The sequence below is a fragment of the Paenibacillus sp. FSL K6-1318 genome, from assembly GCF_037976905.1.
In the GTDB taxonomy this organism is placed as follows: domain Bacteria; phylum Bacillota; class Bacilli; order Paenibacillales; family Paenibacillaceae; genus Paenibacillus; species Paenibacillus amylolyticus_A.
In genome coordinates, this window is sequence record NZ_CP150270.1 from 1,412,229 (window position 1) to 1,469,899 (window position 57,671).

Consider the following 57,671-nt stretch of genomic DNA (forward strand, 5'->3'; position numbering starts at 1 on the left):
GGTGCTCAATTGTTTCAATAAGTTATAAAGGGGGCATTCCATATGAATGCATATTTTTATAATAATCTATCAAGGGAAATTGGAATCATAATAAATGATATTCAACATGTAACTTCTAACGAGATTAAAGGTAGAAATGATTCAATAGTCGTAATAAATCCGAATGAAGAGATATCCAATTTTATTGTGACGGATAAATTATTCGAAGTAGGAGATATACTTCCTATTGATGAGAAGAATTTTGTCGGTAAGTATATAGTTGAAACACCTGAAGAACGAATGAAGAGAATTGAAGAATCACTGCTGATTCTTAAAAGGTAATTTATAATTTGGGGCTTATTACTCTTAATTATTTTGTTATAGAGGAGGTGAAACCATGCAACAGGACTCCCTATGGAAATGGCTCCTTGTCCTAATAACCAGCTCAGTAACCTACTTCTTCGGAGGATGGTCCGGCGTCCTGGGCGTACTGCTCGTATTCGTCATCCTCGACTACCTAACCGGCATCGCGGTTGCGGGCATGAGTGGCAAGTTAGAAAGTAACGTTGGCATGTTCGGCATCGCACGAAAGGTATTTATATTTGCAATGGTATCGGTGGCTCATCTGGTGGACGGTGTTCTGGGAGACGGACATTTGTTCAGGGATGCGGTCGCCTTTTTTTATATCGCAAATGAGTTGTTGTCCATTATCGAAAACGGGGGTAAGTTGGGCGCTCCCATTCCGCCAGTGATTCGGCAAGCTATTGAAGTGCTCAAGGGCAAAGGGGGAACCGGGGAACTCCCCGGTAACTTCTCCCCAAGTGCCAAAGACTCTTTTTCACAGGCAGATCCAGATGACATCGATTCACAGACTGGAGATAGTAAGAAGTAATGCGACTATAGCAAGCTAGCACGTGAAAATACACATAACTCAACACATCAGGGACACGCACACAAGCAACCCCTGATTCAACCGCATTAACTATAGGAGCATTTTGCATCAATCCAGAGAGTGACTTTCTATCAGCAATGTATAGATCAGAATGCTCTAATCTGTCTATACTTGTACCCGGGAACGCTTGAATCGGATGATGTAAAATGCTGATACAAACGGCAATTTGCCGTATAAAGGGTGTGAGAAATATGCAAACGAGAAGTCCAGGCAACACACAGGGCATTGACGTCTCCCGATACCAGGGCAACATTGACTGGGCGAAAGTGAAGGCAAGTGGCATGACATTTGTATTCATCAAGGCAACCGAGGGACAGACGTATACCGATCCCAATTATCAGAAAAATGTAACAGGTGCACTGGCGGCGGGCATGCTGGTGGGTACGTACCATTTCTTCCGGGCGACATCGACCGATGGTGCCAAGGCAGAAGCGACACATTACGCCAATACACTTAACAAAGTTGGAGGCGCCAAAGCGCTACAACTGCCACCCGTCATGGACTACGAAAACAACCCTGGCAACCTGAGCAAAGCGCAGATGAATACGGTTGCCAAAGCCTTTTTAACCGAATTACAACGTCTGACAGGTGTAAAACCGATCATATACACGGGCAATTCATTTGCCGGGAATTTTGACACATCACTCAGCTCATATGATCTGTGGATCGCGCGTTACAGCAACACTCGTGTACCGGATGACCAGCCGGCATGGAAGCGCTGGACGTTCTGGCAGTATACGGATTCAGGCAAGGTGAATGGCATTAGTGGCAACGTGGATATGAATGAATTCGAGGGAACAGCGGCACAGCTCAGAGCAAGATACGCAGCAGCCACCCCGAAACCACCGGAGCCATCCAATCCGACGAATCCAAGTAATCCGAATCCACCAACCGTACCACCGAAAGGGGGCGAACCGATGACAGCCGAAGAGAAAGCAGCGTTTGATGCGCTCAAATCCCAGGTCGATAAACTGCAGGCGCGTCAGCAAATGGAAGTTCCAGTATGGGCGAAAGCAGCTGTGGATGCAGCACTTGCCTATGACACCAAAAATCCATTGTTCAGCATCGATAATGGGGCGAGTTATGATTTTTATCGTTTTATTACCGTGATGCATCGCAGAGGTTTGTTTAAAAAGTGAGCTGATTCTTGGCAAATGACAGGTTGATCTTATCTCAATGTGGATGGAATGGAGAAGGGACACGGGACGCTTTTTGTCGAACTGTGTTCCTTTTTTGTGTTTTGTGTAAGTAATACTAACGCATATAATAAAGTTGAAGACTTATGTCTGTAAATCTCTTGTCTAATTGATTAATGTGATGTAAAGTAAGTTACACGAAATTGTTTTTCACTACGTTTATTTACACAATCCTCCTCATCATGACAAAACCATAACATACGAAGTTATTGTAATGTCTCCCGTTGTACAATCCAACATCTCAAGATGACTCGCTCATACGTTTTACACATCCAATCTGCAAGAGAAAACCACCGTAATAAACAACTTACACGATTCATCAAACAACCTAGCCTATGTTGAGTTTCTTTCATCCGTATTTTCGATCTTCCGACTTAAATTTACACATACCAGTTCGTACCCATTCGCTGTTACTTATTGACCTAAGTTCAAATAAAACGCAACAATCCCATAGATTCATCTCAGAAGATACGTTGTTGAACCTTTTTCTTTTTCTATAAAGTAATCAAACGATGTCCTGAATCCATTGCACGATGTGATATTTACCTGTATTCCATACGTATCCCATGCTGTTTTTGAATTTCATATACATGCCGTACTTTTCCCAGTATTTTAATTCAGGTATCGCAGGCATTTAAAGCCTTTTATATGATACATAGCACCAAACCGATTGCCAACATTGGAGATCTTTCATGCCAGCATCACACACATTATGAGACAGGGAAGGGTGTTGTACGTATGCGAATGAGAAAAAAATGGATGTCCGGTGTTCTAACCATGGCCTTGAGTACCGTATTGGTGTTGTCCGGTTGCTCCAGTAACGAGAGTGGAGAGGCTACGCCTGCTCCGACGGAAGGAACCGACCCTCCAACCGAAACGGTAGCACAGGATACGATGATTATGGGACGTGGTGGGGATTCCGTCGCACTCGACCCGGCGATTGTGACCGATGGGGAGTCACTCAAGATTGGACATCAGGTATTTGATTCGTTGCTGGACTATAAGGAAGGCGGAACAGAGGTCGTTCCTGGACTAGCAGAGAGCTGGGAGATTTCGGCGGATGGGCTCAAGTATGTGTTTAAGCTGAAGTCAGGAGTGAAATTCCATGATGGAACTGACTTCAACGCTGAGGCTGTTGTGTTCAACTTCAACCGCTGGGGCGATCCGGCGAGTGAATATAAATTTGAAGGAGATTCCTTCGACTATTATGATTCCATGTTTGGTCCAGAGGACGGACGTGTGATCAAGGAAGTGAAGGCGACGGACGAGACTACGGTGGAGTTCACATTGAACCAGCCACAAGCGCCTTTCCTGCAAAATATTGCGATGACGCCATTTGGCATTGCCAGCCCAACCGCGATTCAGGAGAAAAAAGAAAACTTTAAGAGCGAGCCTGTGGGCACCGGCCCATTTGTATTCAAAGAATGGAAGCGTAACGACTCCATTACCCTGGAGAAAAACGCGGATTATTGGAAAGAAGGACTGCCGAAGCTGAACAAAGTGATCGTACGTTCAATTCCGGATAACACCGCTCGCTTCAATGCCCTGCAAAACGGCGAGATTGATGTCATGGAAGACCTGAACCCGGACGATCTGTCCATCCTTGAAGGCAACAGCGAGTTGCAGAAGATCGAGCGTCCACCGTTCAACGTGGCGTATATCGGTTTTAACTTCAAGAAGAAACCCTTTGATAATGTCAAAGTCAGACAAGCCCTCAATCATGCGGTGAACAAGCAGGCCCTTATCGATGCGTTCTTTGCTGGACAAGCTGAGCCTGCTGTTAACCCGATGCCGCCAACGCTGTGGGGGTATAACGATACCATTGAGGATTACCCATATGATCTGGAAAAAGCAAAAGCTTTACTGGCCGAGGCTGGCTTCCCTGATGGATTGCCTGAACCGGTAACTTTCTATGCGATGCCGGTATCCCGTCCATACATGCCTGATGGCAAGAAGGTGGCGGAAGCAATCCAAGCTGATTTTGAGAAAATTGGTGTGACCACGAACATTGAATCCCCAGAATGGGCGACGTATCTGGATGATGCCAAAGCTGGTGAGAAAGACGATATCTACATGCTCGGCTGGACGGGAGACAACGGAGACCCGGATAACTTCCTCTACACGTTGCTGGACAAAGACGCCATTCCGGGCAACAACCGTAGCTTCTATGTCAACGAAGAGTTGCATGTGCTGCTGACGGATGCGCAGAAAGAAACAGATCAGGAGAAACGTGCCGAACTGTACAAACAAGCGCAGGTGATTATCAAGGAAGACGCACCGTGGATTCCGCTCGTGCACACTACGCCAATTTTGGCGGGTAACTCGAACCTGAAAGGTTTCGTACCATCCCCGCTGGGCAGCGAATCTTATGCTGGTGCCTACTTTGAGTAACGTAGAGGTAAACTGAATTTCTATTTCTATCTCTATCTCTATCTGTATCTGAATATGAACCTAACGCATTAATTATTCTTTCTTACAAAGCGCTGGTGAGACGCAATGCTTGGCAGAACCCACATCCGGACGTAACTATCCAAAGCATGCGCGTCTGCCGGCGCTTTTTATTTTTCCACGATATGTCGAAGGCAGGTGAACAGGATTGAACAGCTATATTGTCAAACGTGTGCTTGTGTTGCTGCCCGTGCTGCTGGGCATGACTCTGATCGTCTTTTCCATCATCCACGCCATTCCGGGTGACCCGGCTGAGACCATACTTGGGCAAAAGGCAACCGAACAATCCAAGCAGGCCCTTCGTGACCAGCTCGGACTGGATAAACCCTGGTTCCAGCAATATTTCGCCTACTTGGGTGATTTGCTCAAAGGTGACCTGGGAACATCCATCCGCACCAAGGTGCCTATTGCCCAGGAAATTGTGCCTTATCTGACAGCAACCCTTGAATTAACGATGGCCAGTATGTTGTTTGCTGTCATTATTGGGGTGAATGCCGGGATTGTCAGTGCATGGAAGCACAACTCCTGGTTTGATTATTGCTGTATGGTCATTGCTTTGGTGGGGGTATCGATGCCGATCTTCTGGCTCGGTTTGATGGAACAATGGTTGTTCGCGAACAAGTTACAGTGGCTGCCATCCATTGGGCGCATGAATGCACGTGATCCGGTGGAAGCCATTACGGGCTTGTATGTACTGGATACGATGATTGCCGGACAATGGAATCAGTTGTGGACTGTAACGAAACATTTGATTCTGCCAAGTGTTGCACTGGGAACGATTCCGATGGCTGTTATTGCCCGGATGACCCGTTCCAGCATGCTGGAAGTGATGAGTTCCGATTACATTCGTACAGCGAAGGCGAAGGGATTGGGTCCGTTTTTTGTCGTATATGGACATGCGCTCAAAAATGCGTTTATTCCCGTGCTTACGGTTATTGGCATCCAGACCGGATCGTTGCTCGGGGGTGCGGTGTTGACCGAAACGATCTTCGCCTGGCCGGGCGTGGGACGCTATATATATGAAGCGATTAGTTCGCGGGACTATCCGGTGATCCAGAGTGGCATTCTGATCGTGGCGTTCTTTTTCGTGGTGATCAATCTGATTGTGGACCTGCTCTACGCCGTGTTCGATCCTCGAATTAGTTATAAATAGGGAATTCATCATTCAATCATATCCAGGAAAGGAGACACTGCATGGCCAAATTATCGACCAATACCGGACCATCTATTGATGCTGCAACAGCGAGCACATCTGGTCCATGGCGGGAAGCATGGAGAACGTTTCGGAAAAATCGGCTTGCGCTTGCGGGCCTGATTATTATCGTGTTTTTTATCCTGTTGGCCTTCCTCGCGCCATACATCGCACCTTACGATTATAAGGAACAGGTGCTGGTAGATCGGCTTCAGGCCCCTTCGGCAGAGCATTGGTTTGGTACCGATGATCTGGGGCGTGATGTATTTTCCCGAGTGCTACATGGAGCGCGTATTTCATTGTGGGTGGGCTTCTTCTCCGTCATTGGTTCCATTATTGCGGGTACGTTGCTTGGTCTGATTGCCGGATTTTATGGAAAATGGGCGGATATGCTCATCTCGCGTCTATTTGATATCTTGCTCGCTTTTCCCGGGATTTTGCTGGCCATCGCCATTGTGGCAATATTGGGCCCGTCGTTGCAAAATGCACTGCTCGCCATCGCCATCGTGAACATCCCGACCTACGGAAGATTGGTGCGTTCACGGGTACTCAGCTTGAGACAGGAGGAATTCATTACGTCGGCGCGGACACTTGGAGCGGGTAACGGGCGAATCTTGTTTCGCCACATCTTGCCCAATAGCCTTACTCCGCTGATCGTGCAAGGTACACTCGGAATTGGAACGGCGATCATCGAGGCTGCTGCGCTCGGATTTCTAGGCATGGGCGCACAACCACCCGACCCGGAATGGGGAAAAATGCTGTCGGACTCCCGTCAGTTTATACAAAAAGCACCGTGGACACTGATCTTTCCCGGCGTTTCCATTATGTTGACCGTGCTCGGCTTCAACCTAATGGGCGATGGCCTGCGCGATACCCTTGATCCGAAAATGGCGAAAAAGTAGAACTTTCTAACTCTAACCGTAAATGTCTCTCCCTATGCCGGTTCGAACTTTGGTTCGAGGCGGCTTTTGTTTTACTTGAGGGATTACGTTAAAATGATTGGTGATGTGCAAAAGTTGAAGGGTTATTCGGTCTTTTTGTTAAAATAACCGCCTGCGTATTGACACCCAATTTTCCCATATGTTATATAAAAGGAAGGGTTTAGCACTCCGATCATTAGAGTGCTAACAAATGATGTTTTTAATACACGACTACATATGGAATGATTCTGTTTTGGAAAATAGAGATTGAACCTGAGTAGAACATGCGAAGCCAAGGTGCGCAACAGACTTGAAGCTGCATCCCATGTCTAGGAGATATCACTTCATTGATATTCTCTATCCTAAAAATCAGTCGCTGATCAGATGCAAAAGTAGTGCAGGGGACGAAATCGATTTGGAGGAAGCAGAGCGTTCGCCTAAAAGCTTTCTGAAAGAAAGCTGCTACGGAAGCATATGCTATCACCGGATTTCTCCCTTTTAAAAAGGGAATCAAAGAAATACGGGGATAACAGCGATCCGAAAAACGATTCGTAACCGGAACGGCTACATTGCAGAACGTCGTGCACTTATTTTTACAATGAGCCAGTTAGAAGTGTAGCACAATATCTGTGGACTAGAGCGATCAAAGGTTTTTGAGTCTACTAATGGCCGCAGGATTATCTCAGTTACTTTCTATTTTCAATTCAATCATTCGATATCCAATTTGAAGGGAGTCCAACTACTCATGGCTAAAAAAGAATTCCAGGCAGAATCCAAACGTTTGCTGGATATGATGATCAACTCCATTTACACCCAAAGAGAAATCTTTTTGAGAGAATTGATCTCCAACTCCAGTGACGCCATTGATAAAATTTATTACAGAGCACTGACGGACGATGCGCTCGTTTTCAACAAAGAGGACTACTTCATCAAGCTCACGATCGACAAAGAAAACCGCACGCTCACACTGACGGATACCGGAATCGGGATGACGCAGGAAGAGCTGGAGAACAATCTGGGGGTTATCGCGAAGAGTGGTTCCCTGGCGTTTAAGAAGGAAAATGAAGCTAAAGACGGCCATAACATCATCGGACAATTCGGGGTAGGTTTCTACTCGGCATTCATGGTAGCGGACAAGCTGACAGTAACAAGTAAAACGTTGGGCAGCGACGAGGCTTGGAAATGGGAGTCCGAAGGCGCGGATGGTTACACCATTACACCAGCTGAGAAGGATTCTGTAGGTACAGAGATCGTCCTGACGATCAAAGAAAATACCGAAGAAGATTCGTATGACGAATTTTTGGAAGAGTACCGCCTGAGATCCATTATCAAGAAATACTCCGACTTCATTCGCTACCCGATCAAGATGGATGTAACGGGTCAACGTCCGAAAGAGGGCACGGAGAACGAATTCGAGGAATACCAAGAAGAACAAACCGTGAACAGCATGGTGCCGATCTGGCGTAAAAATAAAAGCGAACTGACCGAAGAAGACTACAATAACTTCTATATGGAAAAACGCTACGGTTTTGACAAACCGCTCAAACACCTGCACATCAGCGCAGATGGCGCAGTGGTATACAATGCGATCCTGTTCATCCCAGAGAATACGCCGTTTGACTACTACACGAAAGAGTATGAAAAAGGCTTAGAACTCTACTCCAACGGTGTATTGATCATGGATAAATGCGGAGATCTGTTGCCAGACTACTTCGGATTTGTCAAAGGTATGGTGGATTCCGAAGATCTGTCCCTGAACATCTCCCGTGAGATGTTGCAACATGACCGTCAGCTTAGCCTGATCGCGAAGAACATCAAAAATAAAATCAAGAGTCAACTGCAAAGCCTGCTGAAGGACGAGCGTGAGAACTACGAGAAGTTCTACCAAGCGTTTGGTCGTCAGTTGAAATATGGCGTATACAGCGACTATGGTGTGAACAAGGATACATTGCAGGATCTGTTGTTGTTCACGTCTTCCAAAGAGAGCAAACTCGTGAGCCTGGACGAATACGTCTCCAGAATGCCGGAAGATCAGAAGTACATCTACTATGCATCCGGTGAGTCCATTAGCCGTATTGAGAAGCTGCCACAGATCGAAGGTGTTCTTGAGAAAGGGTACGAAGTATTGTACTTTACCGATGACATCGACGAGTTCGCAATCAAGATGATCACGAACTACAAGGAGAAAGAATTCAAATCCATCTCCAGTGGTGACCTGGGTATCGAAGATAGCGCGGACAAAGAAGAAACGGACGCTCAGGACAATGACAACAAAGAGTTGTTTGAAGCGATGCAAGCTCAATTGGCCGGTAAAGTCAAAGCCGTTAAAGCTTCCAAACGTCTCAGAAGCCACCCGGTATGCTTGTCCACCGAAGGTGAGCTGACGATTGAAATGGAGAAAATCCTGAAAGCTATGCCAAACAGCGAAAATGTACAGGCTGATAAAGTGTTGGAGATCAACGTGAACCACGATGTCTTCAAATCGTTGCAAGATGCTTTCGCGCAAGATCAGGAAAAGCTGAACCTCTACACTAGCCTGCTGTATCATCAAGCATTGCTGATCGAGGGACTGCCAATTCAAGATCCAGTAGAGTTCACCAACGATATCTGTAAGGTTATGGTGTAAACTTCTGCGATATCGCAGTGGTGTAAGAACGGTGCACCGAATCAAAGTGATGGAATGTTCCATACAGTTTCCGGGTGAAAGGCTCAGAGCTTATATAGCCTGGAAACTACAAAATACCGTTGCACCCACCATCTCCACCCCGACAGGGCGTTTCAGTCCTGTCGGTTTTTTTGTTTTTACCCACAACGGGGAGGGCGCGGGGGAGACAGACTATCATTGAAGCAAATGATGATATTATTATAAGTTGAACTTGATCTTCACTTGATTTTAGCGAGATAACTAGTGAATACCATTAATGTATTTTCAGGACAGCAAAAGTAGTGAAGGGGACGGAATCGATTCTGAAGAAGCGAAGCGTTCGCCTAAAAGCTTTCTGTAGGAAAGCTGCATCGGAAGCATATGCTATTCCCTAATTTCTCCCTTTTAAAAGGGAATCAAAGAAATTTGGGAATAACAGCGATCATAAGAACGATCCGTAACCGGAACGGCCACACAAACTGTATAAGGTACTTTTTTTCATCATAAGTCACGATAGTGTGAGTTCAATATGAATCATTGTCATTTAGATGCACGGATGATAGTCTGGCAGGGTATAATAAGAGAAGATGACTGTTCATTACAAGTTGATGTAAGAAGAGATGACAATCGCAGACAGGTTTTACTTTTCGAAACCACAGATGTTGTGTATAATCACTCAAAATAGAGACAGTCGGCTAGGAGTGATCCCCATGCAATGGAACGATCTGAGAGAACATAGACAATATCCTGAATTAACCAAATTGGATGGATCTCGTGCAGCGTATGAACGGGACTATTCGAGACTCATTCATTCACCGACCTTCCGTCGGTTACAGGGCAAATCGCAGGTGTTTGGCGCAGGAACGGGTGATTATTATCGTACTCGCTTGACCCATTCCCTGGAGGTGGCACAGATTGCCCGAGAGGCTGCCCGAAGTTTGATTCGCCGTTTTCCCGAAGTGGACTGGGACCGCGCGGACAACCCCGGCCTTATTATTGATTCAGAAGTGGTGGAGTGCGCTGCAATCGCACATGACTTCGGTCACCCACCGTTTGGACATAAAGGTGAAGAAGTATTGGATGGCATTCTGGATGACCTCATTAACACCGAGGCTAAGAAAATCATGAAGAAAAGCCGCAGCGCCAAAGTTCCCAAGGTCGAGTCTGAAGTACGTGCCGAGTTAAAACGGAAATACGAGCATTTTGAAGGCAATGCGCACAATTTCCGTCTCATTATGCACTTGGAGAAACGTGAAGATATCGACGGACTGAATCTGTCTGATGCGGTATTACTAGGGATAAACAAGTATCCATACCCTGGGACAGAGAGTAAAAAAGGCATGTATCATCATGAGTGGCAATATATTCGGGAGATCCGTGATCGCTGGAACGTACCAGCAGGCAAGAAGACGCTGGAAGCACAGCTGATGGACCTTTGCGACGATATTGCGTACTCCTCACATGACCTGGAGGATGGCATCAAAGCAGGAAAAATTGAAGTACATGAGCATTTCCTGCAAGATCCGCATGTGAATCGACTGATTGTGGATAAAATTACAACGCTGGAGGATCTGTTCTGGAACGGATGGACCCGAGAATCGATTGGGCAAAAGGTAGAAGAGGTACTCGCTTCGTTCCTGCGCATCTGGAATGAAAAGATGCCGTTCTGCGAACATGATTACTCGCGTACCCGTCGTGAAGTGAAAGCCTATTGGGTGAGCTTTTTTGTAGGCAGCCTGGGTGTTATTGACGACGGTGACTGGAAGAAGGTAACCTTTGTCCGTGAAGGGGCTGAAGACCTCGACATGCTGCGTACGGTGAGTGTGCTCAAGAGTTTTGCCTGGGTGACCATGATTCGTGACCTGCGTGTGCAGCGGCTACAGAAGCGCAGTGAGTGGATGATTAAGCGATTATGGGATGCATTCCTCGATCCGGAAACGTCCAAATCGATAATCCCTTCTGACTGGCTGCAACGGTATGAGAAGGATCAGGCCAAAGCCCAGCCGATCTGGACTTGGGAACACATGGTGATCGATTATATTGCAGGAATGACGGATGCATTTGCCGAGAAAATATACAATGAACTCTACGGTCTGAAGGTGGGTTCCATCTACGATCTGGATTAGAGTTAACCAAGATAAAGGGAGATGAGACGCTTGGCTACGAGAATGAGTGAGACGTTCAGTCTGGGCGTACTTGACCTTGTTCCAAGGTTAAATGATGCCACAGCGGAACAGGCGCTTCAACAATCGGTGACACTTGCGCAACATGCTGAGGCGTGGGGATACGCCCGATACTGGACGTCAGAGCATCATGATATGACTGAACTCGCATCAGCTTCTCCCGAAGTGCTTCTGTCCCACATCGGAGCAAGGACAACAACGATTCAACTTGGCTCCGGTGCGGTCCTGTTGCCGCATTACAGCCCGCTCAAGGTGGCAGAGTCGTTCCGTCTGCTTGCTGCGCTCTACCCGGGGCGTGTTGAGTTGGGGCTCGGACGTGCTCCTGGCGGTGGACCTCATGCGACGATGGCACTCAGTGGCAATTACTTGCAGCATGTGTCCAAGCTGCCTGAATCGCTCGCAGCACTGACGGAACTGCTCGAAGACCGCTACATGTACGAGGAACATCCCGTGACGGCGCGTCCGATTCCCAAGCTTCCGTTATCGCTGTGGATGCTGGGGACAAACGTAAAAAGCGCAGAGTTTGCGGCACAGTTTGGCATGGGGTATGTTTTTGGTCAATTCATGAGTGATGCCGATGGTATAGAGGCTGTAAAGCGGTACCGTGAAGGGTTCATACCCAGTGCAACCATGAAGGAGCCAGAGGTTATGGTGGCCGTTAGCGTATTGTGTGCCGAGTCAGAGACGGATGCTTTGACTTGGAGTCGTGACATGGCGGAGAGACGCAAGGCGGATGGAAAAGAACGTTCACCTGAACAGAAATCCGGTACGGTCTCGGCCTCGAGCACGAATGATACAGGCGTTGATGACCATAACGAAGCGGTTCGGCACTACGCAGGTACACCAGAGCAGGTATGGAGTCAATTACAACAAGTGAGTCGGAGGCTGGATACGGAGCGTTTGCTGCTAGTCACGGCTGGGCCCGATTACGAGCGAAGGCTGGATTCTTACCGATTGTTGGCTAAGCATGAGACAGGGGTCATGAAGTAGACGCATCCTCTATAAGATGCCAGTCCGTTGAAATCCGAACAAATCGAAAAGCTGCAGATCGGGAATTTGCCGTATGCTGCAGCTTTTTTTTGGATGTTGTTAAAATTCAACAATCTTTTACAAAATAAAGCATCTCTCTAACAAAATAATGTTATAATACTTTACGTCTATTTTCCTATCGATATAATATAGATAAGTGCTTTTGACAAGAGGTCAAAAGAAGGGAAAAACAATGACAAAACACCTGAATTCGGGATGGCCGAAGAGGTCAAGGGGGAAATCATATGTTCAGCAGATTCAAGATCAAGAGTATCGGTCTGCGTATCAGCATCGCGTTCTACTTGTTAATCCTCTGTTTAATTGTTTTAAGTGTCACGATTGTCACCCGGATGAATTCTATTGAATCCAACACCAACGAAATTACGAACAATTGGATGCCATCAATCCAGCAAATTAACCGGTTAAACTATACCACAGAGCATGTCCTGTCACTAAGTTATCGTCATTTTGACGCGGATGAATCGGACAAGGCATTCTTGTCAGAAGAGCGTACCAAGTATATTCGTGAAACGACGCAGGCGATTAAAATCTATGATCAGCAGGAGAAGTCTCCCGATGAACTCGAGCACTGGACTGCGTTCAAGAATAAATGGGAAGCATATCTCAAGATTAATACGCAATCGATCAAGCTGAGTGATGAGGGGCAGACACAGCTGGCGAAGGAAGTGTCGGAAAAAGGTGCTGATTCCTTTGACGCGATGCAAGTCGATCTGGATTATCTTGTGGAATACAATCAGGAACAGTCCAATCTTGCTGCCGCTCAAACGATCAGATCTGTGCAGGATGGCAGATTGTTCATCATTTTTGGAGTTCTCATCATGATTGTTATTACAGCGATCAGTATTCCGATTATTCGTTCACAGGTCGTAAAACCGCTGCTACGTGTCATTAGTGCGGTGAAACTGATTGCAGAAGGCCAATTGAATGTTCAGGACATACATACCAAACATGAGGATGAAGTCGGTGTTCTGGCCAAAGCGGTGAATGACATGAAAGGTAACCTGACTTCCATGGTGCTGAGCGTCAGACGAATTGCAGAAGCTGTTAATCGGCAGAGCGGTGAACTGGCAATCTCCTCGGAAGAGGTTAAGATTGGTAGTCGCCAAATTGCTGTGACGATGGAAGAGTCAGCCAAGGCGGCGGAAAGCCAGGCAGAGACAGCCGTGGAATCCGCACGTACGGTTGAAGCTTTGAATGATCACATCCAGAAGCATACGGAACAAGGCAGCCAGCTGCGCGCCATGTCCGATCTTGTGCTGGAGCAAGGGCTGAATGGTCGTAAGGCGATGGAACAGTCAGTGCAGCAGATGCAACAGATTTCCGGTTCGGTCTCGGCTTCCATGAGCAAGATGGAACGGTTGAATCGTAAAAATGAAGATATTTCCAAGCTGGTTCAGGTCATTCACGACATTGCACGCCAAACCAACCTGCTGGCATTGAATGCCTCCATTGAGGCAGCGCGTGCGGGAGAGAGTGGACGTGGATTCGCCGTAGTGGCATCAGAAGTGCGGAAATTATCTGAGGCTGTGCAGACTTCAGTGGAAGAGATTACGGCGATTACCGAGGATATTCAACAGGATTCACAAGGGGTAGTTGCAGAATTGCGCACGGGCGTTCAGGAGACCGAACTGGGTCAGGAACATGTACTTGCTTCGGGTCAACTGTTCCGTACAATTAATGAATCGGTGGAAGGAATGGTTGGTGTTATCGGGACCATGACGGATGGTCTCGCAGGCATGCAGGAAGCAAGCGGACGCATGAATGATTTCAGTCAGCAGATTTCAGCTGTTTCGGAACAATCGGCAGCCAGTGTGGAGGAAGTTTCGGCATCGGCAGAAGAGCAGGTTAGTTCCATGGAAACGATTAGCGGCAATATTCAAAGTCTGAAAGAATTGTCTGAAGATCTGCTTACATCCATTGAAAAATTAAAAATATAACCTTCTTCTTTTAATAGAAGAAACTGGACTCATACAGGCGACGATTGGTGGAAATTCAGCACAATTTTGAGCCTGTTGCCTGTAACGTAAGCTGACAAAAACGAATCGATTTCTATAGTTCTAATCTCAAATAAAATAAGGTGTTCCCGAATAATGGGAATGCCTTATTTTTTTCTTACTAATAAGTACGAGCAAGGAAATGATAGTTGTCTAGGAGCCTGACATTGTATACAATGACTACCTGAAGCTAACGTAACAGCCGATATTCGCTATGTCTTCAATAGGCTAGTATTTATATAGAAGAAAACATGAGTTTTGAAGGAAGGAGAGGATAACTTTGCCTGATGAATCACATGGTGTTCACCCTGTTTCTGGGAAATACCTCTATACCTTTGCTTGCCATGAGAACGAGCGTGAATTATGCATGCTGGAGCTGAATACATTGCTCGAACTGAGTTCGGATATCCGCTTAGACGGAGGTTCGTATGTGTGGTCCGAACGATGTATTCCACCTGGGCGTAGCCCTTTTATCCATGGCAGACTGGACGTGATCGGTGAAGGGAACACTGTGACGGATCTGCTACCTCTTGCTAAAAAGATCCAGTTGTTTCCAGAAGATACATTTAAGGTAGTTTGTCTGAAAGAAGGCGATCATGCACCTGATTATGAACAGTCCCGACAACTGGAAAAAGAAGTCGGCATGTGCATTAAAGGCAAGGCACAGATGAAGCAACCTAAGGTGACTTTCGGCCTAATCCGAACAGGAGAAAAATGGATCTTGGGCCAGTGGACAGAAGCTGATCGATCTTGGCAAATTCATCGGCAGAAGCCGCAAAACTACTCGACTGGATTTGGCATCACGCTTGCCAGAGCGCTGGTTAATATTGCTATTCCGAAGGTGGAAAATCATCGGTTGCTTGATCCCTGCTGTGGCATGGGAACGGTTGTAATTGAAGCTTTATCCATGGGAATTGATGCAAAAGGTAACGATCTGAATCCTCTGGCTGTCCGAGGTGCACGTATCAATCTGCCGCATTATGGATATGATTCGGATCGAATCACACTGGGAGACATGAATGAACTGGAAGGTTTGTATGATGCAGCAATTTTGGATATGCCCTATAATCTCTGCTCTGTACTTCCGGATGCTGAGCAACGAGCCATGCTGGAGAGCTTGCGCAGATTGGCAAAACGGGCAGTGATTGTTTCCACAGAGTGGGTAGAAGAGCACTTGCTGGAAGCGGGATGGATGGTAAAAGAGTATCGAACAGTGCACAAAGGCACGTTTATACGTCATATTTGGCTGTGTATGTAAGCGTAAAAAGCAAAAGCTCTACCTCTAGGGAAAATTTCCAGAGGTAGAGCTTTTTACTGTGTACATTTCAGTTGAACTAACAATTTACAAGAGAACCGTAGAGGATAGAAATATTCTTTAGTTCCATTGGTATCGTTGATCTGATTTGCACAATATTGCATGGGAACGGGTGTTTGTGTTAATATTTATGACTATAATCCACAAGGTTCACCGGCAGGGTGTCGCCAGCGACATAAGCTTCCAAATTTTTGACGAAAATATCGACTGCTCGATCTGCGTATTGCTCTGTACTTCCTGCGATATGAGGCGTAATTAACACGTTATCCATGCCCCATAGCGGGTGGTCTGCAGGAAGAGGTTCTTCTTCGAACACGTCCAGTGCGGCGAAGGCAACCTGGCCATTTTGGAGCGCGCTCAGCAAGGCTTCCGTTTTCACACTTGGGCCACGGCCCACATTGACGAAGCAGGCACCGGATCGGAAATGCTCAAATGCAGTTTGATCATATATATGTTTGGTTTCATCAGTTAGCGGTAAAATGTTAATTACATAATCGCCCTGGCTCAAAGCTTCATGTAAACCGGTCATGTCGTACATTTGATCCACATTGGGAACATCCTTACCTGAGCGGCGAACTCCGATTGTGCGCATGCCGAGTGCTTTGAGGACGCGGGCTGTTTCGGTTCCGATCTCACCCACACCAACGATGACCGCTGTTTTGCCATGCAGTTCCGGCAATGGTTTGGCAGGAGCTTTCCATTCGGACTGTTGTTGATGCAACATGGCTTGTCTCAGCCAGCGACTGTGGGACAACATCATGCCCAGAATGATTTCGGTGATTGGAATCGCGTGGACCCCATTTGCACTGGTGACCTGAACATTCTTTTGTTGCAATTCCGCGAAGGGGAGACTGTCCACACCTGCGGACCAGACTTGAACCCATTTCAACAGGCTTTCCTGTTTCAGAGCATGTTCAGTGACGAGTGGTGACCAGCCGAAAATAATCTCAGCCTCTTTCAACTCAGCGGGGTCCAATTCCTTGGCTTTTCCAAATTTCAGGGTGTATCCCGGTGCAGCATTCTGAATGCGTTGTTGCTGTTCTTCGGATAGAGATGGAAAACATACAATTTTACCCATAATGTGTGGTCCTCCTGAGATATATAGTTTGATGAGTTTGATAATTGAAGTGTATCAGATTTGATGTTGGATGTGCATTAAGGTGGAAAATGCAGGAATCTAGCCTTATTTGCAAATTCTGATCTTTGTGTCACTCTATATTTACCCAACTTGAAACAATATGTATAGTTATGAAATAATAGAGCGAACTTTAGAGAGGTGTATGCAATGAATAACCAATCATATCAGGATCATGCATCCCGGCGGGAAAGATTGTTTGTAGCGATTCGTCTTCCTGTAGCTGTTCAGCAGTCTCTTCAGATGGATGCGAGGCTTGTACAGAACAAGCTTGATTTTCGTAAATGGACAGATCATAGAGATTTTCATATAACCTTGCAATTTCTGGGGGATACCTTCGTTAGTGATATTGGACACCTGCGAAAAGCATTGCGCTCAGCAGTAGCCGGATTCCGGGCTTTCGAACTTCAGCTATCGGGCTGGGGCACATTTGGGCTTGAAGAAGCCCCTAAAGTGCTCTGGAAAGGTGTTAGCGGAGAGGTGGATCCATTGCTTTCGTTACAAAAAGAGATCGTGAAGGCTACTTCAACCCTTGGGTATGAAGCTGAATTAAGACCATTTGCTCCGCACATTACAATCGCCAGAAAGTTTTTGGGGCAGCTTCCAGGTAATGAGAATAAAGGGGTATCCGGAGTGCTTCCGGAACATTCCACAGGTGCTAATTCATGGATGGTGGAGGACGTTGTACTTTATGTAACAAGGCTTGGACAATCGCCAATGTATGAGGTCGTGGATACGTTCTCTTTTTCCTGAAAATCATTTTTATGCCATAAAATCACATTGACATAACGTTTATCCCTATGTAATATTAGCCATCGTTATTCAAATTCTTTTTTTTGGGTTACTTAGATTAGGGAATTGTTTCGACAGGAGGAATCTTCGAATGAACATTATAAGCAAGAATCGTTGGGTAGCACCGATGTTATCAGTGCTGCTTGTATGTATAGTGGGGGTAAATGTCGTTCAGGCGACGGGGAAGTGGAATGAAGCTAGTGATAGTAAACAGATGACCGAACTTGCGGCTTCTGTGCAAAATAACCAATCATCTACGCAAGAAGAAAGGCGTATGATGGAAGATGGGACAAGTCTGTCCTCTAATCTGTCTACCCAAACCGTAGGGTGGACCGAAACTCTGCCAGCGAAGAACTGGCTTACGACTGCTCAAGAAGAGCAGGAACTGCAAGAAGCCAAGGCCAAGAACAAAGCTAGAGCTGTAGCTGCGGCCAAAGCCAAAAAAGAAGCTGCACTGAAATTGGCCAAAGTGGAACGTGCCAAAGCGGTAGCTGCTGTAACAACTCCCCCCCAAAAACTATACTTTACGCGGACCGAACTTTTGAACCAGGAAGACTCGAAACTTGCAACCTGGTCATACAGTGTGTCCGATAAAGAACTGCATCTGCTGCAAAAAATCGTCATGGCAGAAGCAGAAGGTGAACCGTACGAAGGCAAAGTGGCAGTTGCCAATGTTGTCTTAAACCGGCTGCGGTCAGCCAATTTTCCCGATACCATTTACAAGGTCATCCATCAGAAATCCCAGTTCAGTCCTGTAGCGAACGGACGTTTGAAACGTGTGGTTCCCAATGAGGACAGTATCAAAGCAGTAAATGCTGCACTGAATGGGAAGAAGGAAGTTGCCGATGATACGTATTATTTCTTGTCATTGACGCTTGCTGACGATCTGACAGTTGCCCGCTCGAAGAAAAAAGTAAAAACGATCGGTCATCATACTTTTTACAAGTAATTGACCCGTAAATTCTGCAAACAGGCAGGGTAGTTAACTGTGTGTGCATCGCACAGACCTTGAAAAAGCCTGAATCGTAGTTTTATTTCGTTATTTTCAAATATTGTTATACTCTAAATTACCCTTTTTTCTGCCAAATCATACGGTGGATCCAGTGAAAATAAAAGAAGGTTCCCTTCCAAAATTACGGAAGGGAACCTTCTTTGTATATAAGGAGTATTTGTCTTGTCCCCTATAACACCTCGTGAGAGCTGTTCTATAGGTCCATAGAGGCATCAGAATGGCATTCTGGTACCTGACAAGGACGTGGCAGCAATTCCGGCTGTGAAGCGCTCCACGGGCGTTGTTGTGACTTCGGATGTTGTCGGGAATAATAAGTCATGGACAGCTTGTGCACAACACGTTGGATCATAGGCTGAACGATTACCTGAATTATGCGCTACGTTCAGCGGGCTTTCAGCTTGAGAGGATGCCTGCTCGCATAATTGTCTGAAACGATTGGTGATTACGTCGGCAGAGTGAATGACCTGACCGTATCCGGCTTGTACAAAGTATTCACAGTTCTCTTCCTCTTGACCTGCCAGCGGAGGGATGAACAGCATCGGTAGACCCTTGGCTAGTGCTTCGGTGCATGTCATGCCACCTGGCTTCGTGATGAGCACATCGGATACATCCATCAGTTTGCTTACTTCCCGCGTGTATCCCAGGATGCGAATATTAGGGTGTTGGAAGCAAGGCATTTCCTTCATTTTCGCGATCATTTTCTCGTTGCTTCCAAGACAGAAGACCATTTGCACACGATCTGCCCAGGACGTGAGAGCTTTCATATGATCCTCATCAAACGAAAGTCCCCAGCCTCCACCCATAAGAAGCGCGGTAGGCATGTTCTGAAGCCCCATCTCTTCTCGCAGCTTCACCTTGTCGCCTGCTTCCCAGAAGTCCGGATGCACAGGAATTCCTGTGATCTGAATGTGAGAGGGATCGACACCCCGGATCTCAAGCAATGCTTTGACCTGAGGGGTAGAGACCAGATATTTGTTCACTTCCGGATTAATCCATGTTCCATGCACATCATAATCCGTCACGACGGTATAGAGTGGAATATTCAGACCCTGGCGCTTGAGCCGGGAGATCACTGCATTTGGAAAAGGATGGGTACAGATCACCGCATCCGGTTTCAGCTGGGATACAACCTGCGCTGTCTGTGTATAGAAAATCCGGTGTAACGCCAGCTTGGTAAAGCCATTTAATGATTTGTTGTACTGTGTGCGGTACAACAGGCTGACCAGTTTGGGTTGAACGGACAGTGTCTTTCGATATGCAGAAAAGATTAGCGGAGCCACTGTTGGGTTTAAAAATTTGCCTAGTTCAATGACACGACTGTGAACATGTGGACTGACTTTTTTGATGCCATGTGCCAGCGCATGAGCGGCCTGAGTGTGACCGGTACCGAATCCTTCCGATAATAAGAGCACTCTTGGTTTTCGCATGAGTTCACCTTTATTCATAAGTTTAAATTCAAGATTAAGATATTCATCGTTTATTCTAGCTATGGATTGCGTTACTACATGAATATACATTGAAACGCAAAATCATGTTTCTTCTATAGAATATTTACACTATATATCTTACTCTGAGACAGCCTAACTTCATTTATGTGCGTATTGTTTGAGTCATCTTACACTATAGACGACGACAGAAGGAGTTTCCACTGCATTTAGGTTAAAAAATATTAACACAATTTTTTAAATTTTAGGGTTGCAATCTGTTTTCGAAGGTGGTATTGTAGTTTTTGACCGAATGACTGAATTGTATTTTTGGTCATTTATATGGAACGTTTGAACAATGAATCAGAATAAAGGAGGGATTAGATGGCTCCGATTGACAGGAGACAGCAGGTGATACATGCAGCAGCCCAGTCGTTTGCCATGTTTGGATACAAAGCAACGACGATGGATCAGGTTGCCAAGATTGCGAATGTTGGCAAAGGAACGATCTATACGTTTTTTACGAATAAGGAACAATTGTTTGATCAGATCCTGGTAGAAGTGATTCAGGAAATGAAGAACATTGCGCATCGTGAAGTACATCAGGAAAGTGCATTTTTCGATAATCTGTTTCGTGTACTGGATGCATTGTTGGAGTTTCGTCGTGATCACGATCTGCTTGTTAAGCTATCTCAGGAACTGAAGGACTTTGGTACACTGCAGGCCAAGGAAGGTTTGGACAAAGTGGAGAAAGTGATCTCCGATTTTCTGGCTCGGGAGCTTGAGAAAGCGAAAGAACATGGAGAGATTCGGGATTGTGATCCACAAGTTGTCGCTTTTATGATGATTCGCCTGTACATTGCGCTCACCTCAGACTGGAGCAAACAACATCAACCGCTGAGCAAAGAGGAAATTAAGACTTACTTTCGCCTTTTCTTAATGGAAGGAATTGCTGCTGTAACGTAATCCGAATTTATTCTACTATAATATAAGGGTTTTTACGCGTATCAAGCAGTGAGGCTTGTCGGAAGACAGGTTGTTTTTTTGCTCTAAAGTGACCGTTTGAGGAAAGTGGTCACTTCGTGTTTCAGTATGTTTTCTGGAACGTGACATTGTGTTTCATTATGGTTATTCCTGCTCACAGAGCAGAGAGATTAAGGGGAGAAAATGACATGAAATCTTTATCCGTGTTTTTCAAGGATGTGGGATCGGCCGTGAGAAACCCGAAGGTGTTGATCCCTGTTATTGCAATTATGTTTATACCGATCCTGTATAGTGGCATTTATCTGGCGGCTTATTGGGACCCTTATGGTCATGTGGATGAGATGCCGGTTGCCGTTGTCAATCTGGATAAAGGCGCTGAGTTGGAGGGCAAATCACTCCATGTGGGTAGTGATCTGGTAGATGAGCTGAAGAAAAATGCAGATTTTAAATGGGATTTTGTCAGTGCCAGTCAAGCCAAAGAAGGCATGAGTAATGACAAATATTATATGCAAATTACAATTCCGGAGAACTTCTCATCTCAGGCAACAACGTTGCTCGATGACAAGCCCGAGCCGGCTGATCTGATCTATGAACCCAATGGCAATTACAGCTTTGTCGGTGCACAGATCGGTAAGACTGCTATTAAGGATCTGAAAGCGAAGGTCTCGGCCAAAGTTACGGAATCCTATGCAGAGACATTGCTCGATAAGTTCTCCGAAGTATCCGATGGTTTAGCCGAGGCAGGCGACGGAGCAGGGGAGCTGAATACGGGTGCGGGTAAACTGGATGATGGTGCAGTGAAGCTGAAGGATAATTTGGCGAAGCTCGCATCTGGCACACTTGAACTTCAGGAAGGACTTTCTCCATTAAGTGATGGTGTTAACGCACTGCACACAGGGGCGACCAAACTTGAAAGTGGAACATCGAATCTTGTCTCCGGTTTGCAACAGCTTCAGGCAGCCGCTTCGAGCCAGCTTCAGAGCGGAGCCGATCAGTTGAAGGATGGCAGTGCCAAGCTGGAAACCGGATTGCAGTCCTCACTGGACGGTACAGGCAAGCTGCAAGCTGGCTTGCAATCGTCCGAACAGGGCAGTGCGAAGCTGTCGGAAGGGCTGCAAACAGCCGTTCAGGGCAGCGGTACACTGGCAACAGGCCTGCAATCGGCTGTAGATGGCAGCTCCAAGGTTGCTGATGGCGCACAGGGTGTAGCCGCCGGATTGAAACAACTTGCTGCATCGAACTCGGAACTGGCTGAAAATGCAGATGTACAGAAACTGCTTGCGGCAAGTGAAGCTGTTGCTGATGGCAGTGCACAATTGCATGAGAGCGAGCAGAAGCTGGCACAGGGTGCAGATCAGTTGCATCAGGGTAACCAGCAACTGGCTGCGGGTGCAGCCGAGCTTCATGGAGGTCAGGAGCAACTTCTTGCTGGTGCGAACCAGCTGGTGGACGGTCAAAAGCAATTGCTGGCTGGTGCCGGACAGCTTAGTCAAGGAGGAGCGAAACTCTCCGATGGTCTGAAGCAGTTCAGTGGCAAACTGGGCGATGCTGCAAGTGGTGGTACATTGCTTGCAGATGGTGCCAAGCAGCTGGGTACAGGTACGACAGCCTTGCAAACGGGTGTAGGTAAACTCAGTGGTGGCGTTAGTTCACTAACCGATGGTTCAAAGCAACTGGGTGATGGCGCAGGCAAACTGGCTGACGGTCTAACTGAGTTAAAAGATGGCTCAGGTGAACTGGCAACCAAGTTGAATGATGCCGCACAGAAAACATCCGAAGTTAAGAAAACGGATGATGTGGTGAACATGTTCGCTGAACCTGTGAACTCTTCGGAGAACACAGCCGAGAACGTGAGCAATTATGGTACAGGATTGACACCATTCTTCCTGTCCATCGGTCTGTTCGTGGGATCGCTGATTTCGACGATTGTATTGAAAATGCGGGAAACGTCCGTACCTGGTGCAACAGGCTGGAATCGTTTTGTTAGCCGGACACTGGTATTTGGCTCCGTGAGCATTTTCCAATCGGTTATCGTGGCAAGCTTCATGTTATACGGTCTTGGACTGGAGACACACAGCGTAGGGCTGTTCTATCTGTTCACCATTATTACGGGCCTGACCTTTATGTTTATTGTTCAGGCACTTGTAACTTGGCTGGATCTGCCTGGACGTTATGTTGTCATTCTGCTGCTGGTCTTCCAGCTTGCGGCTAGCGCAGGTACGTTCCCTGTAGAACTGATTCCATCATGGCTTCAGGCATTCAGCCCTTGGTTGCCAATGACGCACAGCATTATGGGCTTCAAGGCGGTTGTATCGAGTGGCAATCTGGATGTGATGTGGCATCAGGCAGGAATTCTTAGTATCTATGCTGGTGTGTCCATCGTGTTGACGCTGGCCTACTTCCTTTGGAACGGCAGACGTCCGAAAAAGGAAGTCGAACGGGCTGATTCTGGTCAAGTTGTGACAGCATAAGTCCAATCTGATCTTCAGCAGTGTGATATTTACGAAAAAAAACTTTATTTTCATGTAGCGAAATTATGCAATATAGTAGTCAAATAGTGCAAATAGCCTGCAACCCCAAAATGGGGTTGCAGGCTATTTTGTATACAAATGCATAGAGAAGCAAAGATTCGCTGGATCAAGCGGTGACAATTTGGTGGAATTATGCTTAAACGCAGGCCACATATGGAACGATTTTCTTCTGTCAGCAATTTAATTCAGTTGTACTCTGGCTTAAAAAGTGTATAATTATTCGAAAAAGAGATGAATTTAAACGTCATTACAGTAAAGCTGTACTGCAAAACATTTCTTATCAGAGGTATTAAAAAGTTTAAATTGCGCTGATGTTAGGTCGGTGTTAAAATAATAGAACTATATCAAAAAACGTCGCTCCATATCAGTAGCCGTGCCAGCGGCTGCGTGTTGATTTATATATGCTGTTTGTCGGATCGTCCGAATCAGCTCATCTCACTTAATGGCTTCTGCCCTATAGCAGGCATATGTTTTTGACAGTCTCATGCTGTCACCTCTTCTATCTAGCAGGCTCTATCGCAAGCGAAAGGCCAGCTCCTCCCGTTTCATTGTTGCCTGTTGCCTATGTTCTTGATCTTTCCGAAATACTTCATTATAGAAAGGTTGCGTTCCATGAGACACATCGGATTACCTCCAAAACAGGGTCTGTATGACCCGCAGTTCGAAAAAGACGCATGCGGAATGGGTTTTGTTGCCAACATCAAAGGAGTACCTTCACACGATATCGTTAGTCAGGCACTGACCATGCTTAGTAACATGGAGCACCGTGGAGGACAGGGAAGTGAGCCGAATTCCGGTGACGGAGCAGGTATCCTGATTCAGATTCCACATCGCTATTTTGCACAGGAAGCGGAACGCCTTGGTTTTGCATTGCCAGAACAGGGTTTCTATGGCGTAGGGATGTTGTTCCTTTCCCAAGACCCTGCCATCCGCAGTGCGCATGAAGAGAGCCTTAAGAAGATTATTGAAGAAGAAGGACAGACGTTCCTGGGTTTCCGGGATGTTCCTACTTTTGATGAAATGCTGGGCCGTTCTGCACTTGCAGCGAAACCTTATGTACGTCAGGTGTTCATTGGAAGATCTGCAGATGTGAAGGATGAGCTTGGATTCGAGCGTAAACTGTATGTTATTCGCAGACGCGCTGAGCTGGCTATTCGTTATTCGGCAGATGAAGCAGAAGGCGGTTCATTCTACCTGCCAAGCTTGTCTTGTCGCAAAATTGTATATAAAGGCATGCTGACAACAGAACAGGTGGGAGAGTTCTATCTGGATCTGCAGCAAGACCTTGTTGAATCGGCTATTGCACTCGTGCATTCCCGTTTCAGTACGAACACCTTCCCAAGCTGGGAACGTGCCCACCCGTATCGCTTCATGATCCACAACGGTGAGATCAACACGATGCGTGGTAACGTGAACTGGATGCATGCACGGCAGTCCTTGTTCGAGAGCGAGTTGTTCGGTAATGACATCGCCAAAGTGAAACCGGTCATTAATCCGGACGGTTCGGATACAGCGATGTTCGATAACACGCTGGAGTTCCTGTATCTGAGTGGACGTTCTCTGCCACACGTGGCGATGATGATGGTTCCTGAACCTTGGAGCACAGATGAGGGCATGGACCCTGCCAAAAAGGCATTTTATGAGTATCACAGCACGATGATGGAGCCTTGGGATGGGCCAGCAGCAATGGCCTTTACAGACGGTTTGCAAATTGGTGCAACACTCGACCGTAATGGTTTGCGTCCAGCTCGTTATTATGTAACCAAGGATGACCGCATTATCCTGTCTTCTGAAGTTGGGGTACTTGATATTGCACCGGAAGAGATCCTTTACAAAGATCGTCTGCGTCCAGGTCGGATGTTGCTCGTGGATACACAACAAGGCCGCATCATTGCGGATGAGGAAGTAAAAGCAATTATTGCAGCCGAGAATCCGTATCAGGATTGGCTTGATGAGCATTTGATGGATCTGAGCGAGTTGCCGGAAGCACCGGAACTGCCTGATCCAAAACATGATAACGTGACCCAGCTTCAGCTCGCATATGGTTATACATTTGAAGAGCTTCGTAAAATCCTGGAGCCTATGGCAACAACAGGTATGGAAGCTACCGGTTCGATGGGTTATGATGCACCGCTGGCTGTCCTGTCGGATCGTCCACAGCGTCTGTACAACTACTTTAAACAGATGTTTGCGCAGGTAACCAACCCGCCAATCGATGCAATCCGTGAAGAGATTGTAACGTCTACGGCAACAACGATTGGTCCTGAGCGTAACTTGCTCAACCCTGAACCGGAGAGCTGTCGCCAGATTCGTCTGGATACACCGGTATTGTCCAATGAAGACTTTGCGAAGATTCGCCATGTGCGTCGCCCAGGCTTCCGCTCCATGACGATTCCAATCTTCTTCACCGCTGCGGAAGGAGCAGAAGGACTTCGCAAAGCGATGGAACTTCTCTTCGAAGCTGCAGACCGTGTCATCGACAAAGGTCATAACATTCTGATCCTGTCTGACCGCGGTGTAGACGCAGAGAATGCGGCCATTCCTGCATTGCTTGCTGTAGCAGGTCTGCATCACCATCTGATTCGTCAGGGAACCAGAACAAAAGTCAGCATTATGCTCGAATCCGCAGAGCCGCGTGATATTCACCACTACGCGTTGCTGCTGGGTTACGGTGTAAGTGCGGTGAACCCTTATCTGGCCTTTGAAACACTGGATGACATGATTCAGCAAGGGTTGCTGCGTGGTATCTCGCATGAGAAAGCAGTGAAAAACTACATTAAAGCAGCTACCAAAGGCGTTACTAAAGTGTTGTCCAAAATGGGGATTTCTACGATTCAATCGTATCGTGGAGCTCAAATCTTCGAAGCGGTGGGTCTGAAATCGGACTTCGTTGACCGTTACTTTACATGGACCCCTTCCCGCATCGGCGGAATTGGGTTGGAAGAAGTGGCAGCCGAAGCGTTGACACATCATAACCGTGCCTTTACGGAAAAAGACGGTAACGATAAAGTATTGGATTCCGGTGGGGACTATCAATGGCGTAACGACGGAGAAGAGCATCTGTTCAATCCGCAAACCATTCATACCCTGCAACACGCAGTACGTACTGGGGATTACAAGCTGTATAAAAAATATTCCAAACTTGTTCAAGGTGAGAATGATCAACTGTTGACTATTCGCTCCATGCTGAAGCTGAAACCGGTTGGAGCTTCCATTCCACTCGAAGAAGTTGAATCTGTTGAAGATATCATGCGTCGTTTCAAAACGGGTGCGATGTCCTTCGGTTCAATCAGTAAAGAAGCGCATGAAGATCTTGCCATTGCTATGAACCGTGTTGGAGGTAAATCCAATACCGGTGAAGGTGGAGAAGATCCGGCTCGCTTCATTAAAGATACCAACGGGGATTCCCGTCGCAGTGCGATCAAACAGGTCGCATCCGGACGTTTTGGTGTTACATCCAACTATTTGGTTAATGCCGATGAGATTCAGATTAAAATGGCTCAGGGAGCTAAACCAGGTGAAGGCGGACAGTTGCCAGGACGTAAAGTGTATCCTTGGGTTGCTGAAGTTCGTGGATCAACACCAGGCGTAGGTCTGATCTCACCACCACCGCATCACGATATCTACTCGATTGAGGATCTGGCGGAGCTGATCTATGACTTGAAAAATGCCAATCCGCGTGCTGAGATCAACGTGAAGCTCGTATCGGAAGTGGGCGTGGGTACCATCGCAGCTGGTGTAGCCAAAGGGCGTGCCGATATTATCCTCGTCAGCGGTTATGACGGTGGTACAGGTGCATCACCGCAAGGTTCGATTCGCCACGCAGGTATGCCTTGGGAACTGGGTCTTGCAGAGACACATCAAACGTTGATGCTGAACAATCTGCGTGACCGTGTCGTCCTCGAAACAGACGGCAAAATGCTGAACGGACGTGACCTGGCGATTGCAGCTTTGCTTGGAGCAGAAGAGTATGGTTTCTCTACAGCACCACTCGTTGCGCTTGGCTGTATCATGATGCGTGTTTGTCAGATGGATACATGTCCAGTTGGTGTAGCGACACAGAATCCGGAATTGCGTAAAAATTATATGGGTGATCCAGCTCATGTGGTTAACTTCATGCGATTTGTTGCTGAAGATATGCGTGAGATCATGGCTGATCTTGGTTTCCGTACCATCCAGGAAATGGTGGGACGTACAGATTGCCTCGAAACGGTAGAAGCCGTAGATCACTGGAAGAAAAAAGGTGTGGATCTGTCTGTATTGCTGCACGTGCCGGAAATGCCGGAAGGCTCTGCACGTTACCGCACACAGCATCAGAACCACCAATTGGAAGAAACGCTGGATATGCAGCAATTGTTGCCACTGGCACAGTCTGCTATTGAATCCGGTCAACCGGTTGAAGCGGTACTTCCAATTACGAACGTTAACCGTGCTGTAGGTACCATTTTGGGTAGTGAGATCACACGCAAATATGGACTCGCAGGATTGCCGGAAGACACGGTTAAATTCAAATTTGTCGGCTCTGCGGGACAAAGCTTTGGGGCCTTTGTACCTAAAGGCATGACCTTAACCGTTGAAGGCGACTCCAATGACTACGTGGGTAAAGGATTGTCCGGAGGTAAACTGATCGTGATGCCTTCTCCGAAAGCAACGTTCGAGGCGGAAGACAACATCATTATCGGGAACACGGCTCTCTACGGAGCAACAAGTGGTGAAGCGTATATCCGTGGTATTGCGGGTGAGCGATTTGCTGTACGTAACTCGGGCGCCAAAGTCGTCGTTGAAGGTGTCGGCGACCATGGTTGTGAGTATATGACGGGTGGACGTGTCGTTGTACTCGGCGATACAGGTCGTAACTTTGCAGCAGGGATGTCCGGAGGTATTGCCTACGTATATGATCCGGAAGGCACATTCCTGAAACGTTGTAATCTGGAAATGGTTCTTTTGGAGCGTATCGAAGATGTGGCTGAAAGTGCAGATCTTCGAGGCATGATTCAACGTCATGTTGCCAACACAGGAAGTGCCGCTGGTCAGCGCATTCTGGATAACTGGCAAGATGCGGTGAATCAGTTCGTTCGGGTTATTCCGAAGGACTTCAAACGCATGACAGAGCAGATTGAACGGATTCAGGCGACTGGTTTGACTGGAGAAGCGGCATTGCTTGCAGCATTTGAAGCGAACATGCGTGAACTTGCACGTGCTGGAGGCTAATAACTTCCTTGTTCAAGTGTAAGTGCATGAACAGGTTGTATTAAGAATAATAGGAGCAATATGGTTGCCATTCTGGCACCATATTGCTCCTATTTGGCTTTCGACAAAATTAGAACCCGTTCAAAAAACGTTATCGCCATGAGACGACAACATTGAGGAAGTTTCTCAAGTATAATAAGGCTAGTTTTGGAGTGCAGGGAAAGTATAAAGATAAGAGAGGTTAGCGGAATGAATATGAAGCATCCAAACAGGGGCGATCGTAAGCCGACAGGTAAACAAGTCGAAGCAACCCAGATGGACATCATGAAGGTTTTACTGCAATGCGGAATCGACCCGGAGCGTTGGAACCAATTCGTATCCTCCGTCAACAACAAGCGTCCTTGACACAATAGACAACCATGGAATGGAGGGAATTCAAGACACCAAAAAAGCCCAGCAGCCGGAGAGTGCATCTCTCGGGAACTGGGTCCTCTTTTCGGGTTTAGTCCATGCTGCGTTCCATTCGGACAAAAGCAATAAAACGACGTGCCTCTTCTTCCGTTAAGGACTTACCATCAATCATCAGATCGAAGCGCTCCAGCACTTCCTTGTCCGATAACTCCAGGGTGTCAACGAATTCACGTACGTCTTCATCCATTACGACATCACTTTGCTTCGTACGTCCAATGAGATAATCAATGGACACGTCGAAGATGTCGGCAAGTCTCGTTAACACTTCGAAATCCGGTTTACGTCGGTTCTTCTCGTAGTGGGAGAGAGCAGCTCTTGTAATATGAATGGAGCTCGCAAGTTCTTCTTGAGTAAGTCCCCGCTGTTCCCTTAATTCAGCAATGCGATTTCCGTAGCTCATAAGCTATTTCCCCCTGAACGACATCAAATATATATTGAAACAATCCTGAGCCAAGTTTTTGATCAGGGCAGCTTTCCTGCAAAAGAGTAACTCCTCATGCGTTTCCTTCAACCATTTCCATTTGTAAATAGGTCTGTCTAAGGACATCTCAAATTGTCGTAAATCAAAAGAACCATGTCCAAATACCGCTTGACATGATACGTATTGTATCGTAAATTGGACGTATGGAGTTACAAAATGTATCATTTGGAATATTTTAAGTATCTCCTAGTTGCCTCCACCATATACCTGTGAGAAGGAAGTAGAGGCAGTCCAATGTAGGCTAATCCATTCTAAAGGAATGAAACCATGAATTCAATAATTCAGGAATGGGCTGATATGAAATTAAATGTCCATATGTACATTCAGGAGTTTCATGGGAAAATGGTAGACCGCAAAAGACGACCCGTTCTGTTACTTGGAATGGACACGCAAGCGATTACCTTTCTGAGCGACCTGAACTTACCAGTATCACCAGAAGTGCTCATTGGTTTGGATGTTGAAGATCATCATGTATGTGTAAGACTTCACGCAAGGTTGCAATGGAAACAGCCCTTCGGAGAGCTCACAATGTATCATTCAAACTTGCATATTCAGCACGAACAGAAACTATATATAACTGGACAGTTAAACGCAATGCTTACTGAGGTTCAGTTTCCAACGGTTTCCCGTTTTCAGTATGAAAAGGCGACAGAGCAAAGGGCCCTGCAAAAACCCTATCATTACATTGATTTCACCATATAATTCCAAGTAGAATCTTAACATTTTCTGAATAAAACATGCACTTAACGCCATTTTACTATATTTCATAGCGTTATGCATTAGTTCTTTAACACCAAAAGCATTTGCGCAATGAATAAAAGGGCGAGGGGGATCATACTATTTCAGGAAGTTTGGATATGGTTGAAATGCACTGCCACATATTATCCGGTCTGGATGATGGTCCTGTTCGAATGGAGCAGTCCGTTGCGATGGCTGAGAAGGCGGCAGCCTCAGGAATTACCTCCATTATTGCTACTCCGCATCACCTGAACGGGCAATACAACAATGAACCGATGGTGGTCAATCAGGCCGTGAACCTGCTTCATGCAGAACTTCGCAAACGTAATATTCGCCTGGAGATCCGTCCCGGACAGGAGATCAGGGTGCATGACAACCTGATTGGAGACTTATATGCAGGGAAGTGCTGCACACTCGCCGGAAGTCGTTACATGTTGCTGGAACTGCCCTTTGGTCATATTCCCTCACAGTTCCCCAGGATACTGCATGAATTACGAATAGCGGGAATTACCCCTATTATTGCTCATCCGGAACGCAATCGTGTCATTTTGAAGAAGCCAAAGCTGTTGGCTGATTATTTGAGTCAAGGTGGGTTATGTCAGCTCACGGCTCAATCTTTCACAGGGCTTTTCGGTCGAAAAGTTCGGCAGTGGTGTTTTCATTTTTGCAAAGAAAACGGGTTTCATTTCATTTCATCAGATGCGCATGATACGTGCAAAAGGACGTTTGCCATAAGTGAAGGAGAGCGAGTCATCGAGCGTCGATTCGGAGCAGAAGCCGTCAAAAAGCTGGCAGAGAATGCATCCCACATTCTATCGAATTCGAGCCTGGTCACAGAACGCTGGAAACCTCGCAAATGGTTGCTGTCCATCTGGTAGTTACATAGGTTTGATCACAACGTATAGGAGGAATGAAAGTGGAACTTAAAGGATATTTTCGACTCTTACAAAAGAAACTGTGGTTGATTGTTGCAATAGCTTTAATAGCCGGTGTGGGTGCAGGGGTCAAAAGCATTTTTTTCACTCAGCCCATCTATGAGGCAAGTTCCAAACTGATCGTGAACCAGACTTCTACCGTTCAAGGTCAGGCGATGATGGATTTCAGCATGATTCAAACCAACATCAAACTCATTAACTCGTACAGAGAAATTATTAAATCTTCCGCCATTATGGATAAAGTCGCTACCACGTATCCGGACTTGGGCTTAACCTCTGCTCAGCTCATGAATAGCACCTCCGTCTCTACAGCCAGCGAATCCCAAGTGATGAGCATAACTGTACAAGGGACTACCTACGAAAAAGCCGCGAAAACGGTCAATGCCATCTCCAACGTGTTCCAATCTCAAATCCCCCTGATCATGAAAATCGATAATGTGGCTATCCTCAGTGAAGCAAAAGTGGATAGTACCGTACCTCCAATCAATATGAAAACCACATTAAGCATCATTGTCAGCCTGTTCGCAGGTCTTGTGCTTGCGATTGCGCTCGTATTTCTGCTGGACTATCTGGACGATACATTCAAATCCGAAACCGAACTGGAAAAAGAGCTGGGCCTTCCTGTGCTTACAGTGATATCCAAAATGAAAAAAGATGATCTGAAAAATACGAAAAATTACGTATCTCAACAGAAAGTGGGGGATGGAAAATATGTCGCGGCTAACCAATGAAAATAACAGTCTGGTGACCTATTTTAACTCCAAATCTCAAATCTCGGAGGGATACCGTAAATTACGGACCAACATCCAGTTTTCTTCGATCGACAGTCATATCAAAAAAATTATGGTGGCTTCGGCCGAAGCCGGAGAAGGAAAGACCACAACCATTAGCAACCTGGCGGTGACCTATGCCCAGGAAGGCAAGAAAGTTCTGCTGATCGATGCGGATCTGCGTAATCCTTCTTTGCACCAGGTGTTTTCCGTACCGAATCATGTCGGTCTCAGCAGCGTGCTGTCCAATCAGTACAGTGTGGAAGAGGTGCTCAGTGAAAGTTATATCGACAATCTTCAGTTGTTTACGTCTGGCCCAATTCCGCCTAACCCATCCGAGATGATCGGTTCCAAACGGATGATAAAGCTGATTGAGGAGTTAGAGGATCAATATGATGTCATCATGTTTGATACGCCGCCGGTGCTCGCAGTAACGGATGCACTCATTGTGAGTTCGTTGTGTGATGGTGTGCTGCTGGTCGTGAACTCGGGCAAGGTCAAGAAGGAATTGGTGAAGAAGACCAAGGCTGCTCTGGAGCATGTGAATGCACGGATTCTGGGCGCGATCTTGAACAATATCAAAAACGCTGCAGTTCCGGTGGGCTACGGAGAGAAGTAAAACTTCCATCTGATGTTCCCGAAGAAACAGGTAATGTCTACTGCACCTTTATCACTGTAGGCACTCGGTCATGCTGTGGGTTCAATGAACCTTAGACGTTAATCGTCAAAGGTATGACGTGAGGACGGGTTAGATGCCCTGGTTCAACTTTTATCAAACTAAAAAAAAGAGGATAGGGTGGTATTTATGAAAAAAGTGAGAAAAGCAATCATTCCTGCAGCTGGACTGGGTACTCGTTTTTTGCCAGCCACGAAAGCGATGCCCAAAGAAATGCTCCCTATTGTGGACAAACCAACTATACAGTATATCGTTGAGGAAGCCATTGCCTCTGGAATTGAAGACATCATCATCGTAACTGGTAAAGGTAAGCGGGCGATTGAAGATCATTTCGACAACGCTTTTGAACTGGAACACAACTTGCTGGAAAAAGGCAAACTGGGCCTGCTTGAAGAGGTCCGCAAATCTTCTAATGTGGATATCCACTACATAAGACAAAAAGAGGCCAAAGGACTTGGTCATGCTGTCTGGTGTGCACGTAACTTTATCGGTGACGAACCTTTTGCCGTGTTGCTCGGAGATGATATCGTCGTATCGGAAGTGCCATGCACCAAACAACTGATTGATCAATATGATCAGGTTCAACAATCCATTGTTGGCGTACAGACCGTACTTGCTGAACAGACAGACAGATATGGCATTGTGGACCCGTTACAATCGGATGGCCGTTTGACAGAGGTTCTCAGATTCGTAGAGAAACCTGCCCAAGGCACAGCGCCTTCCAACCTGGCGATTATGGGGAGATACGTACTGAGTCCAGAGATTTTCGAACATCTGGAGCAACAGGAGATTGGTCAAGGGGGAGAGATTCAATTAACGGACGCGATTCAGCGTTTAAATGAGACACAAGGAGTGTATGCTTACGATTTCGAGGGAGTACGTTATGACGTGGGCGAGAAACTGGGATTCATTTTGACGACCATCGACTTCGCTCTGCAAAAACAGGAACTTAGAATTCCAATGCTGCAAGCTCTGCAACAGATTCTGGAAAAAGAGTCGGTAGAACATGCAGCCGGGGGGGAGTTTGAATGAGTCCATCTCCCCAAACGAAGGAAGCGGAGATCGTTATGGACCCAAGTCTGGGGTACAATGCATCAACGATGGCAGGACAAAATGCAGATAAAGTGTATCTATTTATGAAAAGAATGCTCGATTTGCTGGGTTCTTTCATAGGTTTGATCATTTTGTGCCCCTTGTTTGCGGTCATCGGAATACTGATCAAAATCGAGGCCCCGCAGGGGTCTGTTTTTTTTCGTCAGGTACGGGTCGGACAGAATGGGAAAGAGTTTCATATGTACAAATTCAGGTCGATGGTTGCGAATGCAGAAGATCTGCTGGAACAGCTGATTGACCAGAATGAAGTGAATGGGAACATGTTCAAAATGAAGAACGATCCCCGCATTACACGAATTGGCAAGTTTATTCGAAAAACCAGCCTGGATGAGCTGCCACAGTTGTGGAACGTGTTCCGAGGAGAGATGAGTCTCGTTGGACCCAGACCTGCTCTGCCCAGAGAAGTACAGAATTACACTTCGTATGACAGACAGCGCCTGCAGATGATTCCGGGATGTACGGGATTATGGCAAGTTAGCGGCCGAAATAGTGTCGGTTTTGATGAAATGGTAGAGCTGGATCTGACGTATGCCCGTGAGCGCAATATGATGGTGGATATCAAAATTATCTTCAGAACGTTCAGGGTACTGGTTGGTTCGAAGGATGCGTTTTGAAACACGATTCTGGCTTTGAGGTGGCATAGCAGATATGCAAAAGACCGGTATACTTGCTGCATTGAATATGAAGTCGTTTAATATCATTCTTTTTTCGCTGGTAGTTATCTTCGCAGCAATCTATCTTCCGCTAATCTCGGTTGTTGCACTCATATCTGTGATTCTGCTGGGCGTTTATATTAAACAGCCCAGCTGGATCTTTATGATTCTCATCGTAAGTTTTTCATTGTCTATCGATAAAATATTTAGCATTCACCTTGCAGGACTGGATTCGCTGTCATTCTACAAGCTGGCGATCCTGGGCTTCGTCGTCTCTCTTTTTTTACGCTTTGGTATTCGCAAAGAGATGATCTATCCTGCACTGGCGATCGGTTTTTTATTTGTGGAGAGTTATTTTCTATCGGACCTGCCGAGTAAGGTTAGTCCACTAGATCCATTCAAGGCATTTCTGGGCGTTATTGTTCCATTTTTGTTGCTGATGCCCCATTTTTCCCGAGAGATCAGCCAACGAATCATACGTGTACTCGCATGGTTGCCGCTGTTCAGTCTTGCTGGTGGTTATATTCTGCAACTGGCCGGCATATTGTCCATTACTAACCTGGAGATGTCGGGAGTAACCCGATTACAGGGAGCGAACATCGCAGCGCATCTGGCCATGTTGTGTTTTATCTCGATCTGCGTCTGTCTGATTCAGATCAAGCAAGGCCATCAGGTTGTTCTGTATTACATGCTTACCTTGACACATCTGGTCATTCTGGTCCAGACGGGAACAAGGGGGCCGCTTATTGCGCTGATTCCGATTATTCTGGTCTATCTTTTTGATCAACTGAAAGCCTTCATTAAAGGCAGAGTTAGTGCCATCATTCCTCTCATTCTGTTCGTTGTCGCTGTGGCCTATATGGTCATTGCGCAGTGGGACAATTATGAGATGAGGTCAGAGAGCAAGGGCTTGTCGGGAAGAGATGTAGCCTGGAATTATTTTATTGGCAAAGCGAATGAGTATCCGATATTTGGACGTGGGCTCGGCTCGACTCTCGTAGCCAATGATGGAAGTATCTTTTCTGGCTTCGTCGTTCCGCATAATGAATACATTCGTTTTTATTACGATGGCGGGTTAGTTGGAGCCATCCTGTTGTTTCTTTCACTGCTTCTGGTGTTCCGGGCCGTATACCTCCGATTGGGCGGCATGATCCGGTTGTATTTTGCCGGCATGATTATCGGTTTCCTGACGTATTCCTTTTTTGACAATACCCTGTCTACCGTTCATCTGATTGCTCCATTCTGTATCTTCCTGAACGCGTTATATGCTACGGGAAATGGAGTCCGTACCAAGTCAGGGATCGAAGCAAAAGTCGATGTACAGGTACAGCGAGCGAAGGACGTATCCTTTTCAAAGGAGATTAGAACATGAAGGTCTGTTTGATCAGTTCTACAGGCGGTCATTTTGATGAATTAACCAAAATTATTCCTGCAGTTGAAGAACATGATTATTTTCTGATTACGGAAAAGAACAAAAGCAGAAAAGTAGATTCGGCTCAAGGCAAAGTATACTTCTTAATGCAGCAAGAGCGTAAGAATGCGATGTTCCTACTAATCTTTATGGCTAACATTATCAAATCGTTCTTTCTATATCTGCGTGAGCGTCCAAAGGTAATCATTACGACAGGGGCAGGGGCTACATATCCTTTTTGCCTCATCGGTAAAATCTTCGGTGCCAAGCTGATCTACATCGAAAGTTATGCCAAAATCTATTCCTCCAGCGCAACCGGGAGATTGATGTACAAAATCTCGGATGAGTTTTTCATCCAATGGGAAACGTTGCAGGATAGCTATCCCAATGCGAAATACAGGGGGGCTTTATTTTGATATTTGCTATCGTTGGAACGCAGCGCTTTCCATTCAATCGGATGTTCGAGCTTATTGATGAGGCCATTGAGGCGGGAATTATTGAAGAAGAGGTTGTCGCCCAATCCGGATATACCGAGTATCAGCCGCGAAATTTCACTGTGATTCCTTTCCTCACGCAGGAAGAGATGAATGAATATGTGGAGCGAAGCAGATGCATTATTTCTCATGCAGGTGTCGGCTCCATCACGAATTCACTCGAACGCGGCAAGCCGGTTATCGTCATTCCACGCCGGAAAGAATGGGGTGAGCATGTGGATGACCATCAGCTTGAGATCTCCAAAGTTTTTCAGGAAAACGGCTATGTGGCCGTCGCGGAGAGTCAGGTTGAGTTGCAAAAGCTGATTCCTTGCATAGAGGAGCTGACGTTCCAGCCCTATGTGAGAAAACAGTCTGATCTGATCTCATCCATCAAAAACTACGTGAACAGCCTGTAAGAGGTCGGAAGATTAACCATGAAAAAAGGAGTCTATCATGAAACCAAAAGTATTGGTTGTTGGATCATCCTTGAAGGATATGGGTGGAATTGTGAGTGTCATCAAAAACATTGAGGAATCCTCCATCTCGGAAATGTATGCCATGCAGCGAGTCGAAACGTATATCACGGGCAGCGTGTTCTCACGGCTGCTTATTTTTATACGGGGATTTATTCAGTTTTGGATGAAGCTGTACACGTTCAAGCCGGATATCGTGCATATTCATATGGCGAACAATGGTAGCTTTTATCGGAAGTCACTATTTCTGCTAACCGCAAGAAAGTTGTTTCGAAAGTCAGTGATTCTGCATATTCATGCGGCCAGCTTTGATGATTTCTACAATCAATTTGCTCTGCAGCGCAAGTATTGTCACTACATTCTGAATCAGGCAGACAAGTTGATTGTCTTATCCCAGACGTGGAAAGAATACTTTGCTACGATTGTGCCGGAGACAGCCATTGAGGTTCTTTATAACGGGGTCTTTGTCAGAGAACCGTTTGCCAGAGAACAACAGGCAGCTGTTAATGCGCTCTTCATGGGCAGATTGGGTGAGCGAAAAGGCGTCTATGATCTGCTGCAGTCCATTCAGCAATTGAAGGCGCTGGGCGTTACAGCCACCTTCAATCTGGCGGGGGATGGCGAAGTCGAAGAAGTCAAAGCGCTTGTACAGCAGTATGGAATAGAGGATCGTGTCAACGTACTCGGCTGGATTAACGGAGAGCAAAAGGAAAAGCTGATGCGGGAAGCGGATCTACTGGTCCTGCCTTCTTATCATGAGGGATTACCTATGGCCATACTTGAAGCAATGAATTGTGGCTTGCCCATTATATCGACCACCGTCGGAGGCATCCCCGAAGTGATTACAACTGGTCATAATGGGCTGTTAATCGAGCCGGGAGATGTGCACGGGCTAACATCAGCACTGGAATATCTCATCACGGATGAAGAGGTTAGAGCAAGGATGGGTTCACATAACAGAGCGATTATATCTGATAAATTCGATATGAATCTTCTCGTAGGCAGATTGTCAGGAATATATGATGCACTTCAAGTGAAGGTATCCTAGTGAACAGGAAAAGGTGATGAAATGAACCCCTTGGTATCTTGCATCATTACGACCCATAACCGGGCCGAGTTATTGAAAAATGCGTTAAGAAGTGTGCGTGAGCAAACACATCCGTATCTGGAGATTTTCATTGTGGATGATGGTTCAGAAGATCAGACGCCGGAAATCTGTCAGGCTTGGACCCGGGAAGATTCACGGATTCGGTACATCCGGGTTCCGTTTCCCAAAGGAGCCAATCATGCACGGAATGTGGGGATATCCCATGCCAATGGCAAGTACATTGCATTTCTGGATGATGATGATGAATGGATGGCTGACAAAATTAAAACCCAGGCGGAAGTGCTGGAGCGCACACAGGAATCATTCACCTTTTGCAGCAAGTATCTTGCATACACGAACGAGCAGCATCAGGTGGTCAAACGGAAATTGTCGGTGGAACCTCGCGATGTTGTTCGGTATGAGGATCTGCTTACATTCAACTGGATCGGAGAAACGTCTAAAATCATGGTACTTACCTCACTGGCCCGTGAAGTTCGATTTGATGAGAATCTGACATCCGCTCAGGATTACGACTTTTATCTGCGCATATTGAAACGAGGCTATATCGCCGTGAATGTGAAAGAACCACTGGTGGATATCAACATCCATAGTGGACCACGAATTTCAACCTCTACAACGGCCAAGTACAAGGGCCAACGCAAGATTATTTTGAAATACTACAACGATATGTCCAAGGAACAGAAGCGCCGTCAGTTACACCATTATCGAATGCTCGAATGGTCGAGAAATACGCTTCGCAATAACGTTTATTTGAGAAAAGCACTGTCCTTGTATCCCTGGTGGAAAGATTGGGTGCTGCTCAAGCGTAATACCAAGATCATGATGCAAGGTTTTCTGATGAGATTCCATGCAAGACGCGCAGTTGGAACGTATACAGAGGAACCTGTGCGAATGAAACTAAAGTAAGAGGTGCCTGGATGGAGAATCCGACGGTGTATATGCTACCCAAGATGATTGAGAACAATAAATTCAACGAGCTGTTATCCGATTCCATTGAGAACAAGGGATGGGAAGTGAAGCAGTTTACCAAAAAAGATCTAATTAAACTGAAAAGAAATGATGTGCTGCATTTTCATTGGCCCAGCTTCTATTACAGAGGTTCATCCGTGCTGTCAACAGTGATCAAATCCATTCTGTATGTATTAATGATCTGTTTTGCACGCTTGCGCGGGGCTAAATTGTTCTGGACGGTGCATAACATCTGGCCTCACAACACCGGCAAGACGCGGTTCGATTATTGGATGAGAAAAATACTGGTCCGAAATTGCTCCAAGCTGATTGTCATGGGCAAACCCCTGATCTCCGAAATCTGTTCGACGTTCGGGATTGATTCCAGCCGGATCGAGGTTATTCCGCATGGACATTACAAGGGAGTGTATCAGGGAAAAGGCGTGAATATCCGTTCCCGGTTTGGCATCCCGGAGGATAGTTATGTGTATGCGTTCTTCGGTCAGGTCTCGCCGTACAAGGGCGTGGATGATTTGCTGGAGGCATTCAAGGTTCTGAACTCCGATCAAGCCCATCTGTTGATTGCCGGTAAAAAGGTGAAGGACTACGATCTCCGTGAAGAATTTCTCGAGAGCGGACATATCCATACCCATTTTCATTTTATTGAAGATGATGAATATTCGGACTATTTTGAAGCGGTGGATTCCATCATCCTTCCCTATAAACAGATTGCGACTTCAGGCAGCGCGATTCTGGCACTGACCTTTGGCAAACCGGTTGTAGCGCCAAGGATTGGTCTGCTGGAAGAATATCTGCCGGAAGATTGTGCAGTGCTCTACGAACCTTCCGATCCGGATGGATTGCTCAAGGCGATGAATATGATCCGGTTAAAGCAATCGGAGTTCCAGGAAGGCAGTGGTTTTGTCAAAGCGTTGGAGCGGCTGGACTGGCCAGTGATTGCCCAAAGGACACTCACCCTGTACTCCAGCTAGTACAGATGAGAGAGTGGACCTAATTCAAAAATATGGGGATGAAATGATGAAGGTAACCGTCGCAATCTGTACGTATAACCGTGCACATGATGCGGTAGAGGCCATACGAAGTGCAATACAGCAGAATTACGCAAGCAGCGACTACGAGATCATACTTATTGATAACAATTCGAAAGACAACACACGGGAAATCGTGCTTCAAACGATTTTGCAGCATGAGAACCATTCAATCCGGTATGTGTTGGAAGAAAAGCAAGGCTTGTCGGTAGCCCGCAATCGGGCCATTCACGAGGCGCGCGGCGAATATATCCTGTTTCTTGACGATGATGCCTTTGCTTGCAGGGACTGGATTCGCCAGATCGTCAGCGTGTTTGAGATGAGTGAGAGCATTGGGTGTGTCGGTGGCAAGATTGATCCGATCTGGGAAGTGCCAGAACCGATGTGGATTCCACCCGAGAACAGGTCACTGTTCACCATTCTGGATTTTGCAGATGAAGTAACTGAGATGAAAAGCCCTTATATTCCATTTGGTGCGAATGTGGCTTTTCGTTTATCGGTCTTCGATCAACTGGCTCCCTTTCGTGAGGACCTTGGCAGAGTGGGGAACAATCTTCTCTCCAGTGAAGAGAGTGAGTTAATTGCAAGGATACGCACGAAGTTCAAGGTATATTACACGCCGTATGGCGCTGTACAACATAAAGTAGCGAAAGAGCGAACGACGAAGAACTGGTTCCTGCGCCGAATCTATTGGCAGGGTGTGAGTGATGCCATTCGGGATCAGGATCGTGGTGTTGTGCGTACGGCCAAACATGGCATTAAGCTTGCGCAAGGGATCACAACGGCACTGATCTACATCTATAATACAGATCGGTTCACACGTCAGCTTGCCAAAGTATGTTACAGAAACGGCATGATCGTTGGGTCGCTTCGTCAAAACAGTAAGGGATGAGGATCGCTATGGCGCAAGTTGCACTTCGCAAAGTATTCAGAGGAAACGGCTTAATGAGTGCCATATTCCAGACAAGTGGAACCAATCTGCTGGTCATGACACTAACGATGCTGTCTTCCATTTTGACGTCACGCATGTTCGGCGTAGAGGGAAAGGGCGCATTCTCGGCCATCCTGTTCTGGCCTGCGCTATTAACCGGATTGGTCGGGTTCGGACTACCGACATCCATCATTTATAACATCAAACAAAGCGCAACCGAGAAGAGTGCCCAGTATGTGCGGTTAAGTTTTCTCTTTCAGGTTCCGGTGTGCATTATCATCGGTATAGTCGCCTGGTTTGGATTACCCTTCTGGCTCTCCAGCTTTCCGCCAGAGGTAGTACAGATATCCAGATGGTATACGATTGCTACCGTTCCTGTCCTCATTGTTATCAATCTCATATCAGCCCTCTCGCAGAGTCGGGAGAAATTCGCTGTATATAATGGCATTCGGTTAATGATCCCCCTGTTTAATGTAGGCGGGCTTTTTGTGTTATGGGGCCTGGGCATGCTGAGCATTCAGCTCGCGGCTGCGATCTATTTTGTAACAAGCTTCTCCGTGGTGGCGTGGGCTATCTATGCCAACCGTAATGAGTTGAGACTGAGATGGTTCAAGGATCGGGTGGACCAGAGTTCGGCCAAGAAGCTTTTCGGTTATGGAAGCAAGGTGTATGGCGTTGAATTGTTAGGAACATTGTATACCCAGTTCGATAAAATCATTATTTTGGCTTTGCTCACCCCGCGTGATTTTGGACTGTATTCCGTCGTATTCGCGTTATCGAGAATCTACAATGCCGTTCAAACGGCGATCAGCAATGTTGTTTTTCCGAAAGTGACCGGATTGCCTCAAGAGCAGATTATTCGAACAGTTGGCAGAGCCTTCCGTATCTCGCTCATGGTCATGATGATCATTGTGATACCCACCATGTTTGTGGGGAACTATCTGATGGGTCTTCTGTTTGGCTCTGAATTTCTGGAAGCGAGCGTTGCATTTTATATTTTGGCTGTGGAATGCATCATTGGTGGTGGCTCCTGGATTCTGGCTTCCGCATTCAATGCACTGGGTCGACCAGGGCTTGTGATGATCAGACAGCTCATTGCACTCTCGGTGACGGTGGCCTTGTTCTTCGTGTTCACCCCGCTATGGGGGCTTAACGGCATTGCAATTGCTTTGCTGATCGGGTCCATTGTACGAATGGTAGTCACTGTAGCCGCGATGAAGATTGTATTTAAGGTGAAGTTTGCCGCCATGTTCTATGACAAGGAAGATCTGCCGTTTCTCTATGAACGGTTAAACAAAAAAAGAAGAAGAGTCACCCAAGGAGGAGATGGAGATGCTGGGCACTAACAATATTCATCCAATGGAAGAGTTGAAGGGACATTTACGTCAGATTTTGAAGGTCATCCCACCGCGTACCGAAATCTATTATCTGGATTACCCGGTGCATAGCAATGGTGGCGACTTGTTGATAATGAAAGGCACTGAGGCTTTCTTCCGAGACAATGATATTCATGTACGTGCCAGATACAGCATTCTGGATTGCCCTTTGTCTCTCAAGGTTCCGGAGGGCATCACGATTGTGTTGCACGGGGGAGGTAACTTTGGTGACTTGTACCCTGCCCATCAGAAATTGAGAGAACGAATGATTGCCCAGCATCCCAATCACCGGATCGTAATTCTGCCACAGACGATGTTTTATAAGAGTGATATTGAATTGAAAAAGACAGCCCAAGTATTCAATCGTCATAAGGATGTGCACTTTTTTGTCAGAGATACATTATCTTATGAGATAGCCAGTAAAGAATTTCAACAAACCAATGTGTATCTATCTCCGGATATGGCACATCAATTGTGGCCTTTGAAGTCCAAGAGCCAGCCTACTGCAGAGATGCTGTATTTCTTCCGTAAAGACATTGAGAAGACTCAGAATCAGGTGCATTACGAATCCGTCAGTGGACCCAAGGCTACGTTTAAAGACTGGGAAACATTGTACAACCGGGTCGACCGGAAGATCATTCGCATGATTACATCCCGGTTGAAGTCAGGGAAAGGTAGCTCTTTCGCCCGCTGGTTGTGGTACAAATACTCTGATCGGATGGTACATACGGCCATTAAGGAATTCAATAAATACCAAACCATCACCACATCCCGTCTGCATGGACATATTCTGGCCTGTCTCCTGGATCAACCGAACATCCTGCTGGATAATTCATATGGCAAAAACTCGAATTATTATGCAGCCTGGACGAAGAGCAATCCAGCAGGAAGACTCGAATCCAATCAGACCAGCACATATAACAAGCAAACCGAGACCGGCAAGGGAGCAAGTACGGTTGTTCTCTCGGATGGTGCAGCCCTATGAGAAGTATTCTGTTATCTGGCGGTTCTGGCAAGCGTCTCTGGCCGTTGTCCAACGATTCCAGATCCAAGCAATTTCTTAAAGTGCTTCACGGGCCTGAGGGAAGTCCGGAATCTATGGTACAGCGAGTATGGCGACAGCTGAATCATGCCGGACTTGCATCAGAGGCGCTCATCGCAACCAGTTTGCCACAGGTGGAGATCCTGACTTCTCAGCTGGGAGACGATGTGAGACTGGTCGTGGAGCCTGAGCGCAGAGATACGTTTCCTGCGATTGCGCTCGCAGCCTCTTATCTGTATTCCGTAGAGAGTGTGAGTCTGAATGAGACGGTTGCAGTCTTGCCAGTCGATCCTTTTGTAGAAAAAGAATTCTTTGAGGTTCTGGCAACCTTGCCGGAGATGCTGGATAAGTCTGGTGCTGATCTGGCCTTAATGGGGGTTGTGCCGACGTACCCGTCAGAGAAGTACGGATACATCATTCCGCAATCCCTGTCTTCCAGTGAAAATAACAATGAATACATGAATGTAGCGAAGTTCCAGGAGAAACCCTGCGAATCCGATGCGGCCCTTATGATGGAGCAGGCCGCATTATGGAATTGCGGGGTTTTTGCTTTTAAGCTGGGTTATTTGATCAATCTGCTGATTGAGATGGAACTGCCGATTCAATATGACGAGATGCTGAAGCAATACGGAAGATTGAACAAGATCAGTTTTGATTACCAGGTGGTCGAGCGAGCCAATCAGATTATCGCCATTCCTTATAACGGCTTCTGGAAAGATCTAGGCACGTGGAACACACTCACGGAAGAGATGGGAACTTCGGTGGTAGGTAAAGGATGGATCACGGGAGATTCCCTGAATACTCACCTGGTCAATGAATTGAACATCCCGGTTGCGATATTGGGCTTGTCGGATGTGGTGGTAGCTGTGAGTCCGGATGGCATTCTGGTCAGTGACAAAGAGGCTAGCCTACGCATTAAGGAAATTTTGAAGAATGAGGACCAACGTCCCATGTACGAGGAGCGCAGATGGGGTTGCTACCGGGTGCTGGATTATACAAGAAACGAATCTGGCGGCGAAGTTCTCACCAAACGAATCTGCATTAGTGCCGGGAAAAACCTGAGTTATCAATATCATTTGCTTCGCAATGAGGTATGGACGGTTGTATCGGGAACAGGGGAATTGATTCTGGATGGGCAGAGCCGAATGATCGGGCAAGGAGACACGGTGGTCATTGATCGGAGTATGCTTCATTCGGTCAGAGCCGTTACGGAACTGGAGATCATCGAAGTGCAGATCGGCAGCCAACTGATTGAGGAAGATATCGTTAGAGTATCTACCGAATGGCAGGACATTGTTCAGACATATGTGAAGCACGCGTAACCAACACATTAGGACATGGGGGAGATTATGGAATGAATATTACGGTGATTGGCACAGGCTATGTGGGTTTGGTATCGGGCGTATGTTTTTCGGAACTGGGAAATAACGTGATCTGTGTCGACAACAATGTTGAAAAAGTGAATATGTTGACGGATGGTCACGTACCTATCTATGAACCGGGTCTCAAGGACATCATGAATGCCAATATGAAAGCGGGAAGGCTGTCCTTCACCACCAACATTCAGGATGCCATCAGTCGTTCGGATATTATTATCATCGCTGTCGGAACACCATCTTTACCGAATGGCGAAGCGAATCTAAGTTTTATTGAGCTTGTCGCGCGAGAAATAGGTTCTTATATGGATAATTATAAAATAATAATGACTAAAAGCACTGTTCCTGTCGGAACGAACGATCGCATTCAGGAATGGATCAGTAGTTTGACGAGTCACCCGTTCGACATGGCATCGGTACCTGAGTTCCTGCGGGAAGGCACTGCTGTGCAGGACACACTGTATCCTGACCGGATAGTCATTGGGACACATAGCGATCGGGCAGTTGCCACGTTGAAAGAGCTGCATCAGCCATTAACCGATCAGATTATTGTTACGGATATTCGCTCGGCCGAAATGATTAAATATGCATCCAACGCTTTCCTGGCAACCAAGATCTCGTTTATCAACGAAATCTCTAACATCTGTGAAAAAGTAGGAGCAGATGTCAGCCGCGTTGCCGAAGGCATGGGATATGATAGACGAATCGGTGCTTCCTTTCTCAAGGCAGGCATTGGTTACGGAGGTTCCTGCTTTCCCAAGGATACACAAGCTCTAATTCAAATTGCAGGTAATGTGGATTATGACTTCAAACTGCTGAAGTCCGTGGTGGAAGTGAACAAGGATCAACGCTTCAACGTCATTCGCAAACTGGAAGACGCACTTGGTTCACTCGAAGGGAAGGAGATTGCGATCTGGGGACTCGCCTTCAAGCCGGATACCGATGATGTTCGTGATGCTCCGGCGATTGAGATTATACAGCGTTTGCTTGAGCAAGGAGCAGTGATTCGGGCGTATGATCCTATCGCGACCGAGAACTTCCGCAAAGAGGTGGATTCCCCATCAATTACGTGGGAAGATCGTGCCATGAACGCGGCGGAAGGCGCTGATGCGCTCTGTGTCCTGACCGAGTGGAAAGAGTTCATGGAGGTTAATCTAACTGATTTGGCAGCGCATATGAATCAACCCATTCTCATTGATGGAAGAAACATCTACGGAGAAGAACAGATCAAAGACACGTCCTTTCAATACTACTCCGTCGGTCGTCCGGGTCTAACCAATATCGATGGAAGAAAAACGGCAGTCATCTGACGGAGGCCATAACATGAGACGCGGGATCAAAATAACATTAGGTGCCATTTCCCTTGTTGCAGTTGTCATGATTGGATATTCGGTGTATCTGTATCTGCATGTCAAATCAGCGGCGGATCAAATGTATGAACCCCGGGAACCCATCAAGCAGGTATCCATTGTAGACCAGAGGGGCGGGGGCGATTTCCCTGTGGACATGGAGAATGAAGAACCTTTCAATGCTTTGATCCTGGGTGTAGATGAACGCTCCAATGATCGGGGGCGCTCCGACACCATGATTGTATTGAGTGTTAACCCTGCGAAACAATCCGTACTTATGTTCAACATCCCCCGGGATACCAGAACAAGTATTGTGGGACATGGCACGGAGGATAAGATCAACCATGCCTATGCCTTTGGTGGCGTTAACATGTCTGTGCAAACAGTGGAACAATTGCTCGATGTTCCCATACACTACTACATGAAAGTGAATATGGAGGGTTTTGCACAGGTCATCGACATGGTGGGTGGTGTGGATGTGAATAACCCGTTTGCTTTTGACTATGAGGGCTATCGGTTCGAGCAGGGGAATATCCATTTGGATGGCGCAGCAGCATTGGGATTTTCGCGAATGCGTTATGATGATCCGAAGGGAGATCTCGGACGCAATGACCGTCAGCGGGAGATTATCAAACAGGTGTTGAAAAATACAGTTCAGGTATCCAACGTGTTGCAACTGGAGACGTTGCTGGACGAAGTCAGTGCTCATGTGAGAACCGACGTTACCTTTGATGAAATGAAGCAGATGTTCTCCAATTACCGGCCGGTGCTGGATCATATCGAATCTGTTGAGATTCAAGGCACGGGCAAGAAAATAGACGGAGTGTATTACTATATCGTGGAACAATCGGAACGAGACAGGATACATCAGATGATTGAACAACATTTAAAATGATCAGATAGGGCGGTGAACCAGATGCGTATCTCCAGGCTATTGAAATTATCCCTGATTGTGCTACTAATGTATATGCTCATGATACCTGCAAGTACAAACTATGTTCAATCAGCTCAAAGCTATCAATGGAAAAATATACCTATTGGTGGTGGGGGGTACGTTACGGGAGTGGTCATTCATCCGACTGAGCCTGATCTGGTTTACGCTCGAACTGACGTTGGAGGAGCCTACCGGTTGGATGCAGCTTCAGGAGATTGGATTCCACTACTTGATCATTTCGGAGATGAGGATAGCAATCTGTACGGCGTGGATGGAATTGCGCTGGATCAGCAAAACCCCAATGTCGTGTATATCGCGGCTGGGAAGTACGGCAATGTGGGACCAAGCGATATTCTGAAATCTACAGACCGAGGAGAAACCTGGATTCGAACCGGACTGAATCTTCGGAATGAATCAAATGGAAATATCCATCGAGCCATGGGTGAGAACATCGCTGTTAATCCAACGAACTCCAATTACTTGCATGTCGGTACGCGATATGATGGATTGTACACCTCCAGCGACGGTGCAGCAACGTGGAGCAAGGTGTGGGATGTACCGAGCGGGCTGTCCGGTGAGGGTATACGGAGTGTAGCCTATGGATTAAATCCCGTAACGAAGCAAGGCCAGGTTGTGTATGCAGGGGTTCGCGGCATTGGTGTGTATAGCAAAGCACCAAGAAGCAATGGGCAGACCACCTGGCAACTTACAGGGAGAAGTCCTGAATATCCTGCGCGTATGACTGTGGCAAAGAACGGAACGTTGTATGTTACCACTGATAATCAGGGCGTCTACAAGTTCAATGGTGTGCAGTGGACGAATATCACGCCAAGTTCCAGCTACTCGTCTTATTATGGGATCACGATCGATCCCCAAAACGATAATCATATCTTGGCAGCCGTTCGAACAGGCGGAGATAATCTGCCACTGTATCGTTCGGTAAACGGCGGACTGAGTTGGACAACAGTGAGCAAAACGCTGGTATCCAAACCATCCTGGTGGACACCCAACATGTTTTTCTCAGCGACATCCAGTATCAAGTTTGATCCACATAACCCGGGCACCGTATACGCTACAGACTGGTTTGGCGTGTACAAGACGGAAAATATCAATGGTACCAATGGATTGACTGGCAGTACTGCGAGTACTTGGGAAGCCATTACCGATGGTCATGAAGAAGTTGTCGCACTCACCGCATCCACACCACCTCAGGGTGTTTCATTTTTTAGTGGTTTAACGGATCAGGTCGGATTTAGACATAACAATGTAGACGATGTTCCTCTTAATAAAATCCCGCTCGCAGGTATGCGAGAAATTGTGAGTATTGACTATCATGAGGCAAATCCGAATTACATGATATTTCTGGGAAGCAGTGACTGGTATGGTACGACCACACGCTTATTTGTCTCTTCCAATAACGGAGTTACAGTAACCCCGGTAAACGTTCCGGCAGGCTCTACACTGGGGCGGGTGGCCTATTCAGCCATCAATCCAAATGTAATTGTTTATTACCCCCAGACCGGTAATCCGGTCAGAAGCACTGACCGTGGCGCAACATGGCAAAATATGAATGGTGCCCCTTTTCAAGCCATTGGGGGGAATATGGTCTTCGCCTATAATCATCCACTGGCTGCTGATCGCATCAATGGATATAAATTTTATATGTATGCTGCCGGTTATCTGTATCGGTCTACGGATGCAGGAGCCAACTGGTCCAAAGCGAATGCGGTTCGCCTTCCTATTAATACGGATATCAATACGAGCTTTATTAAAGTCGAGGCTGCACCTGGTGTGGCGAATAATGTATGGGTGAGTCTGGGAACCGATGGATTATATGCATCGACGAACTCGGGAAATACATTTTCCAAGATCCAGGGTGTGCAGAATTCCAAATTATTTGCCTTTGGTAAAGCGAAGCCAGGTAAATTAGTTCCAGCTGTCTATGTATACGGCACCGTAAATAACGTGAATGGATTCTTTCGTTCTGATGATATGGGGGCAACCTGGAACAATATAGGTCCTTTAGGTGCTGGAATTGGGCTGGGCAATGAACCGCAAATTATGGCGGCAGACCGGCAAATCTATGGTCGGGTATATGTAGGTACGAATGGCAGAGGCATGTATGTTGGTTCATTAGAATAAAGAAAGAGATATGAAAGTGGTGATGAATAATATGATGGAGGAGGGTTCAGGGCGCACGAGACAAAAGCATGTTCGAAGAACGTATGGATTTCTCATTGCTCTGCTGCTGATTGTGATCTGGATTATGGTCATCTGGTCCATGTCCACACAATCCTCTCAGCAGCAGGACATTCAGCCTTGGCTTCATAAATGGTCCCAAAAATTGCAAATCGGTTTTACGCTACCAGATGTGCAATTCACCTACGGGGAGTATGAGTATTCGCTGAAACAGAGGCCGTACGATTTTGCAGAGTTCATCTTTCGCAAGAGTGCGCACTTATTTGTATACGCTGTGCTCGCCGTGCTTGTGTACGGCGGGCTGCGATACAGGAGGACATCCATCATGACCTGTATCGTGTCTGCTCTGGCTGTGGTGTGTATCATCGCCTCCATTGATGAGTATATTCAGCAGTTCAGCCCAGACCGGACAAGCTCGATACGTGATGTTGGAGTGGACTTGCTCGGTGGCTGCTGTGGGATTGCTATATATGCCGGGCTTCAGTTTCTGATCCGCAGGATCAGAAAGAGAAAGCGTACTTCCATTCAAAGCGAGTGATTTCCCAGGAAATTAGATGCATCGTTCAGCTTCTACTTGTCTACCATCCATCATAAATATGGATGGAGGACAAGGAGGACTGGACATGCTGCGAAGAAGGAACAGGAATGCTTTGCTCAAGAAGATCGGGTTCATAGCGATCATAATGATATTGCTATGGTTGATCGGAAGAACCATTCCGTATTTGTTTCGGGCAGATACACCGGATGAAGCTGCGGCTGTTGCCGAAGAGTTCTACAAATATGAGCAGACGGGTGACTTCGGCAGTTCGTGGGAACTGTTTCATCCCTTGATGAAAGAGCGGTTTCCAAAGAGTGCTTACGTACAGAATAGAGCACATATATTCATGCAGCATTTTGGTGTGGAAACCTTTGAGCTGGAGATGGAGAAACCGGAGCGCGAGTTCGATGTAACAGTGGTGGATGGTGTGAAGCCATTCTCAGAAGCCTACAAAATCAGAGTTACTCAGAAGTACTCAGGTACCTTTGGACAATTCGATATTGTGCAGACCTGTTATCTGGTAGAGGATGGCGATGAGTGGACTTTACTCTGGTATTATCCGAATGAGAAGAATGAGGGTGCCTCGCAGGATAACAACAGTGAATAATTAAGCATCATTGTCAAAAAGACTGAAATTAAGTCATAATGATATTCACCCATACGTTGCACCGAATTGTATCATTTACCTAACACGATGCTCCATAAATGCGAGACTTTTGTCGCATTTATGGAGTTTTTTTTGTATTTTACCTGTTTTTATGGCTGTAAAGCCTTGACATTAGTCCCGGTGTCAAGTAAATTACGATGTAGATACAAAATGTATCAATTTTCAGCGTCTAACGACAAATAACAGGGACTTCTAAGCTCCTTGTGAGGGGAAGGAATATCATTGATCGAAACGGGCCGCTTTTACTGTGTCAGTTGTGGGATGATTGTGTCGGTCGCTAGAAGCTCTGTCGAAATGAAGGAAGAGGGCTATGGAGGCAATCACGTATTTCGCACCGGATTCTACCGGAGTGAAATGCCGCTTGGATGCTGTGAAGCGTGTGTAGTTGAAGTGAAACGTCAGGGGAAATCCCAGTTTGCGGGACAATATACTAAAGATTATGATACACTATGTGCATATGAGAAACGGGCATGACCTATATGCTCGTCCATGAAGGAGGGGATTGAATGCAGCAGGAGCCGGTCGTCCGGATTCAGGGCGTCAGCAAGATCATATCCTCCCGATCATTGGTCAGCGACCTGACTCTGGATATTTCTCCGGGGCAGGTTTTTGGTTTTTTAGGACCTAATGGCGCGGGAAAAACAACGACGATTCGAATGATGGTTGGACTGATGTCCATCAGTAAAGGTGATATTTTCATCTCGGGACACAGTGTGAAGAATGAGTTTGAGCAGGCGGTAGCGCAGGTCGGAGCCATTGTGGAAAATCCGGAGATGTACAAGTTTCTGACTGGATACCAGAATCTCGTTCACTTTGCCCGCATGTCGCCGGGAGTTACGAAAGAACGTATTGCGGAAACGATTGAGCGAGTGGGGCTCACAGCCCGTATCCACGATAAAGTCAAAACCTACTCACTGGGTATGCGCCAGCGTCTGGGTGTCGCGCAAGCGATATTACATAAACCGAAGCTGCTTGTACTGGATGAGCCGACCAATGGTCTGGACCCACAGGGCATACGGGAATTGAGAGATTATTTGCGTCAGCTTACCCAAGAGGAAGGCATTACGGTCTTCGTATCCAGCCATTTGCTGTCTGAGATGGAACTGATGTGTGATACCGTAGCCATCATCCAGAACGGCAAGTTAATTGATGTAAGAAACCTTCGGGCTGAAGCAGGTTCGGATGCATTGATTGAAGTTGCTTTTGAGCTGAATGATGCAGACCGCGCTGCGGATCTGATTCAGGGTGCTACTGTACAGGGCAATGTCCTGGTGGCACGGGTGTCTCGCGAGCAGATTCCGGATATCAATGCCAAGCTGGTTAGCGAAGGGTTTCAGGTATATGGTATTCGTAACGTGACTCATACCCTGGAAGAACAATTCTTGCAAGTCACTGGGGGTGGAGGCATTGGGTAGTTTCGGTAATCTGATATTGAATGAAAATATGAAAATATTCCGTCGTCCCCGTACCTGGATCATGTTATCGATCCTGGCGCTGATCTCGCTGTTAATGCCAGTGTTACTGCGAGAAGGCATGGGGTCCAATGAAGTTTTGTACTGGGAAGCGGCTGTGACGACCATCCAGATTACGTTTTTCTTGAACACGATCTTCTGTGTTGTGATTGCAGCGGAATCGGTCGCAGGTGAATTTACCTGGGGAACCATTAAGCTATTGCTGATCCGTCCATGGTCACGAAGCAAAGTTCTCGCTTCCAAATACCTGACCGTCATTGGCTTCAGTATTGTCAGTACATTGCTGGTCATCGCGATGGCCATGCTAACGTCTTATATCCTTTTCTCACATGATGCTCCGGGAGGAAGCAGTAGTCCGGCTACGAATGCTCTGACGCTATGGGGATATTTGTACGTCGATCTGTTCATTACGCTTGCGATTGCCTTCATGGTGTCCTCCGTATTTCGTTCAGGCGCACTTGCGATTGGATTATCCCTGTTCATTATGTTCTCACAAAGTATCTTCTCACTCATATTCAATCCGGACCGTTATGAGTGGGCCAAGTATGTTTTATTTAACAACATGGATCTTAGCAAATACATGACTTCCGGGGCGGAGTTTGCGCTTATGGGTGGTCCGAGTGCAGGAATGACACTGGGTTTCTCCATTGCAGTCCTGGCAGTGTATTATGTTATTTTCATGGTGATTTCCTGGGTTGTATTCAGCAAAAGAGATGTGGCAGGCTAACGCCTGCTTCTTTTTTTTGCTCCAATGCTGTTTTGGGAAGAAAAAAGTGTATATTCAGCATCGGCTGTGGCATGACTGTCATTTAAGGGTACTTATAAATGACTAGATATACATATCAACGCCGCAGTCACTTTGGCAACGCAGCGCATGGAGGGATCACGTTTCTTGATAAACAACAAGTTCTACCGCATCTGCACAGCGATTATTCTGCTGCTGCTCATCGTGTATCTGGGGGATAAAGTGAACTTTATTTTCAGCCCCCTGACCTCACTGATTCACATCATCATCATTCCGCTGCTGATTGCTGGTTTTTTCTATTATCTGCTGCGCCCGCTCGTCGATTATATGGAAAGGCATAAGATCAAGCGTGCATTGTCAGTTCTGATTATTTATGTCGTGACTGCATTAATACTTGCTGGTTTCAGTGTGCTGGTATGGCCTTCATTGAGAGAGCAACTGATGAATTTTGTGGAGAATGCTCCTGCGTTGGTTACTTCCCTCAGCGACCAGTTGAATGCACTTGAAAAGAGTAATTTTGTTTCCAGATATCTGCCTGATGATTCCAATCTATTCTCACGACTTTCCGATATTCTGAGCCAAGGGATCACTCAGGTAACCGATTATGTCTCCGGGTTATTCTCTGTGGTATCCAATCTGGTTATTATTCTGGCAACGTTTCCGATTATGTTGTATTACATGCTTAAGGAAGGCAGCAAATTTGGAACGAATCTCACCTTATTGTTGCCGAGACATTATCGGAAGGATGGGGAAGAAACCGTCCATGAGATCGATGAAGCACTAAGCAACTATATCGTTGGCCGGGTTATCGTTAATGTAGCCCTGGGGATTCTGATGTACATCGGTTTTCTCATCTTAGGTTTACCTTATGCGTTGCTACTAACTGTGGTATCGATTATTCTGAACTTTATCCCTTATGTGGGGGCTTTGCTGGCGGCTATCCCGGTCGTCATTGTCGCGTTTATCGAATCACCTTCGATGGCGATCTGGTCCCTGGTTATTATTGTGATCGCACAGCAAATTCAGGATAACCTAATCTCACCTTACGTCTACGGCAAGCAGCTTGATATTCATCCACTGACTACCGTTATTCTTTTGCTCGTAGGTGCCGATCTGGGGAATATTTTGGGTATGATCATCGTTATTCCGCTATATATGATCCTGAAAATTATAGTTCGCAGAATCCATTACCGGATTGTCGAAGATAAGACTGAAACTTAAATGAAATTGAAATACAACGCTGTCATGTGCCACTACTAATGTTTGCTCACGAATCACATCGATAAGCTAAACAGGATAAGCCGCATATCCATGGTGAAGGGTCAGGTAACTTGCCCTCGCGATGGATATGCGGCTTTTTTTTATTTTCAACCTTATTGCTCACTTATGTTATATCTGTTATACTTGATATATAACAGATAACAAAAGAAGGTGAACCCTTGATTATTCAACTGGATATGCAATCCGAACTTCCCATCTATTCGCAACTTGTTTATCAAATTATCGAAGGCATTGCTAGTGGTGAGTTACAGCTAGGTGAGGCGCTACCTTCGGTTCGGAATTTGGCAGCAGATATTGGTGTTAACCTTCACACGGTGAACAAGGCTTATACACTACTCAAGCAAGATGGATACATTCTTGTACATAGACAAAAGGGAGTTGTGGTAAACCCTGATGGAATGCCTGAATTAACGGATGATTTTTTGAAAAAGCAGCAAAGCGAATTAAGACCGATTATTGCCGAAGCGATATGTCGTGGAATGACCAAAGAGGAGCTAACTGCGGTATTAGACCAAATGTATGATGATGTAAAGATGGGTCACAACAGAGAATAAAGAATCAAGGGAGTGTTATGTATGCAACTATTTAGTATATTACCTATCATCTTAATCTTTGCTCCATTAGCCTTACTTCTATCCTTTACACCTTATTTGACGAGGGAAACCATTAGCTTTGGGGTTACGGTAAGTGAATATAATTACCACACACCCATCTTACGTAAGCTACGCAGTACGTTTGCTACAGTAAGTCTGATCGGAAACGGGATGGTTATCCTTGTCTGTCTGTATTTACTTCGATCTGCTAATGATGAGTCAACCGCAATAATCACCGGTGTTTGCACAATGATATTCATTGTGTACTGGTCAGCACTACACCTCTTATTTCATTTTAAAATGAAAAAAATAAAGGGAACACTTACAACTGTAGAAGCACCTCAAAGGGTTAAAATCGATACCACCTTCCGCCAAAATAAGCTCACCTATTCCAACTATTGGTTTCTCATTCATATTTCTATTATTCTAGCCATTGGGATCATTTCGATCCTGAATTATAAGGCATTACCTAACGTCATTCCAATGAAATATGATTTTCAGGGCAATGTCACTTCCAGTGTGCCTAAAACCTACCTCTCGGTACTGGCTATTAATCTGGTACAGCTAGGAATCATTGCACTTATGATGCTGGTGAACTGGAGTATCAAAACAAGCAAACAACAGCTTACTACGTCTAATCCGGCCAAATTTGCTGCTGAAAATATTCAATTCCGCCGTAAATGGTCCCTATTTACGATCATAACGGGGTTACTTCTTACCATTTTATTTGCCTTCATTCAGATCAATATGTTCGTCCCTAATCTGGTCTTGTTAACTGCTATTAGCCTTATCATTCCTGTATTGATCGTGTTAGGCGCTGTATTGCTGTCTCTTACAGGCAGACAAGGCGGTGGGAAGATTCGGAATCATCAGGAAGATCGCGAACGTTCCAAGGAGCAGCCTGTGAATGACGATGATTATTGGAAGCTTGGTTTCATTTACTTCAATGCCAATGATCCTTCTTTTACGGTAGAAAAACGTTATGGAATAGGCTGGACCATCAACTTCGCTCGTCCGCTGTCTTGGGTCCTGTTGTTATTCATCATTGCTAGTGTTGTTATAAGTATAGTCCTGAGCCAATAAATGCTCATAGATCTATGCATATCATAAAAAGAATTAGGAGGATTTATTATGATGAACCATTGGAAAAAGCTATTACTTTCTCTTACTTTCGTATGTCTCATCCTGCCGGTGACAGCCATCTCAGCAGCTGGTGAGAAACCCGCTGGTAGTGAAAATCTAGTTCCTATTCGTGAGATTGCAGAAAAGAATGGGGCAGAGGTATCGTGGCAGAAAAAATCAGGTGAAATTACAATACGAAAAAATGAGCTTACGATTGTAGTTAAGGTAGGAGAGAAACAGGCGATTGTGAACGGGCAAGTCATAGCCTTAAACAATCCTGTTCAGTTAACGAAAGGAGTTACCTTTATGGATGGGGAATTTCTTACGGAGACGCTGAAGGCAGCACCTGAGGACATATTCATTTCACTTATAAGTGAGGGGGATGGCAAGGAGGCTGCCAAGTATGTTCATACCTCTGTGAGTGGCGTGTTGTCACCCACGTTGTTGAGTCAGCTATGGGGAGCTTTAGAAGGACAAAATGGCAAAATTACAAGTGAAGCCACAGCTAAACACGTAGAAAATAACACAGTGCATCGCAATGTCACTTACACTTTTAAGACAGCGCTTACTCATTTAAATATTACAGTCAGAATGAATGATAACGGACTTGTGGATGACTTGTATATTGCTGCCGCTACGCCAGATGTTTATCAAAAACCAAGCTATGACGATCCATCTGCTTATACAGAGCAAGCTATTACCGTTGGGCAGGGTGATTTGGCTTTGCCCGGGACATTGACTTTGCCCAAGGGAGAGGGGCCTTTCCCGGTTGTCATTCTGGTACACGGATCTGGGCCTAGCAATCAAGATGCTGCTATTGGTGGTGCAAAGCCATTTCGCGATCTTGCGGTAGGTTTAGCTTCACAAGGCGTTGCTGTATTAAGATACGATAAGGTCACATATGAGCATACCTATAAGGTCGCTTCTCAGCCCAAATTCACATTAAAACAAGAGAGCGTAGATCAGGTAACCGATGCAGTGGAATTGCTAAAAAAGAATGCACATATTGATTCTACAGCGATTTTTGTAGCTGGACATAGTCAAGGCGGGTTTGCATTACCGTTAATCCTTGCTGAGGATAAACAACATGATATTGCAGGAAGTATTCTACTTGCTGCACCAAGTAGTAGCTTTGTGGATGTGCTTACCGAGCAGCAGGACGAATTGGTCGATCGGATGAAGCAGCTTGGTTTAGACACGGAGATCATTCAAGGGCAAGTTGATTTTTATAAAAATGCTGCTGCGATCGTTAAAGATCCTAAATATTCTAAAGATCATCTTCCTGAAGCGTTTCCACTTCAACCTGCTTATTGGTGGTTTGAGCAGAAAGATTATGTACCTGCGGAACTGGCTAAAACACAAAATATCCCCATGCTTATTATACAGGGTGAAAATGATGTGCAAGTGTCTATGAATCAATTCGAAAACTGGAAATCGGCTCTTCAAGGTCATTCCAATGTAACGTACAACAGCTATCCAAAGGTAAATCATCTGTTATCCAGCTATGATGGACTTTCCATTGGTCAAGAGTACGCTCAGCCATCTAATGTCTCCAAAGCCATTATTGATGATATTGCGAAGTGGGTATTAAAATAATATGGGAAAATGACATATTGAGCGAGAAATAATAAGAAGAGCACTTACCAATAGAGGCAAGTGCTCTTCTTATTGTATATAAAGTTGCTTTATTTAGCCAAATTAGGAGACTCTTTTTCGTCTTCATCGGTGTAATCAGACATGGTCAGTGGTTCCTTGGGAACAACGGCCACTTTGTAGAACCGATTTTTGTCTTTTTCCAGCAAA

The 57,671-nt window shown here is 46.1% G+C and carries 51 protein-coding genes (2 of these 51 cut by a window edge); 46 read left to right on the plus strand and 5 right to left on the minus strand.

Translation table 11 applies throughout. The features are described 5' to 3' along the window. The 4 genes from NYE45_RS06095 to NYE45_RS06110 form a co-directional block, all read left to right on the plus strand. A protein-coding gene (locus tag NYE45_RS06095; RefSeq protein WP_340016034.1) for a tail fiber protein crosses the window boundary here: on the plus strand, positions 1–21 show its final stretch. It extends 1,482 nt beyond the left edge of the window; 21 of the gene's 1,503 nt are visible here — the last part of the coding sequence; its start codon lies off the left edge, out of view; it ends in the stop codon at positions 19–21. A 21-nt stretch (positions 22–42) separates the two neighbouring features. Beyond that, a complete protein-coding gene (locus tag NYE45_RS06100; protein WP_340016035.1) occupies positions 43–321 on the plus strand; it encodes a hypothetical protein in 279 nt (92 codons plus the stop codon). 55 nt (positions 322–376) lie between these two features. After that, the gene (locus NYE45_RS06105; RefSeq protein WP_340016036.1) at positions 377–871 is read left to right on the plus strand and encodes a phage holin family protein; all 495 of its coding nucleotides are present in this window, start codon (positions 377–379) and stop codon (positions 869–871) included. 251 nt (positions 872–1,122) lie between these two features. After that, positions 1,123–2,070, plus strand: coding sequence for a glycoside hydrolase family 25 protein (locus NYE45_RS06110; RefSeq protein WP_340016037.1), 948 nt, complete (start codon positions 1,123–1,125; stop codon positions 2,068–2,070). A gap of 562 nt (positions 2,071–2,632) precedes the next feature. On the opposite strand, the gene NYE45_RS06115 is transcribed toward NYE45_RS06110, so the two are convergent. Further along, a complete protein-coding gene (locus tag NYE45_RS06115) occupies positions 2,633–2,761 on the minus strand; it encodes a hypothetical protein (RefSeq protein ID WP_340016038.1) in 129 nt (42 codons plus the stop codon). Positions 2,762–2,871: 110 nt separating this feature from the next. Between NYE45_RS06115 and NYE45_RS06120 the strand changes: the two genes are divergently transcribed. The 8 genes from NYE45_RS06120 to NYE45_RS06155 all read left to right on the plus strand — a co-directional run bounded on the left by NYE45_RS06120 (position 2,872) and on the right by NYE45_RS06155 (position 15,816). Then, entirely contained in the window at positions 2,872–4,518 is a 1,647-nt protein-coding gene (locus tag NYE45_RS06120; RefSeq protein WP_340016039.1) for an ABC transporter substrate-binding protein, read from the plus strand. 205 nt (positions 4,519–4,723) lie between these two features. After that, complete coding sequence (locus NYE45_RS06125; RefSeq protein ID WP_017690144.1) at positions 4,724–5,728, plus strand: ABC transporter permease; 1,005 nt, start codon at positions 4,724–4,726, stop codon at positions 5,726–5,728. A gap of 41 nt (positions 5,729–5,769) precedes the next feature. Then, complete coding sequence (gene nikC, locus NYE45_RS06130) at positions 5,770–6,669, plus strand: nickel transporter permease (protein ID WP_253431493.1); 900 nt, start codon at positions 5,770–5,772, stop codon at positions 6,667–6,669. 763 nt (positions 6,670–7,432) lie between these two features. Next, positions 7,433–9,313 carry a molecular chaperone HtpG gene (gene htpG, locus NYE45_RS06135; protein ID WP_340016040.1) on the plus strand — a complete coding sequence of 627 codons (1,881 nt, stop codon included), beginning with the start codon at positions 7,433–7,435 and terminating at the stop codon, positions 9,311–9,313. Positions 9,314–10,041: 728 nt separating this feature from the next. Beyond that, a complete protein-coding gene (dgt, locus tag NYE45_RS06140) occupies positions 10,042–11,457 on the plus strand; it encodes a dGTP triphosphohydrolase (RefSeq protein ID WP_074093901.1) in 1,416 nt (471 codons plus the stop codon). A 21-nt stretch (positions 11,458–11,478) separates the two neighbouring features. After that, positions 11,479–12,504 (plus strand): MsnO8 family LLM class oxidoreductase, encoded by a 1,026-nt coding sequence (locus tag NYE45_RS06145; RefSeq protein WP_340016041.1) that lies wholly within the window; start codon positions 11,479–11,481, stop codon positions 12,502–12,504. 284 nt (positions 12,505–12,788) lie between these two features. Next, positions 12,789–14,501, plus strand: a complete 1,713-nt coding sequence (locus NYE45_RS06150; protein WP_340016042.1) for a methyl-accepting chemotaxis protein — start codon at positions 12,789–12,791, stop codon at positions 14,499–14,501. A gap of 337 nt (positions 14,502–14,838) precedes the next feature. Next, positions 14,839–15,816, plus strand: coding sequence for an RNA methyltransferase (locus NYE45_RS06155; protein WP_340016043.1), 978 nt, complete (start codon positions 14,839–14,841; stop codon positions 15,814–15,816). Between the two features lie 178 nt (positions 15,817–15,994). Here the strand turns inward: NYE45_RS06155 and NYE45_RS06160 are convergent, their stop codons facing one another. Beyond that, the gene (locus NYE45_RS06160; protein ID WP_340016044.1) at positions 15,995–16,951 is read right to left on the minus strand and encodes a D-2-hydroxyacid dehydrogenase; all 957 of its coding nucleotides are present in this window, start codon (positions 16,949–16,951) and stop codon (positions 15,995–15,997) included. A gap of 207 nt (positions 16,952–17,158) precedes the next feature. Between NYE45_RS06160 and thpR the strand changes: the two genes are divergently transcribed. Beyond that, a complete protein-coding gene (gene thpR, locus NYE45_RS06165; RefSeq protein WP_340016045.1) occupies positions 17,159–17,761 on the plus strand; it encodes an RNA 2',3'-cyclic phosphodiesterase in 603 nt (200 codons plus the stop codon). A gap of 130 nt (positions 17,762–17,891) precedes the next feature. Further along, on the plus strand, positions 17,892–18,749 hold the full coding sequence (locus NYE45_RS06170; RefSeq protein ID WP_340016046.1) for a cell wall hydrolase: 858 nt from the start codon (positions 17,892–17,894) through the stop codon (positions 18,747–18,749). Positions 18,750–19,024: 275 nt separating this feature from the next. Here the strand turns inward: NYE45_RS06170 and NYE45_RS06175 are convergent, their stop codons facing one another. Beyond that, positions 19,025–20,239, minus strand: coding sequence for a glycosyltransferase (locus NYE45_RS06175; RefSeq protein ID WP_340016047.1), 1,215 nt, complete (start codon positions 20,237–20,239; stop codon positions 19,025–19,027). 381 nt (positions 20,240–20,620) lie between these two features. On the opposite strand from NYE45_RS06175, the gene NYE45_RS06180 reads away from it, so the two are divergent. The 4 genes from NYE45_RS06180 to NYE45_RS06195 all read left to right on the plus strand — a co-directional run bounded on the left by NYE45_RS06180 (position 20,621) and on the right by NYE45_RS06195 (position 29,346). Further along, positions 20,621–21,202 carry a TetR/AcrR family transcriptional regulator gene (locus NYE45_RS06180; protein ID WP_340016048.1) on the plus strand — a complete coding sequence of 194 codons (582 nt, stop codon included), beginning with the start codon at positions 20,621–20,623 and terminating at the stop codon, positions 21,200–21,202. 206 nt (positions 21,203–21,408) lie between these two features. Then, the gene (locus NYE45_RS06185; RefSeq protein ID WP_340016049.1) at positions 21,409–23,691 is read left to right on the plus strand and encodes a YhgE/Pip domain-containing protein; all 2,283 of its coding nucleotides are present in this window, start codon (positions 21,409–21,411) and stop codon (positions 23,689–23,691) included. A gap of 672 nt (positions 23,692–24,363) precedes the next feature. Further along, entirely contained in the window at positions 24,364–28,962 is a 4,599-nt protein-coding gene (gene gltB / locus NYE45_RS06190) for a glutamate synthase large subunit (protein ID WP_340016050.1), read from the plus strand. A 228-nt stretch (positions 28,963–29,190) separates the two neighbouring features. Then, complete coding sequence (locus tag NYE45_RS06195; RefSeq protein WP_167350832.1) at positions 29,191–29,346, plus strand: hypothetical protein; 156 nt, start codon at positions 29,191–29,193, stop codon at positions 29,344–29,346. 97 nt (positions 29,347–29,443) lie between these two features. Here the strand turns inward: NYE45_RS06195 and NYE45_RS06200 are convergent, their stop codons facing one another. Next, positions 29,444–29,812: a helix-turn-helix domain-containing protein gene (locus NYE45_RS06200; protein ID WP_047841965.1), complete on the minus strand. Its 369-nt coding sequence runs from the start codon at positions 29,810–29,812 to the stop codon at positions 29,444–29,446. Positions 29,813–30,160: 348 nt separating this feature from the next. Here NYE45_RS06200 and NYE45_RS06205 point away from each other — a divergent pair, with 348 nt between their 5' ends. From NYE45_RS06205 to NYE45_RS06340, 28 genes are all read left to right on the plus strand, one after another. Further along, complete coding sequence (locus NYE45_RS06205; protein WP_340016051.1) at positions 30,161–30,595, plus strand: hypothetical protein; 435 nt, start codon at positions 30,161–30,163, stop codon at positions 30,593–30,595. A 155-nt stretch (positions 30,596–30,750) separates the two neighbouring features. After that, entirely contained in the window at positions 30,751–31,509 is a 759-nt protein-coding gene (locus NYE45_RS06210) for a CpsB/CapC family capsule biosynthesis tyrosine phosphatase (RefSeq protein ID WP_062833036.1), read from the plus strand. Between the two features lie 32 nt (positions 31,510–31,541). Continuing rightward, positions 31,542–32,297 carry a Wzz/FepE/Etk N-terminal domain-containing protein gene (locus NYE45_RS06215; RefSeq protein ID WP_340016052.1) on the plus strand — a complete coding sequence of 252 codons (756 nt, stop codon included), beginning with the start codon at positions 31,542–31,544 and terminating at the stop codon, positions 32,295–32,297. Further along, positions 32,278–32,955, plus strand: a complete 678-nt coding sequence (locus NYE45_RS06220) for a CpsD/CapB family tyrosine-protein kinase (RefSeq protein WP_340016053.1) — start codon at positions 32,278–32,280, stop codon at positions 32,953–32,955. The genes NYE45_RS06215 and NYE45_RS06220 overlap by 20 nt, the downstream gene beginning before the upstream one ends. A gap of 186 nt (positions 32,956–33,141) precedes the next feature. Beyond that, entirely contained in the window at positions 33,142–34,044 is a 903-nt protein-coding gene (gene galU, locus NYE45_RS06225; protein ID WP_340016054.1) for a UTP--glucose-1-phosphate uridylyltransferase GalU, read from the plus strand. 35 nt (positions 34,045–34,079) lie between these two features. Then, positions 34,080–34,739 (plus strand): sugar transferase, encoded by a 660-nt coding sequence (locus NYE45_RS06230; RefSeq protein WP_235599463.1) that lies wholly within the window; start codon positions 34,080–34,082, stop codon positions 34,737–34,739. 34 nt (positions 34,740–34,773) lie between these two features. Then, complete coding sequence (locus NYE45_RS06235) at positions 34,774–36,150, plus strand: O-antigen ligase family protein (RefSeq protein ID WP_340016055.1); 1,377 nt, start codon at positions 34,774–34,776, stop codon at positions 36,148–36,150. Further along, the gene (gene pssD, locus NYE45_RS06240) at positions 36,147–36,605 is read left to right on the plus strand and encodes a PssD/Cps14F family polysaccharide biosynthesis glycosyltransferase (protein WP_340016056.1); all 459 of its coding nucleotides are present in this window, start codon (positions 36,147–36,149) and stop codon (positions 36,603–36,605) included. Before NYE45_RS06235 ends, pssD begins: the two co-directional genes overlap by 4 nt. Further along, the gene (gene pssE, locus NYE45_RS06245; protein ID WP_169480186.1) at positions 36,602–37,081 is read left to right on the plus strand and encodes a PssE/Cps14G family polysaccharide biosynthesis glycosyltransferase; all 480 of its coding nucleotides are present in this window, start codon (positions 36,602–36,604) and stop codon (positions 37,079–37,081) included. The genes pssD and pssE overlap by 4 nt, the downstream gene beginning before the upstream one ends. A gap of 37 nt (positions 37,082–37,118) precedes the next feature. Then, complete coding sequence (locus tag NYE45_RS06250; RefSeq protein ID WP_340016057.1) at positions 37,119–38,186, plus strand: glycosyltransferase family 4 protein; 1,068 nt, start codon at positions 37,119–37,121, stop codon at positions 38,184–38,186. 21 nt (positions 38,187–38,207) lie between these two features. Then, positions 38,208–39,152, plus strand: coding sequence for a glycosyltransferase (locus tag NYE45_RS06255; protein ID WP_340016058.1), 945 nt, complete (start codon positions 38,208–38,210; stop codon positions 39,150–39,152). 11 nt (positions 39,153–39,163) lie between these two features. Beyond that, the gene (locus NYE45_RS06260) at positions 39,164–40,186 is read left to right on the plus strand and encodes a glycosyltransferase (RefSeq protein WP_340016059.1); all 1,023 of its coding nucleotides are present in this window, start codon (positions 39,164–39,166) and stop codon (positions 40,184–40,186) included. Positions 40,187–40,232: 46 nt separating this feature from the next. After that, entirely contained in the window at positions 40,233–41,135 is a 903-nt protein-coding gene (locus NYE45_RS06265; RefSeq protein WP_340016060.1) for a glycosyltransferase, read from the plus strand. 8 nt (positions 41,136–41,143) lie between these two features. Next, positions 41,144–42,520 carry an oligosaccharide flippase family protein gene (locus tag NYE45_RS06270; protein WP_062833046.1) on the plus strand — a complete coding sequence of 459 codons (1,377 nt, stop codon included), beginning with the start codon at positions 41,144–41,146 and terminating at the stop codon, positions 42,518–42,520. Further along, entirely contained in the window at positions 42,507–43,535 is a 1,029-nt protein-coding gene (locus tag NYE45_RS06275) for a polysaccharide pyruvyl transferase family protein (protein ID WP_340016061.1), read from the plus strand. Before NYE45_RS06270 ends, NYE45_RS06275 begins: the two co-directional genes overlap by 14 nt. After that, the gene (locus NYE45_RS06280; protein WP_340016062.1) at positions 43,532–44,914 is read left to right on the plus strand and encodes a sugar phosphate nucleotidyltransferase; all 1,383 of its coding nucleotides are present in this window, start codon (positions 43,532–43,534) and stop codon (positions 44,912–44,914) included. Before NYE45_RS06275 ends, NYE45_RS06280 begins: the two co-directional genes overlap by 4 nt. A 32-nt stretch (positions 44,915–44,946) precedes the next feature. Beyond that, positions 44,947–46,278, plus strand: coding sequence for a UDP-glucose/GDP-mannose dehydrogenase family protein (locus tag NYE45_RS06285; protein ID WP_062833049.1), 1,332 nt, complete (start codon positions 44,947–44,949; stop codon positions 46,276–46,278). A 13-nt stretch (positions 46,279–46,291) separates the two neighbouring features. Further along, entirely contained in the window at positions 46,292–47,212 is a 921-nt protein-coding gene (locus NYE45_RS06290; protein ID WP_062833050.1) for an LCP family protein, read from the plus strand. A gap of 39 nt (positions 47,213–47,251) precedes the next feature. Then, positions 47,252–49,393, plus strand: coding sequence for a hypothetical protein (locus NYE45_RS06295; protein ID WP_340016063.1), 2,142 nt, complete (start codon positions 47,252–47,254; stop codon positions 49,391–49,393). A 10-nt stretch (positions 49,394–49,403) separates the two neighbouring features. Further along, entirely contained in the window at positions 49,404–49,988 is a 585-nt protein-coding gene (locus tag NYE45_RS06300; RefSeq protein ID WP_340016064.1) for a VanZ family protein, read from the plus strand. An 85-nt stretch (positions 49,989–50,073) separates the two neighbouring features. Further along, positions 50,074–50,595 (plus strand): hypothetical protein, encoded by a 522-nt coding sequence (locus tag NYE45_RS06305; protein ID WP_340016065.1) that lies wholly within the window; start codon positions 50,074–50,076, stop codon positions 50,593–50,595. A 282-nt stretch (positions 50,596–50,877) separates the two neighbouring features. Next, the gene (locus NYE45_RS06310; RefSeq protein ID WP_139331896.1) at positions 50,878–51,129 is read left to right on the plus strand and encodes a hypothetical protein; all 252 of its coding nucleotides are present in this window, start codon (positions 50,878–50,880) and stop codon (positions 51,127–51,129) included. Positions 51,130–51,161: 32 nt separating this feature from the next. After that, positions 51,162–52,070, plus strand: a complete 909-nt coding sequence (locus tag NYE45_RS06315) for an ABC transporter ATP-binding protein (protein WP_062833055.1) — start codon at positions 51,162–51,164, stop codon at positions 52,068–52,070. After that, positions 52,063–52,854 carry a DUF2705 family protein gene (locus tag NYE45_RS06320; RefSeq protein WP_339168921.1) on the plus strand — a complete coding sequence of 264 codons (792 nt, stop codon included), beginning with the start codon at positions 52,063–52,065 and terminating at the stop codon, positions 52,852–52,854. The genes NYE45_RS06315 and NYE45_RS06320 overlap by 8 nt, the downstream gene beginning before the upstream one ends. A gap of 165 nt (positions 52,855–53,019) precedes the next feature. After that, a complete protein-coding gene (locus NYE45_RS06325) occupies positions 53,020–54,093 on the plus strand; it encodes an AI-2E family transporter (protein WP_082762678.1) in 1,074 nt (357 codons plus the stop codon). Between the two features lie 218 nt (positions 54,094–54,311). Continuing rightward, the gene (locus NYE45_RS06330) at positions 54,312–54,707 is read left to right on the plus strand and encodes a GntR family transcriptional regulator (RefSeq protein WP_076331956.1); all 396 of its coding nucleotides are present in this window, start codon (positions 54,312–54,314) and stop codon (positions 54,705–54,707) included. Between the two features lie 339 nt (positions 54,708–55,046). Next, complete coding sequence (locus tag NYE45_RS06335) at positions 55,047–55,829, plus strand: DUF5808 domain-containing protein (protein WP_340016066.1); 783 nt, start codon at positions 55,047–55,049, stop codon at positions 55,827–55,829. A gap of 48 nt (positions 55,830–55,877) precedes the next feature. Then, entirely contained in the window at positions 55,878–57,464 is a 1,587-nt protein-coding gene (locus tag NYE45_RS06340) for a stalk domain-containing protein (protein WP_340016067.1), read from the plus strand. A gap of 89 nt (positions 57,465–57,553) precedes the next feature. Here NYE45_RS06340 and NYE45_RS06345 read toward each other — a convergent pair whose 3' ends face one another. Next, on the minus strand, positions 57,554–57,671 hold the final stretch of the coding sequence (locus NYE45_RS06345; protein WP_340016068.1) for a hemolysin family protein. Its footprint extends 1,244 nt past the window's final position; 118 of the gene's 1,362 nt are visible here — the last part of the coding sequence; the start codon falls outside the window, past its right edge — the gene reads right to left on this strand; it ends in the stop codon at positions 57,554–57,556.

What these genes read in the sequence shown, in the direction of transcription:
- NYE45_RS06100 (WP_340016035.1), top strand. Translation starts at nt 43, where the DNA reads ATGAATGCATATTTTTATAATAATCTATCAAGGGAAATTGGAATCATA.
- NYE45_RS06105 (WP_340016036.1), top strand. Translation starts at nt 377, where the DNA reads ATGCAACAGGACTCCCTATGGAAATGGCTCCTTGTCCTAATAACCAGC.
- NYE45_RS06110 (WP_340016037.1), top strand. Translation starts at nt 1,123, where the DNA reads ATGCAAACGAGAAGTCCAGGCAACACACAGGGCATTGACGTCTCCCGA.
- NYE45_RS06115 (WP_340016038.1), bottom strand. Translation starts at nt 2,761, where the DNA reads ATGCCTGCGATACCTGAATTAAAATACTGGGAAAAGTACGGCATGTAT.
- NYE45_RS06120 (WP_340016039.1), top strand. Translation starts at nt 2,872, where the DNA reads ATGAGAAAAAAATGGATGTCCGGTGTTCTAACCATGGCCTTGAGTACC.
- nikC (WP_253431493.1), top strand. Translation starts at nt 5,770, where the DNA reads ATGGCCAAATTATCGACCAATACCGGACCATCTATTGATGCTGCAACA.
- htpG (WP_340016040.1), top strand. Translation starts at nt 7,433, where the DNA reads ATGGCTAAAAAAGAATTCCAGGCAGAATCCAAACGTTTGCTGGATATG.
- dgt (WP_074093901.1), top strand. Translation starts at nt 10,042, where the DNA reads ATGCAATGGAACGATCTGAGAGAACATAGACAATATCCTGAATTAACC.
- NYE45_RS06145 (WP_340016041.1), top strand. Translation starts at nt 11,479, where the DNA reads ATGAGACGCTTGGCTACGAGAATGAGTGAGACGTTCAGTCTGGGCGTA.
- NYE45_RS06150 (WP_340016042.1), top strand. Translation starts at nt 12,789, where the DNA reads ATGTTCAGCAGATTCAAGATCAAGAGTATCGGTCTGCGTATCAGCATC.
- NYE45_RS06160 (WP_340016044.1), bottom strand. Translation starts at nt 16,951, where the DNA reads ATGGGTAAAATTGTATGTTTTCCATCTCTATCCGAAGAACAGCAACAA.
- thpR (WP_340016045.1), top strand. Translation starts at nt 17,159, where the DNA reads ATGAATAACCAATCATATCAGGATCATGCATCCCGGCGGGAAAGATTG.
- NYE45_RS06170 (WP_340016046.1), top strand. Translation starts at nt 17,892, where the DNA reads ATGAACATTATAAGCAAGAATCGTTGGGTAGCACCGATGTTATCAGTG.
- NYE45_RS06175 (WP_340016047.1), bottom strand. Translation starts at nt 20,239, where the DNA reads ATGCGAAAACCAAGAGTGCTCTTATTATCGGAAGGATTCGGTACCGGT.
- NYE45_RS06180 (WP_340016048.1), top strand. Translation starts at nt 20,621, where the DNA reads ATGGCTCCGATTGACAGGAGACAGCAGGTGATACATGCAGCAGCCCAG.
- NYE45_RS06185 (WP_340016049.1), top strand. Translation starts at nt 21,409, where the DNA reads ATGAAATCTTTATCCGTGTTTTTCAAGGATGTGGGATCGGCCGTGAGA.
- gltB (WP_340016050.1), top strand. Translation starts at nt 24,364, where the DNA reads ATGAGACACATCGGATTACCTCCAAAACAGGGTCTGTATGACCCGCAG.
- NYE45_RS06195 (WP_167350832.1), top strand. Translation starts at nt 29,191, where the DNA reads ATGAATATGAAGCATCCAAACAGGGGCGATCGTAAGCCGACAGGTAAA.
- NYE45_RS06200 (WP_047841965.1), bottom strand. Translation starts at nt 29,812, where the DNA reads ATGAGCTACGGAAATCGCATTGCTGAATTAAGGGAACAGCGGGGACTT.
- NYE45_RS06205 (WP_340016051.1), top strand. Translation starts at nt 30,161, where the DNA reads ATGAATTCAATAATTCAGGAATGGGCTGATATGAAATTAAATGTCCAT.
- NYE45_RS06210 (WP_062833036.1), top strand. Translation starts at nt 30,751, where the DNA reads ATGGTTGAAATGCACTGCCACATATTATCCGGTCTGGATGATGGTCCT.
- NYE45_RS06215 (WP_340016052.1), top strand. Translation starts at nt 31,542, where the DNA reads ATGAAAGTGGAACTTAAAGGATATTTTCGACTCTTACAAAAGAAACTG.
- NYE45_RS06220 (WP_340016053.1), top strand. Translation starts at nt 32,278, where the DNA reads ATGTCGCGGCTAACCAATGAAAATAACAGTCTGGTGACCTATTTTAAC.
- galU (WP_340016054.1), top strand. Translation starts at nt 33,142, where the DNA reads ATGAAAAAAGTGAGAAAAGCAATCATTCCTGCAGCTGGACTGGGTACT.
- NYE45_RS06230 (WP_235599463.1), top strand. Translation starts at nt 34,080, where the DNA reads ATGGACCCAAGTCTGGGGTACAATGCATCAACGATGGCAGGACAAAAT.
- NYE45_RS06235 (WP_340016055.1), top strand. Translation starts at nt 34,774, where the DNA reads ATGCAAAAGACCGGTATACTTGCTGCATTGAATATGAAGTCGTTTAAT.
- pssD (WP_340016056.1), top strand. Translation starts at nt 36,147, where the DNA reads ATGAAGGTCTGTTTGATCAGTTCTACAGGCGGTCATTTTGATGAATTA.
- NYE45_RS06250 (WP_340016057.1), top strand. Translation starts at nt 37,119, where the DNA reads ATGAAACCAAAAGTATTGGTTGTTGGATCATCCTTGAAGGATATGGGT.
- NYE45_RS06255 (WP_340016058.1), top strand. Translation starts at nt 38,208, where the DNA reads ATGAACCCCTTGGTATCTTGCATCATTACGACCCATAACCGGGCCGAG.
- NYE45_RS06260 (WP_340016059.1), top strand. Translation starts at nt 39,164, where the DNA reads ATGGAGAATCCGACGGTGTATATGCTACCCAAGATGATTGAGAACAAT.
- NYE45_RS06265 (WP_340016060.1), top strand. Translation starts at nt 40,233, where the DNA reads ATGAAGGTAACCGTCGCAATCTGTACGTATAACCGTGCACATGATGCG.
- NYE45_RS06270 (WP_062833046.1), top strand. Translation starts at nt 41,144, where the DNA reads ATGGCGCAAGTTGCACTTCGCAAAGTATTCAGAGGAAACGGCTTAATG.
- NYE45_RS06275 (WP_340016061.1), top strand. Translation starts at nt 42,507, where the DNA reads ATGCTGGGCACTAACAATATTCATCCAATGGAAGAGTTGAAGGGACAT.
- NYE45_RS06280 (WP_340016062.1), top strand. Translation starts at nt 43,532, where the DNA reads ATGAGAAGTATTCTGTTATCTGGCGGTTCTGGCAAGCGTCTCTGGCCG.
- NYE45_RS06285 (WP_062833049.1), top strand. Translation starts at nt 44,947, where the DNA reads ATGAATATTACGGTGATTGGCACAGGCTATGTGGGTTTGGTATCGGGC.
- NYE45_RS06290 (WP_062833050.1), top strand. Translation starts at nt 46,292, where the DNA reads ATGAGACGCGGGATCAAAATAACATTAGGTGCCATTTCCCTTGTTGCA.
- NYE45_RS06300 (WP_340016064.1), top strand. Translation starts at nt 49,404, where the DNA reads ATGAAAGTGGTGATGAATAATATGATGGAGGAGGGTTCAGGGCGCACG.
- NYE45_RS06305 (WP_340016065.1), top strand. Translation starts at nt 50,074, where the DNA reads ATGCTGCGAAGAAGGAACAGGAATGCTTTGCTCAAGAAGATCGGGTTC.
- NYE45_RS06315 (WP_062833055.1), top strand. Translation starts at nt 51,162, where the DNA reads ATGCAGCAGGAGCCGGTCGTCCGGATTCAGGGCGTCAGCAAGATCATA.
- NYE45_RS06335 (WP_340016066.1), top strand. Translation starts at nt 55,047, where the DNA reads ATGAAAAAAATAAAGGGAACACTTACAACTGTAGAAGCACCTCAAAGG.
- NYE45_RS06340 (WP_340016067.1), top strand. Translation starts at nt 55,878, where the DNA reads ATGATGAACCATTGGAAAAAGCTATTACTTTCTCTTACTTTCGTATGT.